The 57,671-nt window shown below is 41.2% G+C and carries 55 protein-coding genes and 1 riboswitch (2 of these 56 cut by a window edge); of the genes, 17 read left to right on the top strand and 38 right to left on the bottom strand.

Annotation, left to right across the window (positions count from 1 at the left end; genetic code table 11):
* From Aba26S_RS02065 to ybaK, 4 genes are all read right to left on the bottom strand, one after another.
* On the bottom strand, positions 1-789 hold the start of the coding sequence (locus Aba26S_RS02065; RefSeq protein ID WP_043969906.1) for an IucA/IucC family siderophore biosynthesis protein. It extends 1,029 nt beyond the left edge of the window; only the first 789 of its 1,818 coding nucleotides appear in the window; the start codon lies at positions 787-789; its stop codon lies beyond the left edge, outside the window.
* Entirely contained in the window at positions 786-2,267 is a 1,482-nt protein-coding gene (locus tag Aba26S_RS02060; protein WP_043969905.1) for a lysine N(6)-hydroxylase/L-ornithine N(5)-oxygenase family protein, read from the bottom strand. The genes Aba26S_RS02065 and Aba26S_RS02060 overlap by 4 nt, the downstream gene beginning before the upstream one ends.
* Positions 2,260-4,044, bottom strand: a complete 1,785-nt coding sequence (locus tag Aba26S_RS02055) for an IucA/IucC family siderophore biosynthesis protein (protein WP_043969904.1) — start codon at positions 4,042-4,044, stop codon at positions 2,260-2,262. Before Aba26S_RS02055 ends, Aba26S_RS02060 begins: the two co-directional genes overlap by 8 nt.
* A gap of 334 nt (positions 4,045-4,378) precedes the next feature.
* A complete protein-coding gene (ybaK, locus tag Aba26S_RS02050; protein WP_005241368.1) occupies positions 4,379-4,846 on the bottom strand; it encodes a Cys-tRNA(Pro) deacylase in 468 nt (155 codons plus the stop codon).
* A gap of 165 nt (positions 4,847-5,011) precedes the next feature.
* Between ybaK and Aba26S_RS02045 the strand changes: the two genes are divergently transcribed.
* On the top strand, positions 5,012-5,317 hold the full coding sequence (locus Aba26S_RS02045; RefSeq protein ID WP_005241366.1) for a hypothetical protein: 306 nt from the start codon (positions 5,012-5,014) through the stop codon (positions 5,315-5,317).
* Between the two features lie 194 nt (positions 5,318-5,511).
* Positions 5,512-6,888 (top strand): AarF/ABC1/UbiB kinase family protein, encoded by a 1,377-nt coding sequence (locus tag Aba26S_RS02040; protein ID WP_043969903.1) that lies wholly within the window; start codon positions 5,512-5,514, stop codon positions 6,886-6,888.
* Between the two features lie 119 nt (positions 6,889-7,007).
* Here Aba26S_RS02040 and Aba26S_RS02035 read toward each other — a convergent pair whose 3' ends face one another.
* Together Aba26S_RS02035 and pobA are read right to left on the bottom strand one after the other, a co-directional pair.
* A complete protein-coding gene (locus Aba26S_RS02035; protein WP_043969902.1) occupies positions 7,008-7,736 on the bottom strand; it encodes an alpha/beta hydrolase in 729 nt (242 codons plus the stop codon).
* Positions 7,737-7,847: 111 nt separating this feature from the next.
* Positions 7,848-9,032, bottom strand: coding sequence for a 4-hydroxybenzoate 3-monooxygenase (gene pobA / locus Aba26S_RS02030; RefSeq protein WP_005241360.1), 1,185 nt, complete (start codon positions 9,030-9,032; stop codon positions 7,848-7,850).
* A gap of 139 nt (positions 9,033-9,171) precedes the next feature.
* Here pobA and pobR point away from each other — a divergent pair, with 139 nt between their 5' ends.
* On the top strand, positions 9,172-9,987 hold the full coding sequence (gene pobR / locus Aba26S_RS02025; RefSeq protein WP_043969901.1) for an IclR family transcriptional regulator PobR: 816 nt from the start codon (positions 9,172-9,174) through the stop codon (positions 9,985-9,987).
* 54 nt (positions 9,988-10,041) lie between these two features.
* Here pobR and Aba26S_RS02020 read toward each other — a convergent pair whose 3' ends face one another.
* From Aba26S_RS02020 to paaA, 13 genes are all read right to left on the bottom strand, one after another.
* Positions 10,042-11,496, bottom strand: a complete 1,455-nt coding sequence (locus Aba26S_RS02020) for a benzaldehyde dehydrogenase (RefSeq protein ID WP_043969947.1) — start codon at positions 11,494-11,496, stop codon at positions 10,042-10,044.
* 215 nt (positions 11,497-11,711) lie between these two features.
* Complete coding sequence (locus tag Aba26S_RS02015) at positions 11,712-12,314, bottom strand: carbonic anhydrase (RefSeq protein ID WP_005241353.1); 603 nt, start codon at positions 12,312-12,314, stop codon at positions 11,712-11,714.
* Positions 12,301-13,260: a phenylacetic acid degradation operon negative regulatory protein PaaX gene (paaX, locus tag Aba26S_RS02010; protein WP_043969900.1), complete on the bottom strand. Its 960-nt coding sequence runs from the start codon at positions 13,258-13,260 to the stop codon at positions 12,301-12,303. Before paaX ends, Aba26S_RS02015 begins: the two co-directional genes overlap by 14 nt.
* A 62-nt stretch (positions 13,261-13,322) precedes the next feature.
* Complete coding sequence (gene paaK / locus Aba26S_RS02005; RefSeq protein ID WP_043969899.1) at positions 13,323-14,612, bottom strand: phenylacetate--CoA ligase PaaK; 1,290 nt, start codon at positions 14,610-14,612, stop codon at positions 13,323-13,325.
* 52 nt (positions 14,613-14,664) lie between these two features.
* The gene (pcaF, locus tag Aba26S_RS02000) at positions 14,665-15,876 is read right to left on the bottom strand and encodes a 3-oxoadipyl-CoA thiolase (protein ID WP_043969898.1); all 1,212 of its coding nucleotides are present in this window, start codon (positions 15,874-15,876) and stop codon (positions 14,665-14,667) included.
* Positions 15,877-15,888: 12 nt separating this feature from the next.
* Entirely contained in the window at positions 15,889-17,427 is a 1,539-nt protein-coding gene (locus Aba26S_RS01995) for a 3-hydroxyacyl-CoA dehydrogenase (RefSeq protein ID WP_043969897.1), read from the bottom strand.
* A gap of 2 nt (positions 17,428-17,429) precedes the next feature.
* A complete protein-coding gene (gene paaG, locus Aba26S_RS01990) occupies positions 17,430-18,221 on the bottom strand; it encodes a 2-(1,2-epoxy-1,2-dihydrophenyl)acetyl-CoA isomerase PaaG (RefSeq protein WP_005241336.1) in 792 nt (263 codons plus the stop codon).
* Entirely contained in the window at positions 18,221-18,994 is a 774-nt protein-coding gene (locus Aba26S_RS01985; RefSeq protein ID WP_043969946.1) for an enoyl-CoA hydratase-related protein, read from the bottom strand. Before Aba26S_RS01985 ends, paaG begins: the two co-directional genes overlap by 1 nt.
* Before the next feature lie 10 nt (positions 18,995-19,004).
* Positions 19,005-20,066, bottom strand: coding sequence for a 1,2-phenylacetyl-CoA epoxidase subunit PaaE (paaE, locus tag Aba26S_RS01980; RefSeq protein WP_043969896.1), 1,062 nt, complete (start codon positions 20,064-20,066; stop codon positions 19,005-19,007).
* Positions 20,067-20,089: 23 nt separating this feature from the next.
* Entirely contained in the window at positions 20,090-20,590 is a 501-nt protein-coding gene (gene paaD / locus Aba26S_RS01975; protein ID WP_043969895.1) for a 1,2-phenylacetyl-CoA epoxidase subunit PaaD, read from the bottom strand.
* 16 nt (positions 20,591-20,606) lie between these two features.
* Positions 20,607-21,362 carry a 1,2-phenylacetyl-CoA epoxidase subunit PaaC gene (paaC, locus tag Aba26S_RS01970; RefSeq protein WP_043969894.1) on the bottom strand — a complete coding sequence of 252 codons (756 nt, stop codon included), beginning with the start codon at positions 21,360-21,362 and terminating at the stop codon, positions 20,607-20,609.
* A gap of 12 nt (positions 21,363-21,374) precedes the next feature.
* Complete coding sequence (gene paaB, locus Aba26S_RS01965) at positions 21,375-21,665, bottom strand: 1,2-phenylacetyl-CoA epoxidase subunit PaaB (protein WP_004807366.1); 291 nt, start codon at positions 21,663-21,665, stop codon at positions 21,375-21,377.
* Positions 21,666-21,699: 34 nt separating this feature from the next.
* Complete coding sequence (paaA, locus tag Aba26S_RS01960; RefSeq protein WP_043969893.1) at positions 21,700-22,638, bottom strand: 1,2-phenylacetyl-CoA epoxidase subunit PaaA; 939 nt, start codon at positions 22,636-22,638, stop codon at positions 21,700-21,702.
* Positions 22,639-22,904: 266 nt separating this feature from the next.
* On the opposite strand from paaA, the gene paaZ reads away from it, so the two are divergent.
* From paaZ to Aba26S_RS01940, 4 genes are all read left to right on the top strand, one after another.
* Positions 22,905-25,007 carry a phenylacetic acid degradation bifunctional protein PaaZ gene (paaZ, locus tag Aba26S_RS01955; RefSeq protein ID WP_043969892.1) on the top strand — a complete coding sequence of 701 codons (2,103 nt, stop codon included), beginning with the start codon at positions 22,905-22,907 and terminating at the stop codon, positions 25,005-25,007.
* Between the two features lie 88 nt (positions 25,008-25,095).
* The gene (locus Aba26S_RS01950) at positions 25,096-25,386 is read left to right on the top strand and encodes a DUF1330 domain-containing protein (protein ID WP_043969891.1); all 291 of its coding nucleotides are present in this window, start codon (positions 25,096-25,098) and stop codon (positions 25,384-25,386) included.
* A 270-nt stretch (positions 25,387-25,656) separates the two neighbouring features.
* Positions 25,657-26,943 (top strand): acyl-CoA dehydrogenase family protein, encoded by a 1,287-nt coding sequence (locus tag Aba26S_RS01945; protein ID WP_171248914.1) that lies wholly within the window; start codon positions 25,657-25,659, stop codon positions 26,941-26,943.
* Between the two features lie 15 nt (positions 26,944-26,958).
* On the top strand, positions 26,959-28,158 hold the full coding sequence (locus Aba26S_RS01940; RefSeq protein ID WP_043969889.1) for an acyl-CoA dehydrogenase family protein: 1,200 nt from the start codon (positions 26,959-26,961) through the stop codon (positions 28,156-28,158).
* 78 nt (positions 28,159-28,236) lie between these two features.
* Here the strand turns inward: Aba26S_RS01940 and gorA are convergent, their stop codons facing one another.
* Both gorA and Aba26S_RS01930 read right to left on the bottom strand, forming a co-directional pair.
* Entirely contained in the window at positions 28,237-29,589 is a 1,353-nt protein-coding gene (gene gorA, locus Aba26S_RS01935; RefSeq protein WP_043969888.1) for a glutathione-disulfide reductase, read from the bottom strand.
* A gap of 158 nt (positions 29,590-29,747) precedes the next feature.
* On the bottom strand, positions 29,748-30,992 hold the full coding sequence (locus Aba26S_RS01930) for an alkane 1-monooxygenase (RefSeq protein WP_005241322.1): 1,245 nt from the start codon (positions 30,990-30,992) through the stop codon (positions 29,748-29,750).
* A gap of 189 nt (positions 30,993-31,181) precedes the next feature.
* On the opposite strand from Aba26S_RS01930, the gene Aba26S_RS01925 reads away from it, so the two are divergent.
* Positions 31,182-32,111, top strand: a complete 930-nt coding sequence (locus Aba26S_RS01925; RefSeq protein WP_043969945.1) for an AraC family transcriptional regulator — start codon at positions 31,182-31,184, stop codon at positions 32,109-32,111.
* A gap of 47 nt (positions 32,112-32,158) precedes the next feature.
* On the opposite strand, the gene lpxA is transcribed toward Aba26S_RS01925, so the two are convergent.
* From lpxA to rimO, 12 genes are all read right to left on the bottom strand, one after another.
* On the bottom strand, positions 32,159-32,947 hold the full coding sequence (gene lpxA / locus Aba26S_RS01920) for an acyl-ACP--UDP-N-acetylglucosamine O-acyltransferase (protein WP_043969887.1): 789 nt from the start codon (positions 32,945-32,947) through the stop codon (positions 32,159-32,161).
* On the bottom strand, positions 32,944-33,429 hold the full coding sequence (fabZ, locus tag Aba26S_RS01915; protein WP_043969886.1) for a 3-hydroxyacyl-ACP dehydratase FabZ: 486 nt from the start codon (positions 33,427-33,429) through the stop codon (positions 32,944-32,946). Before fabZ ends, lpxA begins: the two co-directional genes overlap by 4 nt.
* Before the next feature lie 6 nt (positions 33,430-33,435).
* Entirely contained in the window at positions 33,436-34,506 is a 1,071-nt protein-coding gene (gene lpxD, locus Aba26S_RS01910; RefSeq protein ID WP_005241318.1) for a UDP-3-O-(3-hydroxymyristoyl)glucosamine N-acyltransferase, read from the bottom strand.
* Between the two features lie 3 nt (positions 34,507-34,509).
* The gene (locus Aba26S_RS01905; protein WP_005241310.1) at positions 34,510-35,010 is read right to left on the bottom strand and encodes an OmpH family outer membrane protein; all 501 of its coding nucleotides are present in this window, start codon (positions 35,008-35,010) and stop codon (positions 34,510-34,512) included.
* A gap of 44 nt (positions 35,011-35,054) precedes the next feature.
* On the bottom strand, positions 35,055-37,577 hold the full coding sequence (bamA, locus tag Aba26S_RS01900) for an outer membrane protein assembly factor BamA (protein ID WP_043969885.1): 2,523 nt from the start codon (positions 37,575-37,577) through the stop codon (positions 35,055-35,057).
* A gap of 36 nt (positions 37,578-37,613) precedes the next feature.
* On the bottom strand, positions 37,614-38,969 hold the full coding sequence (rseP, locus tag Aba26S_RS01895) for an RIP metalloprotease RseP (protein WP_043969884.1): 1,356 nt from the start codon (positions 38,967-38,969) through the stop codon (positions 37,614-37,616).
* Between the two features lie 5 nt (positions 38,970-38,974).
* On the bottom strand, positions 38,975-40,171 hold the full coding sequence (gene ispC, locus Aba26S_RS01890) for a 1-deoxy-D-xylulose-5-phosphate reductoisomerase (RefSeq protein ID WP_043969883.1): 1,197 nt from the start codon (positions 40,169-40,171) through the stop codon (positions 38,975-38,977).
* Positions 40,172-41,002, bottom strand: coding sequence for a phosphatidate cytidylyltransferase (locus tag Aba26S_RS01885; protein WP_005241301.1), 831 nt, complete (start codon positions 41,000-41,002; stop codon positions 40,172-40,174). It abuts the gene before it with no gap.
* A 2-nt stretch (positions 41,003-41,004) separates the two neighbouring features.
* A complete protein-coding gene (uppS, locus tag Aba26S_RS01880) occupies positions 41,005-41,754 on the bottom strand; it encodes a polyprenyl diphosphate synthase (RefSeq protein ID WP_005241299.1) in 750 nt (249 codons plus the stop codon).
* 7 nt (positions 41,755-41,761) lie between these two features.
* On the bottom strand, positions 41,762-42,316 hold the full coding sequence (gene frr, locus Aba26S_RS01875) for a ribosome recycling factor (protein WP_005241297.1): 555 nt from the start codon (positions 42,314-42,316) through the stop codon (positions 41,762-41,764).
* Between the two features lie 77 nt (positions 42,317-42,393).
* Positions 42,394-43,122, bottom strand: coding sequence for a UMP kinase (gene pyrH / locus Aba26S_RS01870; RefSeq protein WP_005241296.1), 729 nt, complete (start codon positions 43,120-43,122; stop codon positions 42,394-42,396).
* 52 nt (positions 43,123-43,174) lie between these two features.
* Positions 43,175-44,518 carry a 30S ribosomal protein S12 methylthiotransferase RimO gene (gene rimO / locus Aba26S_RS01865; RefSeq protein WP_005241294.1) on the bottom strand — a complete coding sequence of 448 codons (1,344 nt, stop codon included), beginning with the start codon at positions 44,516-44,518 and terminating at the stop codon, positions 43,175-43,177.
* Positions 44,519-44,846: 328 nt separating this feature from the next.
* Between rimO and glnL the strand changes: the two genes are divergently transcribed.
* From glnL to Aba26S_RS01840, 5 genes are all read left to right on the top strand, one after another.
* Positions 44,847-45,956 carry a nitrogen regulation protein NR(II) gene (gene glnL, locus Aba26S_RS01860; protein ID WP_043969882.1) on the top strand — a complete coding sequence of 370 codons (1,110 nt, stop codon included), beginning with the start codon at positions 44,847-44,849 and terminating at the stop codon, positions 45,954-45,956.
* Complete coding sequence (gene glnG / locus Aba26S_RS01855; protein ID WP_005241290.1) at positions 45,943-47,436, top strand: nitrogen regulation protein NR(I); 1,494 nt, start codon at positions 45,943-45,945, stop codon at positions 47,434-47,436. Before glnL ends, glnG begins: the two co-directional genes overlap by 14 nt.
* 145 nt (positions 47,437-47,581) lie before the next feature.
* Positions 47,582-48,223, top strand: a complete 642-nt coding sequence (locus tag Aba26S_RS01850) for a TetR/AcrR family transcriptional regulator (protein WP_043969881.1) — start codon at positions 47,582-47,584, stop codon at positions 48,221-48,223.
* A gap of 112 nt (positions 48,224-48,335) precedes the next feature.
* Complete coding sequence (gene argF / locus Aba26S_RS01845; protein ID WP_005241287.1) at positions 48,336-49,256, top strand: ornithine carbamoyltransferase; 921 nt, start codon at positions 48,336-48,338, stop codon at positions 49,254-49,256.
* Positions 49,257-49,400: 144 nt separating this feature from the next.
* Complete coding sequence (locus Aba26S_RS01840; RefSeq protein ID WP_043969880.1) at positions 49,401-49,925, top strand: protein tyrosine phosphatase family protein; 525 nt, start codon at positions 49,401-49,403, stop codon at positions 49,923-49,925.
* Here the strand turns inward: Aba26S_RS01840 and ispF are convergent.
* Entirely contained in the window at positions 49,913-50,404 is a 492-nt protein-coding gene (gene ispF, locus Aba26S_RS01835; protein ID WP_005241285.1) for a 2-C-methyl-D-erythritol 2,4-cyclodiphosphate synthase, read from the bottom strand. The genes Aba26S_RS01840 and ispF overlap by 13 nt on opposite strands.
* Before the next feature lie 98 nt (positions 50,405-50,502).
* On the opposite strand from ispF, the gene Aba26S_RS01830 reads away from it, so the two are divergent.
* Positions 50,503-51,150 (top strand): hypothetical protein, encoded by a 648-nt coding sequence (locus Aba26S_RS01830; RefSeq protein WP_005241284.1) that lies wholly within the window; start codon positions 50,503-50,505, stop codon positions 51,148-51,150.
* Between the two features lie 43 nt (positions 51,151-51,193).
* Here the strand turns inward: Aba26S_RS01830 and Aba26S_RS01825 are convergent, their stop codons facing one another.
* Both Aba26S_RS01825 and Aba26S_RS01820 read right to left on the bottom strand, forming a co-directional pair.
* On the bottom strand, positions 51,194-52,438 hold the full coding sequence (locus tag Aba26S_RS01825) for a D-amino acid dehydrogenase (protein WP_043969879.1): 1,245 nt from the start codon (positions 52,436-52,438) through the stop codon (positions 51,194-51,196).
* Positions 52,439-52,620: 182 nt separating this feature from the next.
* Positions 52,621-52,710: riboswitch (glycine riboswitch) on the bottom strand.
* A gap of 137 nt (positions 52,711-52,847) precedes the next feature.
* Positions 52,848-53,339 carry a hypothetical protein gene (locus Aba26S_RS01820; RefSeq protein WP_043969878.1) on the bottom strand — a complete coding sequence of 164 codons (492 nt, stop codon included), beginning with the start codon at positions 53,337-53,339 and terminating at the stop codon, positions 52,848-52,850.
* 512 nt (positions 53,340-53,851) lie between these two features.
* Between Aba26S_RS01820 and Aba26S_RS01815 the strand changes: the two genes are divergently transcribed.
* On the top strand, positions 53,852-54,505 hold the full coding sequence (locus Aba26S_RS01815; protein WP_227541456.1) for a hypothetical protein: 654 nt from the start codon (positions 53,852-53,854) through the stop codon (positions 54,503-54,505).
* Between the two features lie 78 nt (positions 54,506-54,583).
* Here the strand turns inward: Aba26S_RS01815 and fumC are convergent, their stop codons facing one another.
* Together fumC and Aba26S_RS01805 are read right to left on the bottom strand one after the other, a co-directional pair.
* Positions 54,584-55,978: a class II fumarate hydratase gene (gene fumC, locus Aba26S_RS01810; RefSeq protein WP_043969876.1), complete on the bottom strand. Its 1,395-nt coding sequence runs from the start codon at positions 55,976-55,978 to the stop codon at positions 54,584-54,586.
* Positions 55,979-56,093: 115 nt separating this feature from the next.
* Positions 56,094-57,101, bottom strand: a complete 1,008-nt coding sequence (locus tag Aba26S_RS01805) for an NAD-dependent epimerase/dehydratase family protein (protein ID WP_043969875.1) — start codon at positions 57,099-57,101, stop codon at positions 56,094-56,096.
* 68 nt (positions 57,102-57,169) lie between these two features.
* Between Aba26S_RS01805 and tusD the strand changes: the two genes are divergently transcribed.
* Together tusD and Aba26S_RS01795 are read left to right on the top strand one after the other, a co-directional pair.
* Positions 57,170-57,538: a sulfurtransferase complex subunit TusD gene (gene tusD, locus Aba26S_RS01800; protein WP_005241272.1), complete on the top strand. Its 369-nt coding sequence runs from the start codon at positions 57,170-57,172 to the stop codon at positions 57,536-57,538.
* 43 nt (positions 57,539-57,581) lie between these two features.
* Positions 57,582-57,671, top strand: partial view of a hypothetical protein gene (locus Aba26S_RS01795; RefSeq protein WP_005241271.1) — the 5' portion only. The gene runs 261 nt beyond the window's last position; the window shows 90 of its 351 coding nt (coding positions 1-90); its start codon is at positions 57,582-57,584; the stop codon falls past the right edge of the window.

Here is a 57,671-nt window from a genome sequence, read left to right as displayed (position 1 = left end):
TTGACTAATATTCAGCTCAATGATTTTCTGATCAACGATCTCATTGGCGTAGGTTGGAACCAACCATTGGTGCCATTGCCATGCATGTACTGGAATCAAAAAATAATTTTGAGGGTCCAGATTTTTTTCTTTTAAGATATTGATGAATTGGTGCAGTTCATCGGCATCAAACTCATGCTGATATAAACCACAGGCATCCCATTGTTCAGTGCTGCGATACTCTGCTAAATCACGATGCACCGCCAACCAGAGTACTTTCACTTCCGGTGAAAGTTCAGGTGCCGAGGTCAGATAATCATCATAACCAAAGCCCATGCGTCCCTTACTCATAATCAGCCATGGATGGCCTCGTAACATGCCTTCAACTTTATAATGCGCTTCAGTTAGCGCCGCGGTGCTTGGTAGGCGTGCTTCATTAAATAGATGTGCTTCTGCCAACCAAGTATTATTCATTTCCTTAATCAAATAGGCTTTGGTGAAAGGCTTTACATTGGAACTGTCGGCCATTGCGACAATAAACTCATGTAAATTCCAAGCGAGCTGATCACTCTGCTGACCAGTCGTTACATCACGTACCGAGCCTTCTTGAATATTCCAATGCCCTAACAAATATTGATGGCCTTGAAACTCATACTGACGATTACCTAGATCTAACTGATAACGTCCTGCTGATGAGGCTGTCACTTCAATAATTTCTTCATATAGAAACTCTGCAATCGCCATTTCAATGAGACGCTGCCCAGCAGTACGCCATTGCTGCTGATTAATTTTTAAAGTTGCAAAGTTCATATCAATTTCTCATAAGTTGAATGTACAGAAGCACTCTGTGCCCGTGTATTTGTACAGCGACTGGTTGAATGTGCCGTAATCGTGCTCTGTTCTGTTTTCTTTAAAATGGGATGGTTTTGATCGACCTTTTTGTCAGGAAAACTTACTTCTGGAGCTGCGTTGTTATCAGCCATTTGGATTTTAGGATTTTGACTAATTGCAAAATGCTGGAAGGTCTGTGCCTGCTGACCAAGATCATAAACTTGGCTTTCAGCCAATTGGTTAATAATCGTGGCTGCACGAAAAGCACCAAGACCTAGATCTGGCGTGCCGACACCATGACTATGCATTTCTTGATTCTGGACAAAGATATGACCATTCAGACGGTGTACGATTCGATAATCTGCGGTAATTTGCCAACGCTGTTTATGGTCAAATTCGATATAAGGTTTCAGCAACTGCATAAATCCAAAATCAGGGCTAAAGTAACCCGTTGCCGCAACGAGGAAATCACAGTCAAGATGGAAGGTCTGTGCCGTCGCACGGTGTTGGAAATGCAATCGGATTTTTTGTGTATCCAACACTTCTGCATCTTTCAGATCACATTGGCTATGTAAATGTGTCTGTAAGCTTTTTCCTGCAATACTGCGGTGATACAGTTTTTGATAGATTTCGCGGATAGTTTTTGCACTAATCCCTTTATATAACAGTGCTTGTTGCTGTAACTGCTGTTGTTTTTGTTGCGCTGGCAAATCATAAAAATGCTGCGCATAGTCTGGGCTAAAGTACTCCAATCCTAATGGCGCATACTCCATCGGGAAGAAACCTTGCGAACGGGTCAACCAGTGCAGATCAAACTGATGATTCGCTTCATCTTGTTGTTGATCAAACAAATCAATAAAGACTTCTGCAGCAGATTGTCCAGAACCTAATACGACCACATCCCCATGCAAATCCGCATCAGCGTGCGTCATATATTGAGCGGAATGGAGACATTGTTGCGGCCGTTGTTGCTGAACTTTTGCCAAGCATTCAGGTAGATAAGGAACATTTCCACTGCCAATCACCAAATGACGGCATAAATAACTGTGCTGAACGCCTTCCGACTCTACAACTACTTTAAAACCAATGGGTTGAGGTTCGATCTCCAGAACGCGAGATTGATATTCGATACAATCCAGTTGCTCTGCCACCCATTGGCAATAGTGGTTATATTCACAACGTGGAATATGGGGTTGTTCTAAAAAGTAAAATTTATATAACCGCTGCTGATGACGCAGATAATTCAAAAAGCTGAATGGGCTAGTTGGATCAACCATCGACACCATATCAGCCATAAATGGAACCTGCAATACGGTATTCGGTAATTGCATTCCTGCGTGCCAGTCAAACTGTGGTTTCTGCTCGAAAAATACATAATTTAAAGAGCTTTTATTTTGTAGCAGACTAGCCAGACTTAAATTAAATGGCCCTAGGCCAATTCCAATAAAATCAAGCATAACTGACATCCTTCTGTGAAATACGCAGCGGATTTGGCAGTTGCACATAGACCGATTGGTTTTCGACAGGTGCGATGAGCTCATCTAACTCATGCAAGCGTGTCAGTAAATTGCCTTTATACGGTAAAGTCGAATTGAACAGTAATCCCTGTAACAAGGTACTATCAGGATATTGCTGTAATTGCTCTTGTAGGAAAGCTGTGAGGTGTTCCAGTAATTCATCTTCAGTGATATAGCCTGTAGCGCCAATCGCATTGATAATGCCAAACAAGGTATTACCAAAGAAATAGTAGCTAAAACGTTCATCGACAAAATCTTTAGGACCCACTGCAAAGGCTTTTTCTTTCAGTTCAGGCAATGCTTGCAGAATTTCAGTTGCAAATTCTTCGATATAATAAAAACCTTGGTTATCACGCAGCCATAAAGTTTTTGGGAAATGATTTTCCAACTCTAACAAGACATTCTGCTGGTGTGATTCAAAGGCCATGCCATAGCGATGATATACATACATCAACGGTTGCAAACTGACTTCAAGGAAACGATTAAACCAATCCAGAGCAATTTCAGAGAAATCGGTTTCAGGATGTGTTTTGGCAATTTTTGCGAATAAAGCATTAAAACGGTTTAAAGGCTTATCTGGATGATCCTGACATAAGGATGCGATACAGGTGACTTGCTGTTGCGGATGAAATGGCTGATCACGGAAAATACAAATACTTTCATTTACCACTTCATCATCAATTTTTAATGCAATCCATGCAGGGTCATTCACCGCTTTCAAACTTGGACACTGCTTTAAGATATTTTGACCAAACTCGCTATGCCAAAGACGATGAGTCAGTTCACCACGATGGCATTCTTTGGCTAAATTGACGCGAATAGAATTGGTGATCATCACTGAAAGTGACGGCTTCACCATCCACGGTGCATTAAAACTCGCCAGTGTTCGGATTGAAGTGGTTGGAGAAAATTGCCAACCACGTAAACCTAAATCAATGAGTTGTCCTGTTTGTTTCAGTCGCTCAAACCACGGTTTACTTTGTAAATAACGAGCTTGCCATGGATGGAGTGGAAGCAGCTTATATTCGGTATGGGTTTTTAGCAGGTTGAGATCATTTTCAGACAGATACCACTGCAACGCCGTTTTTAATTGCGCTGAAATGCTGTCATCAGTGGCGCTGCCTTCGGAAATATAATCTTGGTGTACCAGCCAATAATGCAGTTGAGTCTTGCCTTTATGCTCAGGTGAAAACTTTAACCAATCTTCATGCACAAAACCGGTTCTACTTTTCGGCGCTGGGTGCATGCTATGCCCTAGAATCAGTGCTTGTTCTGTTTCAATAAAGTTTTGACCCGCTTTGACAAGGTCATCGAAATCAGCTTCGCGTTGCAGCAAAAACTGTTCAAGTGCATCACGGCTTTGAATCCACTTCTCAAGCAAGGAAGCGGCATCCAATGGCACAGATGATTCAAAAACCAATTCTTCAAGCAATAACCCGACGATTGCAACAGAACTGAATGTCTTAACTTGTCCATGCATCGTGATTTGAGGAAGATCTGCTACACGGTGTCGCCCGACTCGACTGACATAAGATAAAGGAAAATTACAGTGTGCTTGAATAGAGTGAATAGGAATGGATAACAGCGTCAAACCTTGGCTAAACGCTCGTTGTTGTGGACTTTGCTGACTGTTATCTAGCAAGTGACCTTTGCCAGTTTCTTGCGTATATGCGTTGACGAAATGTTGCATCGCCAACCGATTGGCAAGTGATTGCATCTGACGGTTTCCTCTTTCAAGAGAGTTAATTTGTTTTTCGAAATGTTTTAGGCCTGAAACACGTCTTAATCGCAAGGGAGTTTATGATTAAGATTGAGCTAATGATAATTATTATCATTTATAATTTCAATTCAGCTTTAACTTTGCAAAAATATCGCTCAAGCTATTGAATTAAATCTTTTTAATTTAGAATTTAGCGCAAAAAAGATACAAAAAGATAATAATAATTCTCATTAAATAAAATGATAATTTTTGTATTGGCAATAGTTTTTACAGATTTAAATTTATCTATAAATAACAATGAATTAAAATAATATTTCCTATAATGTTTATTTTATTCGTCTAAAACATCAAAAAAGCTTGCGCCTAACAATGTGGCTAAAACTTGCGGATCCAAACCAATGTCTAGTCCCCTTTTACCGCCGCTGACATAAATTTTGTCGAACGATTTTGCTGTTGCATCAATAACAGTTTTCAAGCGTTTCTTTTGCCCAAGTGGACTAATTCCCCCGACCAAATACCCCGTTAAACGCTCTGCATCTTTAGGGTTTGCCATTTGTAGTTTTTTACATCCAACTGCTGTCGCCACTTTTTTTAGATTGAGTTGGTGGTTTACAGGCAAAATCGCAATAAAATAATTTTTTTCGTCAGTTACCATCAATGTTTTGAAAACTTCTTCTACCTTCAAGTTAAGCTTTTCAGCAGCTTCTAGTCCGAAGCTTTTGGCATTGGCATCATGTTCATATTCGTGAATAGAAAATGGTATTTTATTTTTTTCCAACAGTTTACAAGCAGGTGTCATAACGATTCAGTATTTTTGTTTAAGCTTAGTAGTTATATAAGTGTAGCATTTTTAAATAAAGGATGAAATTTACTTAGGCTATTTCCGATATCAATCTGTGCTTGATAAATGCATGAGCAACCTCATATAGTGGCTAAAGGTGAAATAAACAGGCTCAATAGTTCTATGAGTTATAAGCATAATAATTTGATGGCAATGCGCCAAAATTATTGGGATGATGAGTCATCCAGCACAGTACAGGCGGAAAAACAATTTCTCAGAAAAATGCTGATTGAAGAAGGAATTTTCAAAGATGCAACTTTAGACGACACCAAGTACTTTTTCTTCACGCTGCCCAGTATTATTATTGTTAAGGCTTATGCGGTTGGCTTTCACCATAGTCAAGTCAAGCAGATGTTAGTGAAACATATTCATAACCATCGGGCAGCTTTAATGCAAAAGTCTTCACTAAAGATTCAGTTCAAAATTTAGGACAAATGTATAGTAATGACGAAGTAAATGTGAAATATTTACTTAGGCGCTTTAAAAATAGATGCCTTATTGCACAAATTTAGACTGATAATTCAAGAGATTGAACTATTTTAATACGTTCAAAAGCTGTAATATCCGCTACAATTCAAGTCTCGGCTTTCAACCCTCCGATTTCAGCATAGGATTTTTCTTTCATGTCAGATCAGAACGATAAGCTTAAGAATCTAAAAACCTCGTCGGTGGATCGTCGCTTATCTATTGCAAAAGCTTCTTTACTTGCTGGAACACGTTGGGCAACTGCAAGTGCAACTTCCCTCTTTTCCAGTGAGGAAGAAAAAGAGAAGAAACGTAAAAAAGCCATGGCTGAGCAAGCACATTATTTAGTTTCTGAAATTGGCAAACTCAAAGGTTCAATCGTAAAGATCGGACAAATGATGGCGTTGTATGGTGAACATTTCTTACCTGAAGAAATCACACAAGCTTTAAATACTCTCAACAACCAGACCGTCGCCTTAGCTTGGCCTGCGATCAAAGCACATTTACAAGATCAACTGGGCTCAAAACTTGACGAGCTTACGATTGATCATGAGCCGATTGGAACAGCATCACTTGCTCAAGTCCACCGAGCTACCCGTAAGTCAGATGGTTTAGAATTGGTACTTAAAATTCAGTATCCGGGTGTTGCTGAAGCCATCGATTCTGATATGAATCTGTTTAAGAACATGCTCAAACTGACACGGATGGTGCCGCAAACCCGCGAATTTGATCAATGGTTCGATGAAGTCCGTGAGATGATGCATCGTGAAGTCGATTATGGCATTGAAGCGGCAACGACTCGTCGCTTTGCTGAGCGACTGAAAGATGATCCTCGTTACGTTGTCCCTCAAATTGTAGATGAGTTCTGTGCTGAAAAAGTGCTGTGCATGACCTTTGAACGCGGTGTCCCAGTTAATAGTCCTGTTATGCTTTCGCTGCCACAAGAACGCCGTAACCTGTTGGGTGAAGCCTCTTTAGAAATCGCGGTGCGCGAACTATTTGAATGGGGTGAAATGCAAACCGACCCGAACTTTGGTAACTACTTGGTTCGTTTAGGTAATGGTAGTGATGTTAAAGATAAAATTGTATTACTCGACTTTGGTGCCATTCGCCAATTCGATAACAATTTACTGACTGTTGCCCGTAATCTGATTCATGCGGGTTACGATCATGATAAAAATGCAATGATCAAAGCCATGACTGGTTATGAATTCTTTGATAGCATGCCAGACAGTGTTAAGCCTGGCATGGCCGACGTATTCTTGATTGCAACAGAGGCATTTAGTTGCCCGAGCAACAATCCAGATATGCCCGCAGGCATAATGGATGAGCAAGATCGTTATGACTGGAAAAAAAGCCAATTGCATAACCGTGTGATGCAACAGGCGGGACAATCGATGGCTTCACGCTATTTCTCGGTTCCACCAAAAGAGTTTATGTTCATTAGCCGTAAGTTTATTGGCGCGTATACATTTATGACGGTGATTGAAGCAAAGACCAATGTACGCAAAATGATTCCGCAATTTGCCGAATAAATTGCTCAATCGAGTATAAAAAAGCTGTTCAATTCTCTGAACAGCTTTTTTTATAAATCCAGAGCTTGAACACTCGAAGACAATGAATTCTGAGTCTTGAGTAATCTTTTCTGTAAAACTCAATCACGTGCTGCAATCATAATCGCCTTAGCAAAACCAGTGGGATCAGTAAATAAAGTTTCATGTCCCCCGTCCGCCTCTATATAACGAAATAAACCTAAGCGCTCAGACAAACGTGGATGCCAGGATAAACTCTGTGGCAGTGCCGTATCTTGTTTGCAATTCAGATATGATTTTGCAATTTCCATCTCCGCAATAGGTTTTGACAGTACAATAGGATCACTAAAACAACGATAGGGTTGTGGCGTTAATAATTCATACGCAGATTTAGCAAGCACTTCATCTGCATCATTCATAAAGCATTCACGCCAAACAGGAAATGGTAAAGAGACTGCATGATTATTAGCCTCAGCCATTTGATCGAACAAAGCTTTATATTTTGCTGGGGCCATATCATTCAGACATTCATTTGGAAATGGTACGAAGGCATTTGCATATACTACTCGACGAATCCGCAGTGGAATACGATCAATAACCGCAGAGATCACCATACCCGCATAACTATGCCCCACCAAGCGAATATTATTTAAATCATACTGCTCTATATATTGAATCAGTGAGTTAATGGCATCTTCTAAACCAATTTGACTACAATCTTCATTGGAGCGATTACCTGCCAAGGTTGGACAATGAACAATATGACCTTGAGAACGGAGATATTCAGCCGTTGGTTCCATTAAGGCGCCGTTGTGCCATGCACCGTGTACGATAATATAAGTATCAACCATGATCAATCTCTCTATTTCCCTATGTAAGTGGATCAACACGTCACATATCATCTTGTTTAAATTTTGAAAATCGTTATCAATGCAATGTGCTAAAAGTATTTGAATTACGATTTAGGCGTGTATAGGCAATCCGACATAATTCTCTGCCAAAGTCGTCTTTCCCGCAGTAGAGCCAAGAATATAACTCAGTTCAGCTTGTTTAATTTTGTGATCAAACTCAGTTTCTGTTTCAAAGCGATGCAATAAGTGTGTCATCCACCAAGAAAAACGCTCTGCCTTCCAAACCCGTTGCAGACATTTTTCTGAATATTCCTGAATGCCCTGATCTGAACCTTCGACATAATATTGAATCAATGCATTGGAAAGATAAGCAATATCCGAAGCTGCAAGATTCAGTCCTTTTGCCCCTGTTGGTGGGACGATATGCGCTGCATCGCCCGCTAAAAACAACTTGCCAAATTGCATGGGTTCTGTCACAAAACTGCGTAGCGGTGCAATACTTTTTTCGATTGACGGCCCTGTCACCAATTTCTCTCGGCTTTCAGGGTCAAGACGACTTTTCAATTCCTGCCAAAATTTTTCATCTGACCAGTCTTCAACTCGATCATTAAGTGGCACTTGCAAGTAATAACGACTCCGTATTTCTGAACGCATACTACATAAGGCAAAACCCCGTTCTGACTGGACATAAATCAATTCATCCGCAACGGGAGGCACATCGGCTAACACGCCTAACCAGCCAAATGGATACACTTTTTCATAGGTCTTGATTTTCTCCTTAGGCACACTGGCTCGGCATATTCCATGATATCCATCACAACCTGCAATGAAATCACATTCGATCTGGATGGTTTTACCTTGGTATTCAAATTGTACTTTAGGTGTTTGATAAAAATTGCTGACCTGTACATCTTGTGCTTCATAAAATGATTTAAGATGTGCAGTTTGACGGGCGGCCATTAAATCTTTGGTCACTTCGGTTTGACCATATACTGTGACTTGCTTTCCACCAGTCAATGCGGATAAATCGACTCGATGTTTTTGTCCATTAGTGAGTATTTCAATGCCTGAATGCGGCAATCCTTTCTCTTTTAGATGTTGATCGACACCAGCCTGCTTAAGTAAATCAACCGATACTTGTTCTAAAATGCCAGCACGTATCCGAGAAGCGACATAATCTGCACTGCGCTGCTCCACGATAATATGCTCAATACCAGCTTGGTATAGGAGCTGTCCGAGTAACAATCCGGCTGGACCAGCACCAATAATTGCGACCTGTGTTGTTAAAATATCCATGACATCTTCCTTGTGATCTCCTGTTTTTTAACTTACTGCTTTTAAGTTTTGTATACGATCTATCCAAGTCGAAAAGAACCGTTTATCATTTCATTTGTCCGAATAGCGGACAAAACATCATAAGAACAGGAATGGAAGTATGGTGAAGGTTGATGCTGTGTTAGAACACCCCAATTCACATGAATGTATACGTCAGGAAGACTATATTGCAGGTTTAGCCAAAGGTCTGACCTTACTGGAAGCTTTTGGTGTTGATCGACAACGTTTGAATGTCACTCAAGTGGCTGAACGGACGGGGATCAGTCGCACTGCAGCACGGCGTTATCTTAAAACTTTGAAATACTTAGGCTATTTAGATACAGATGAACATTATTTCTGGCTCACCCACCGTGTATTACGGTTCTCAAGTTCCTACTTAAGCTCAGCCCATCTACCTAAAATTGCCCAATCCTTCCTGAATCTTTTATCTGCACAAACCACATTAACCTTTTCATTAGTGGTTCTAGATGATAACGAGGTCGTCCCGATTGCTCGTAGCTATTTACCTCAACAGGATAATCTGCGTGTCAGTCCTTATGGTATGCATTTGGGCAATCGCTTACCTGCACATGCAACCTCAACAGGCAAAGTATTATTAGCAGCGTTATCTGAACAAGCTCAACGGGATTGGGTAAAAACGTTTGCTTTAAGACGTTTAACCCCTTTTACAATAACCGACGAAATCAAGTTTTTTGAAATACTGAAAGCAATATCACAAGCAGATTACTGCCTATCCAAAGAAGAACACGAACTTGGTGTAATCGCGATTGCTGTGCCCGTGATTGATGCACAAGGAAAAACGATTGCCGCGCTAAACTGCATGTCACAGACCAATCGTGTACAAGAGGATTATTTAGTCCAGCAGATTTTGCCGCTACTGCGCAATACCGCCAATGAACTACGCAATGTGATTTAAAAGGATTTGTCCCTAACGCTTTAGGGACAAATCAGAAGAAATTTTCAAGATTGCTTAGAATGGATAATGGGACGCTTGTGCCTGAATGGTCATCCATTGCCATTGGGTAAACTCATCCGCATTCGCAGGTCCACCAATCCGTGTGCCATTGCCTGAGGCTCCAAAGCCACCAAAGGGATTCACTGTTTCATCATTTACGGTTTGATCATTGATATGCAATAACCCGACATTCAGTTTTTGAGCAAGCTGCATGCCACGGCCAACATTTGCGGTAATAATCCCAGCTGAAAGCCCATAATCTCCATCATTTGCAAGTTCAATAGCCTGTTCATCCGTGCTAAAAGGAATCAGAACAGCAACAGGACCGAAAATTTCCTCAGAAAAAATTGGATTGTCCTGTTTTACCTCAGCTAAGACCGTTGGCTCAAAAAACACACCATTGGCTTGTCCACCAACTTCCAGTTTTGCCCCATGTGCTATTGCTTCATTGACCAACTGCTCAACCCGTTGTGATTGCTTGGCATTAATCAAAGGGCCAATCGTGACATCTGCATTTAATGGATTACCCACTACAAAATTTTTGACCTTTTCAATCACACGTTGTTTGACTTGCGGATAGATCTTTTCCTGAATCAGGATTTTTCCAGAAGTCATACAAATTTGACCTGAATGCAAAAAAGCCCCCCACGCGATATTTTCTGCTGCAAGCTCAATATCGGCGTCATCCAGAATAATCAGTGAGTTTTTGCCACCTAACTCAAGCGATACTTTTTTCAGTGTTTTAGCCGCATTTGCACCCACAATACGACCTACATGGGTTGAACCGGTAAATTGAATACTGGCAATATTTTTATCCAAGGTCAGTGCTTCACCGACTTCAGCACCACCCGGCAATACATGTAGCAGTCCTTGTGGTAAACCAGCCAATTCAAAAATACGGGCAATTGCATAACGGCTACAGACTGCAGTACGTTCATCAGGTTTCAAGACCACCGCATTTCCAAGCGCTAAGGCTGGCGCAACCGCACGTAGCGCAAGATACAACGGAAAATTAAACGGTGAAATTACACCGACTACACCCAAAGGAACTCGCTTGGCCAAACTCAATTTACCTGCAGCTGTTGGCAGTAATGTGCCCTGATCGGTTGCGGGTAAAGCGATACAATGTTTGAGTACTTGAAGAGCAATGTTCACTTCAAAACCAGCTTTCAACTGTAGCGAACCACTTTCTTTCACCAACCATTCAATAATTTCAGCCTGATGTTCAGTTAAAATCTGCACAGCACGCTCAAATACCGCCTGACGTTCTTGATAACTGAGCGCCCACCATTGCTTTTGTGCAATCTTAGCTTGCTGAGCCGCCTCGACCACATCGGATGTATCGGCATAACCAATCTGCCCTAAGGACTCACCTGTCGCAACTTCAACCACTTGATAACCGTTTTTGGCGGATTGCCATATACCACGAAATAATTTTTGATCCCAAATTTCTTTTGTTAAAATAGACATCATTAACCTCGTTGTATTTCCTTAAATAAACTATTCACTTTTAGGCCGATTTATATTCAAAAATGTAGTGAAAAATGCTTGCCTGTATTTTTCTGACTAAAAAAGTAGAAAAATTTACACTCCATCATCAACTAATATTTAAAAACAAACTGTTGCTTTTTGATGTCTTGTTATCACTGAGGTTTAAAACAAATTGATCAGCTTAAAGGTTCAATTTATGCTGTTGTTGGTTTAATCTGATGATCGGACTGAAAATCTTGATAGGTCTTACGTTCAGGTGAATTTTCCACTAAAGGCAGCACTTCTGTCATACTGTTTAAGCAACGCTGCGCCAAATGAATATATTCTTGCGTTCCTTTGATTTTCCATGCGCGTTCTTGTTCTGTTAAATCTCGCACAACTTTTGCAGGGCTTCCGATTGCCAGTACATTGGCAGGAATCACATCTTTGGTTTTGACCAAACTGTTTGCACCAATAATGGTATTTTCACCAATCTCGGCATCATCCAGAATCACACTATTCATGCCAATCAACACATTTTTACCAATACGGCATCCATGTAAAGTGACAGCATGACCAATATGTCCCATTTCTTCAATCAGCGTGATACTTTGTGGAAAACCATGAATGATACAGTTGTCCTGTACATTGGCATTCTGCTTGATATGGATACGACCAAAATCAGCACGCAATGAAGCAAATGGCCCAATATAAACCCCAGCTTCAATGACCACATCACCAATTAAAACCGCAGTGGGATGAACAAATGCGCTGGGATGAACCACAGGGATCACCCCATCAATGCTATAACAAGGCATGACTCAGTCTCTCATTGGTCTGGGTTAAACCGCCAAAGCGACGCCAAAAATGTGCAGTCGCATTCGGCATTGGTCCTTCTGATGTTGCAGCGACTGACAGGAAATAGTCATCCGCTGCTTCAAATACTTTCTTATAAATATTCATGGATAATGTACGGGCATTCACTGCTGGCCAGTCCGCCGATAATAGTTCTAATGGCAACGCAGGATCTTTGAGTAAAATCCGACGATAATAATGAATCAATAAGGTCCGAATCTGAAAAGCTTGTATCGGTTCAATCGTTTCATCTTCCTGCATCAAAATTGCGCCAATTTCCCTAAACCGATCCAGAAATTGGAGATAGCGTTGACGCAGCTCATCAATCGGCCAATTGGTTTCTAGCATACGGCTAATCGTATCAGTTGAGTTATTAAACAGTTGTAAAGTTTCGGCCTTAAACACCACCACCTGTTCACTCATATTGAGGTCAACCAACAGCTTTTGTAGTTGTAGACGATTCGAACCTGGATAAGCCATTAAATTAGTCGAAATATTGGCAAAGCCCAACCATTCCAGTTCTTTCTTTAAAAAAGCTTTATTGTCAGTGTCCAGACTCGACATCAGAATCAAATCCCAAGAATGATCCCACTCTTTCATCTGATCATTATAAATCCGCTGTTCCGCCTGTAAGTATTTGGAACGACTGGCATCGGTAATGCGATAAAAACTGGTTCTGCCAATTTTATCTGAACCGAGCCAATCACTTTTAACCAAGCGAAAAACCGAGGTTCGTACAGCACGATCATTAAAATCAAATAGTTCCATTAACTGAATCAAGCTGGCAAGGCTTATATTTCCGCCACGATGCAGCACTGAATCACCAAAAATAGTGGAAATGAGCGAAGTCCCGCTCAGGGTCTCATTCTGAATAATCGAATCAATAATTTGCTGTAACTTTGCACTCATACTTTTATCTTGGCATTTAGATTCAGGGTATAGAGGATACTATACCCTGAAAGGTCATAATGTTAAGCAATCTGACGCATATCAATGACGCGTTTTGCTTTACCCTCACTCCGCGGTAAGGTCAATTCATTGACCACTTCCACCGTGACTGAAATCCCAATCATGGTTTTAATCCGCTGCATCAACTGCTGAGCCAATTGCTGCGCCTGCTTGTCACAGTTATGGCACATTTCGGTACGGATATGCAAAGTATCCATATGCCCTTTCTTTGCCACCAGAATTTCATAATTCGGTACCAAACTCGGCACTTGTAAAATCTGTTCTTCGATCTGTGTCGGGAATACATTGACACCGCGAATAATCAACATGTCGTCACTACGCCCTACAATTTTATCCATACGGCGCATGGCAAGATTCTGACCTGCCAATAAACGGGTTAAATCGCGGGTACGATAGCGGATAATCGGCAAACCTTCTTTAGTAATGGTGGTGAATACCAGTTCACCCAATTCACCATCTTTACACACTTCTCCTGTTTCAGGATTAATGATCTCAGGATAAAAATGATCTTCCCAAATGGTCAGTCCTTCGCCTTCACCCAGACATTGCATGGCAACGCCCGGCCCCATAATCTCCGACAAGCCATAAATATCCAATGCTTTGATATTTAAACGCTCTTCGATCTCACGGCGTAACTCATTGGTCCAAGGCTCAGCACCAAAAATACCAACTTTTAACGACGTATTACGCGCACTGCCGAATTGCTGCTCCAGTTTTTCAATAATGCTGACGCAATACGATGGCGTCACCATAATTGCTGTCGGTTTAAAGTCCTGAATCAGTTGCACCTGTTTTTCGGTTTGACCACCTGACATCGGAATCACGGTTGCACCTAAGCGTTCAGCGCCATAATGCGCGCCTAAACCACCCGTAAACAGACCATAGCCATAGGCGACCTGAATCATATCTTTGGCACTCAAACCCGCCATACGCAAGCAACGTGCCACAATGTCCGACCATGTATGAATATCTTTTTGGGTATAACCGACTACGGTTGGTTTGCCTGTTGTTCCTGAAGAAGCATGCAAACGAACAATCTGCTCTTGTGGCACTGCAAACATGCCGAATGGATAATTGTCACGTAAATCCTGTTTGGTGGTAAAAGGAAATTTGGCTAGATCATCCAAGTTGATAAAATCATCTGGATGCACACCTGCTGCATCGAACTTTTTCTTATACACTGGACTATGCGCATAAACGTAGGTCAAGGTGTCTTTTAAGCGTTTGGTTTGCAGCGCTCGTAACTCCGCAAGCGTCATTTTTTCTACATCTTCTGTCATCAGGCTATCCACTGCCGTCTCTCCTATGTCGTTATATTATTCGAACCGTTTTGTTGCAGTTAAATTAAGCTACATTTTCTAAAATCAGGGCGACACCTTGCCCAACACCCACACACATAGTGCAAAGTGCATACTTCCCTTGACGTCTTTTCAATTCTCGGGTCGCAGTCATCACCAAACGCGTCCCACTCATCCCCAATGGATGGCCCAATGCAATTGCACCACCATTCGGGTTGACACGAGCATCATCATCCTTGAGACCTAACTCACGCATACAGGCCAATGACTGTGCTGCAAAAGCTTCATTCAGCTCAATCACATCCATTTGATCTAAACTAAGGCCCGTTTGTTTTAATAGTTTTTGTACCGCAGGCACTGGGCCAATGCCCATATATTTCGGTTCTACCCCAGCACTGGCAATCGCTACTACACGGGCCAATGGGGTTAAACCGTGGGTATCGGCAAACTGACGATTGGTCAGCAACACACAAGCCGAACCATCATTCACTCCCGATGCATTGCCCGCAGTCACCGAACCACCTTCTTTACGGAATGGTGCTTTCAGTTTCGCCAAGCTGTCTAGACTGGTATCCACACGCGGATGCTCATCCTGTGAAAAGACAGTGATATTCTTTTTACGATCAGTCAGTTCGACGGGTAAAATTTCCCCCTTAAAAAAACCTGCTTGTTGTGCCTCAGCCACTTTTTGTTGACTACGAATAGCAAACGCATCCTGATCTTGTCGGCTAATCTGGTATTTCTCAGCCACATTCTCAGCTGTTTCAGGCATGCTGTCAGTGCCATAGTCTGCTTTCATCTTTTTATTGATGAAACGCCAGCCAATGGTCGTATCAAATATTTCAGGGCTACGACCAAATGCTTCGGTTGGCTTGGCCTGTACAAAAGGCGCCCGACTCATCGACTCGACCCCTCCTGCCAATACAAATTGTGATTCACCCGATTTAATCGAACGTGCCGCCAAACCGACAGCATCCAGACCTGAAGCACAAAGCCGATTCACGGTCATGGCAGGAACTGACTCAGGTAAACCTGCCAATAAGGTTGCCATACGCGCCACATTGCGGTTGTCTTCGCCCGCCTGATTGGCACAGCCCAAATAGACTTCATCTAAATCCTGCCACGGTAAATGCGCATGTTTTTCTTTTAAATGCTTAATGGGTAATGCAGCAAGATCATCGGTACGTACCGAGCTTAGTGACCCTGCATAGCGTCCAATTGGGGTACGAATAAAATCGCAAATTAAAACGTCTTCCATGATCGCTCCTGCTTATGCACATTTTGTTAAATTTTTTGAAGAGCCCGCAGTCACCCTTTGCTGCTTGGCTACATATTGCTTGAGATAAAGACTTGCACGATATTTTTCTTCGCCATAGAGAGCATATAAATTGTTTAACGTTGCCAAGACATATTCAGCACCCAATTGCATCATCCATTGATACGGCCCTTTAGGATAATTGACGCCATAGCGCATGGCATTATCAATATCTTCCATACTGGCAATCCCATGCAGACTGGCTTCACAGGCTTCATTGATCAATAAAACAATGGTACGTAAAGTTAACAGTGCGGGATGGTCTGTAACCCAGATCACATACATCTGATATTGAGCAAAAAACGCTTCGATTTTTGCCAGATCATCGGCTTGGCAAAGATGATTATGGCTCAGTACTATGGCTTGCGCTTGCGCGAAATCATGGTGCCAATCCATCAACACCGTTTTTCGACTTAAATACTGTAAATTGGCTGATTCACCCTGGCTTAGACGTAGATCAATATCATCAATTTGAATGATATTTTCATTGCTTGCTAAAGCACGACTTAAGCCTAGACGTTCTAATAAATGCGGACATTGAGCCCATGTACCTTTAACTTGAACATCAGCATGAAAGGATTGAGTGACATTGGTTTGAGGCTGAAAAGTCAGATACTGATTTTTTTCATCGTAGTGATAGAAACCTTGTTTTGACTTACGCCCCCACGTACCAGCATCAACCAACTCTTTCTGAATCAAACTTGGACGATAACGCGGCTCATAAAAGAACGCTTCATACACACTTTGAGTCACGGAAAAATTGACATCTTGCCCAATCAAATCCGTTAATTCACACGGCCCCATCGCAAAACCACCGCATTGCTTTAAGGCATAATCCAGTTGGTCATAGGTCGTCACTTGCTCTTGTAGTGCACGAAACGCTTCTGCATAAAATGGGCGAGCAATCCGATTGACAATAAATCCTGGGGTCGATTTGGTCAGTACTGGGATTTTATGCCAAGCCAGCATCAAACTTTTTAAAGACTGACATAGGTCGATTGGCGTTTTTAAACCTTGCACAATTTCGACCAGTTTCATCACGGGGGCTGGATTAAAGAAATGTAAGCCTACCATGCGTTCAGGATGTGAAATCCCTGCTGCAATTGCCGTCACCGAAATTGAAGAGGTATTGCTAGCAAAAATAGTGTGATCACGACAAATTTCTGCAAGCTGTTGAAATAAAGACTGCTTCACTTCGAGTTTTTCGACCACCGCTTCAATCACCAACTCGACATCTGCTAAATCTTCTATACGATCAGCAATGGTCAAACGTGAAAGTGCTTGTTCAGCCTGTTTATCTATTATCTTGCCTTTTTCAACCAGTTTAGCAAAGGTCTGACGTAACCCTTCAACAGCCTTTTTGGTCTTTTCACGATCGAGATCGTAGAGAACAGTCGAATGACCATTGACCATCGCCAATTGGGCAATGCCGATTCCCATAGTGCCCGAGCCAATCACGGCGATTTTGGCATGAGACAAATCCAGATTATTCATGCTTAACGCCCCTGAAAGTTTGGCTCACGCTTATTCATAAAGGCTTGGACGCCTTCGCGATAATCTTCCGAACGCCCAGCAATACGTTGAAAATCTCGTTCTAAATGCATCTGTTCATCAAAACTATGATTACTGGATTGATGAATGGCCTTTTTAATCAGCGACAGACCAAAAGTAGGTTGTTTGGCTAAACGTTCTGCCAGTTCAGTAACCTTGCTTTTCAATTCACTATCTTCAGCTACATCCCAGATCATGCCCCATTCTTTAGCCGTTTCCGCAGGCAATTTATCACCCAGCAACGCGAGCCCCATAGCACGCGCATGGCCTACAGCACGTGGTAAGAACCAAGTTCCACCGGAGTCAGGAACCAAGCCTAAACGACAAAATGCTTGTACAAAATTGGCAGATTTCGCGGCAATCACTAGATCACAGGCCAAGGCAATATTGGCACCGGCCCCTGCAGCTACACCATTTACCGCACAAATCACGGGCTTCGGCATATTCACAATGCTTCTAATCAACGGGTTATAGTAGGTTTCAATCGAGTAACCTAAATCAGGTGCTGCAGCATTTGGATCAACCACTCGATCGCCTAAATCTTGCCCTGCGCAGAAACCACGACCTTCGCCGCTGATCACGATGCAGCGAACCTCTGGTTTTTTTGCCCAAAGATTCAAAACCTCAGCCACCTCACGGTGCATGTCCACGTTAAAGCTATTCAATGCTTGTGGACGATTGAAGGTTAAATACCCCACACCATTTTTTTCTTCCACGATAATATTTTTATAGTCCATCACTCACCTCTAAAGATTGGTTTTCTTTTTTCAAAGAATGCATTAATGCCTTCGTTTCGATCTTTGGTTGCTGCCAACCAGACAAAATTTTGTCGTTCTGATTTCAGTCCCTGACTTAAGGTGGTCTCATGAATACTTTTGATCGATTGTTTGATCACCCCAATTGCCAAAGGCGCTTGATTGGCAATCTGGCTTGCCAGTTGAATGGCATATTCCACCGTGAGTACAGTCGGCACCACTTCACTACAGATGCCATACTGCTGCGCTTGTTTAGCTGAGATCATTTCACCTGTCATTGCCCAGCGCATGGTGAGTTGCTGCCCCACCAGACGTGCAAGACGTTGGGTACCACCCGCACCAGGTAACATGCCTAGACCAATTTCGGGCAAGGCAAATTTGGTATTGTCACCACAAATCACCATGTCCGAATGCAACACCAGCTCAAAGCCTGCACCCAAGGCATAACCATTTACTGCGGCTATGATAGGTTTGGTGAAACTGTCGATCTTCTGCCATAGTTTTGGGCGAATATCGAGCTGTAAAGCCACTGCATCCATTTCTGCCAATTCACTCAGATCTGCGCCTGCAGCAAAACAATTACGATTGCCCGTTAACACAACCACTTTCACCTCAGGATTCTGCTCTGCTTGTTCCAGCAAATCACATAAACACTGTAAGGTAGCGTTGTTCAAAGCATTGCGTTTTTCTGGACGGTTTAAGCTCAGCAGCATGACACCCTCAAGCGGTGTTTCAACCTGAATCAATGTTTGCATCGCTGTTTCTCTACTCATCAAAGCTCAAACGCACATTCGCGCCTTTCGGTAAAGTCTGGCAGCTCAGTACATAGCCTTTTTCCACCTCATCATCTTCAAGGCTATAATTCAGGAACATATCTACTTCACCTGAAAGTACCTTGCAGCGACAGGTTGCGCATACGCCACCTTTACAGGCATAAGGCAAATCTGCACCTGCACGTAATGCAGCATCGAGAATACTTTCGTCCTCTTGTCCTACAGCAACGATCAACTCTCGTCCATCCAGTACGATATTGACTTTTTCTTGCTTGCGATTAGCATCGGTTTCAGTTGGACGTTTGCGCACATGTCCGGTGTTAAAACGTTCGGTATGAATCTTATCTTTGGTCACACCATACATAGGAAAGAGCCTTTCAACGGTGTCCATCATTTCATCTGGACCACAGGCAAACACATGGTCAAAGTTTAGTTCTAACACTTCATGTTCAAATAACTGTTTGAGCTTGTTCTCATCAATACGGCCATTCAACAACTCACTGTCATTGAACTCGCGTGAGAAAATATTGATCAGTTGAAAACGCTCTTTAAACTGGTCTTTTAAATCCATAATCTGCTCGGAAAACATAGTCTGTTTCCACGAACGATTGCCATACAACAAGGTAAAATTTGCCGACTCTTGCTCAAATAGCACCTGTTTAATGATGGAAAGGATTGGGGTAATGCCACTACCTGCAGCAATGCCTAAGTAGGACTGACCGCCTGTGCGTGCTGCCTTCTGAAAAAAAACGCCTTGTGGCGGCATCACTTCCAGTACATCACCGACTTTTAAATGCTCATTGGCCCAATGGGAAAATTGCCCCTGCTCAATCTTTTTGACTGCAATGCTGATATCTTCTTTAGGCGCATAGCTACAGATGGAATAGCAACGGCGAATTTCCCCTGCTTCGGTTAAATGACGAATGGTCAGATGCTGGCCGGGTTGAAATTGAAACTGCTGCTGTAGTTCAGGCACGAGATCAAAGGCAATGCAAATCGCCTGATCGGTCTGTGGTGTAATTGTTTTTACTTTTAATGGAATAAATTGGCTCATGGCTGATTTCCTTATCCAAGACTTTAAATACATTTAAAATAATCAAAGGGTTCAAGGCAGTCCTGACATTTGTATAGTGCTTTGCAAGCGGTCGAACTAAACTCGGTTAACAGTCGGGTTTTACGACTCTTACAGTGTGGACAAACCACACCATCACTGAGATGCACATGTGTTCCGCATTGCTGAGCAGTCCCTTCTGGTGGTGCAATCCCATAAGCTTGCAGCTTCTGCTTACCTGCATCCGACATCCAGTCCGTAGTCCAAGCTTCTGATAAATCAATCATGACTTTTGCAGGGGTCAAGTCTTCTGCCGCCAAGGCTTCGACTATCTGTGCTTTTAATAAGTCAGTGGCTGGACAACCACTATAGGTGGGGGTCAATCGAACAATAATTTCTTGCTGTTTATTCAACTCCACACCACGAATCATGCCCAAATCCACCACAGACAACACTGGAATCTCTGGATCGCTGACCTTTTGTAAAACATCCCAACATTGGTCAATACAATGACGAATCATCTGCATGCTGACGCTCCTTGTGCTACCAAGTCATCTCAGGATAACTGCGTTGAATAGATTGCATTTCAGCCAACAGATAACCCAGATGTTCAGTATGCAAACCTTGTTTAGCCCCACGACGGTAAGCCCCATTTACAGAAACGCTGAGTTCAAAACGCTTCAGTTCCGCAGTAACGATTTGCTCCCACTGCGCTTTTTCACTGGAAAAATCAGGAATGATGCCTTGCTCAACCAACACCTGTTCTTCGCTCGTCAACTCGAACAGTTCCGCACTAAAACGCCATAAACCGTCTAAAGCCTGTTGTACACGTTGATGCGCTTCTGCTGTGCTGAGGCTTAAACGCTCCATCCAGCTGGTGGAAAAACGAATGTGGTACTTGGCTTCTTTTAAAGATTTCACCGCCAATGCCGCGACTTCTGGCGTTGCGGATTGAGTTAAAGCCGTTAACAACAACACATGGTAATGATCGATCAACCACTGACGTACGATGGTCTGTGCAAAATCACCATTCGGTTGTTCACATAGCAATAAATTGAAAAACTCACGTTCATTGCGGAAGTAAGCCAGTTGGTCTTCATCACGTTTTTCAGCTTCGTATTGGCCTGCCAAGGTCAAAAAATTTCGAGATTGACCCAGTAAATCCAGACCGATATTGGCCAAAGCAATATCAATTTCCAGCTCTGGCGCATGACCGCACCATTCAGCTAAACGTTGCGCCAATACCAGTTGGCTATCACCGATATGTAATAAAAATTTAGATAAAGCGATATTGTTCATTTTCATCCTCCCTTACATGTGCTCAATGCCATCAGGGATATGATAGAAAGTCGGATGACGATAGACTTTGTCCAGTGCAGGTTCAAAAAACTCGGCTTTTTCATCTGGCTGCGAAGATTTAATCAGTTCCGAACGCACCACCCAGATACTGATGCCTTCATTGCGGCGGGTATACACATCACGCGCATGCTGCAACGCAATCTCGTCATCTGGTGCTCTTAAACTACCGACATGACGGTGACTTAAACCCTGCTTACTCCGCACGAACACTTCGTAAAGTGACCAGTTATTGTTATTTTCCATTGCGATATCCTTAAATTTTTCCATCAATTCTGTTTTAAGCGACTTTACCGACTTGGTTTTGCTGTTTTTTGGCGTAGATAACGGCTGCATCACGCACCCACTTGCCATTTTCCCAAGCCTTGCGGCGTGCTTCGATCCGTTCATGATTACAAGGGCCACGACCCGCAATCACCTCATTAAATTCTTGCCAGTCAATCTCGCCATAGCTGTAATGACCAGTTTCCTCATTCCATTTCAAATCCGCATCAGGCACGGTCAAGCCAAGCTGTAAGATTTGCGGTACGGTGTTATCGACAAACTTCTGGCGCAATTCATCATTACTAAAGCGCTTGATTCCCCATGCCATACTTTGTGCACTATTCGGTGAGTGATCATCACTTGGGCCAAACATCATCAATGCAGGCCACCAGAAACGGTTCACCGCATCTTGCGCCATTTGTTTTTGTTCTGCTGAACCCGCCGCCAATGCCATTATGGCTTCAAAACCTTGACGCTGATGGAAACTTTCCTCTTTACAAATCCGTACCATGGCACGTGCATAAGGGCCATAAGAGGTACGACATAAAGCCACCTGATTCACGATTGCAGCACCATCCACCAGCCAGCCAATCGCCGCCACATCGGCCCAACTGATAGTTGGATAATTGAAGATGGAGGAATATTTCATTTTTCCATCAATCAGTTTTTCCATCATCTCATCACGGTCTGCACCTAATGTTTCTGCTGCACTGTAGAGGTAAAGTCCATGCCCTGCCTCATCCTGAACTTTTGCCAATAACACGGCTTTACGTTTCAAGGTCGGTGCACGGGTAATCCAGTTGCCTTCTGGGAGCATACCGACAATTTCTGAATGACCATGTTGCCCAATCTGACGAATCAAAGTTTTGCGATACGCCTCAGGCATTTCATCTTTGGCTTCAATGGTGATTTCATTGGCTATGTTGTGCTCAAATTTCTGATACTTATTTTCCATTTGTAGATTCCCTTGAGAATTCCATCCATGAACCTATTTTTCGATACACAAAAAACAAAGTCAATTAATATTTTTGTATCAAATTAAAATCAATCAGCAAATCGAATTTAAGTTACTGTATTTAATAGTTTTAATAAAATAAATAAAAATTAAATTAAGCTCTATAAATAAATTATGGTTGACTTTATGCTCAATCAATATGAAATTATGAATCATATTTTAAATATTTCTATAATTGATGTATCACATAAAAATGGAGTTTGATTATGCTTGAACAAGCACAACATGTAGAAACGGCACAGGACACTGAATACCAAAACCCAACTCAACAGCTGCCACAACTGCCTTCTTATGTTTATGGAACATGGCATTCAAGCCATGAAGAACGACGTACCGTTGTACATGCCATTACTGGCGAACCGATCTATAGCGTCAGCAGTCATGGCATCGACATGCATCAAGCCGTGCGATATGCCAAACAGCATGGTACTGAGCTGGCAAACTGGACCTTTCATCAACGTGCCAATGCTTTAAAACAAATTGCCCAGCAGCTACTGGAGCAGAAAGAACAGTTTTATACGTTTGCCTACGCCACAGGTGCAACACGAAAAGATGCTTGGATTGATATTGAGGGTGGCATCCAAACCTTATTTGCCTATTCAAGTCTGGTACGCCGAGAATTGAATGATGAAAAAATTATTACTGAAGATAGCTGGATTCAGCTCTCTAAAAACGGCACTTTTGGCGCCAAGCATATTCTGAGTCCTAAAGCAGGTGTCGCAGTACATATCAATGCCTTTAACTTCCCGATTTGGGGCATGCTGGAAAAAATTGCGCCGACGTTATTGGCGGGTGTCCCTTGTATTGTCAAACCTGCCACTGAAGGCGCTCAACTGACTCAAGCCGTAGTGGAGTCGATCATTGCGACTGGCATCCTACCGAAAGGTTCTCTACAACTGATTTGCGGACAAATTGATGATCTTTTTGATCACTTAGGCCCACAAGACTGTGTCACCTTTACGGGTTCAGCCTCTACAGGACATAAGCTTCGCAATCATCCACACTTGAACCAATATTCAATTCCATTCAGTATGGAAGCAGATTCGGTAAACAGTGCGATTCTCGGCCCATCGGCAAATGAAGCAACTATTGATCTGTTTGTACGTGAAGTTTTCCATGAAATGACCACCAAAGCAGGACAAAAATGTACCGCGATTCGTCGTGCCTTTGTACCTCAAGCATTACTTGAACAAGTCCAGCAAAAACTCAGTGCTAAACTGGCAAAAGTCGTGGTGGGTGATCCACAAAAACAAGACACCACCATGGGCGCGCTAGCCAGCCCTAAACAGAAACTGGATGTAGCTGCTAAAGTTGCAGAACTGGCGAAAGAAGCCAAAATTGTTTTTGGGGGCGAGACAACATTTAAAATCAATGCTGACTATCCTGAGAAAGGTGCATTCTTCCCACCGACACTCTTACGATGCGAGCAACCACTACAAGCAAGCTTGGTACATACCACCGAAGCCTTTGGCCCTGTGTGTACCTTGATGCCGTATCAATCAATCGAGGAACTTGCCGATCTTGTGGCGCGTGGTGAAGGCAGTCTGGTGGCCTCTGTGGTAAAAAATGCGGATGAGAATATCGAACAGATCATTCAAAAAATTGCGCCATGGCATGGTCGTGTACACATTCTGGATGAAGAATCTGCCAAAGAAAGTACGGGACATGGCTCTCCACTGCCTCATCTTGTTCATGGCGGCCCTGGGCGTGCTGGTGGCGGTGAAGAACTGGGCGGCATTCGTGCGGTAAAACACTATATGCAACGGACAGCAATTCAAGGTTCACCGAACAGCCTCACTCAAGTGACGCATTCATGGACCGTAGGTTCAAACATCAAGCAAGACCGCGTCCATCCATTTAAAAAATCATTTGATGAACTGGTCATTGGTGAGCGTTTACTCACCGCACGCCGTACCGTAACTGAAGCCGATATTGTCAATTTTGCCTGCCTCAGTGGCGACTATTTCTATGCGCATACCGATAAAATCGCGGCAGCAGATTCCTTTTTTGGTGAGCGTGTGGCACATGGCTATTTCATTGTTTCAGCAGCAGCAGGTTTATTTGTCGATGCCGCTCAAGGCCCTGTGATTGCCAACTATGGAATGGATAATTTACGTTTTGTTGAGCCTGTCAAAATCGGTGATTCTATTCGGGTTGAATTGACCTGCAAACAGAAAACCCCTAAACCACAAAAAGATCCATCTCAACCTGAACATGGTGTTGTGGTTTGGGATATCAAGGTTAAAAATCAGCGAGATGAATTGGTCGCAACCTATGATATTTTAACTTTGGTTGCCCGTGCAGCTTAAACTAAGTACCTTGATGGATAGCATTGCATATCCATCAACCACCATCAAAATATGCTGTATTAAAAACAAATTCAATTCAGGAAAATCCATGAGTGCCTATATCATTCTTATTCGTAAACAATTAAAAAACCAAGATGAAATGAAGACCTACACCACTTTGGCACGTCAAGCGAGTCAAGGTTTTGATGCTGAACCGATTGTGTTTTATGGTCAGTCCATTGCTTTGGAAAATATTGAAAGCGACGGAGTAGCCATCATTAAATTTAGCAGTATGCAGGAAGCACAAAATTGGTATCACAGTGATGCCTATCAGCAGGCCAAAAAGCATCGTGATTTGGCAGGTGAATATATGGTGATTCTGACCGAAGGATTAGGCTAATAGTGGAGACGCCAAAATGGCAGAATGACCTCACTAAACAATAAACAGATTAAGCCGAGCGCTGGCCTCTGTCATTTTGGTCAATTTTTAAAAAAATAATTTTCTCTATATTTTATTTAATAATTAAAAAACAACAAGATAAAAAACAGTAAAGTGCTATTTCACCCTTTATCTTTCTCCAATCTGCATGTCAAACAAGACATAGTTTTTTGATCAGGAGCATGTCAGCATAAATTTACAACCATCCTCTAGGATAAAATCATGTCGAATATGATGAATAAGGCTCAAGGTCTTGGGCTATCTTTGATCACCAAACTCGCAGGAAGCGAAATGCTTGATCAACTCAAATTAAGAAAATTTGTAGAGAAATCATTATATCAAGGTTCAAAAACTGGCTTTAAAGTACTTAATAAAACACAAAAAGCATTTAAGCCACAGCCCATCGATAAACAGCGTCTCCCAAACCAGACCAACAAAAATCTGTTTGATCTCAGTCTGACTGAAGAACAGCAAATGACGGTTGACGCCATGTCACAATTTGCTGAAGAAGTGCTCTACACATTGGCACATGATGCAGATCATCATGCTCAATTTCCTGAAGAACTGTGGCAACATTTGGTTGATTTGGGGCTCAACTATTATGCGTTGCCAGAAGCATTGGGTGGTGTGGCAGCAGAACAGAATATTGTCAGCAATATCCTGATTGCGGAAAGCTTGGCTAAGGGTGATTTCAGTCTGACCGCAGGTTTACTCAGTACTTTCAGTGTGATTAATGCCATAACACGTTGGGGTTCAACTCAAGTGCAATCGATGTACTTACCTGTGTTTGCAGAAGATACTGATGTTACGGCGACATTTGCCTTTCAGGAGGCGACCCCTGCTTTTAATCCCTATCAGTTAAAAACCTCGGCAACAGAAGCCAATGGGCAGTTCTATATCACGGGTGAAAAGAGCTTGGTGGTTTTGGGAGACACCGCAGATGTCTTCCTCGTCAGTGCAGAATTCAACGGCAAGCCTGATATTTTTGTGGTGCAATCCAATGAAACGATCGCCATCAAAGCCAATCCAGCAATGGGGCTGAAAGCCACGGAAACAGCGACTCTTCAATTTAATCAAACGCCAGCCCTACGTTTAGGCGATGCTGACTTTGACTACACTGCCTTTGTCGATCTAGGTAATTTGATGTGGTGTGCGATGGCGGTCGGAACCTGTGAAGCAATCAAAGCCTACTGTATCAAATATGCCAATGAACGTACTGCCTTCGGAGAACCCATTTCTCACCGTCAAAGTGTTGCATTCATGATTGCAGATATGGCGATTGAAATTGATGCGATGCGTATGTTGGTTCTTAACGCAGCAAGTTTGGCAGAAGCGGGCAAACCATTCCATCGTGAGGCCTATCTTGCTCGCCTGCTTTGCGCTGAGAAATCAATGAAAATGGGGACAGATGGCGTTCAGATTCTTGGCGGTCATGGCTTTACCAAAGAACATTCTGTTGAGCGCTGGTATCGTGACCTTCGTGCAACTGCAATCTTGCATTCTGGCTTACATGCTTAATTTTGGAGAACAATAATGAATTTACAAAATCCGAAAAAATTCAAAATGCTGGTTGATCAAGCACATGAAACAGCCCTTAATGTACTCCGTCCAATTTCACGTAAATACGATAAAGCTGAACATACCTATCCTAAAGAACTGGATATGCTGGCGGCGCTACTGGATGGAATGAATGAAAGTGGCGAAGGTGTTGGTGCTGCCAATGCCAGTAAACGTGGAACAGCCAATTTGGATGCCGTTGTAAACGGCGGCAATATGTCTGCGGCACTCGGCATTATTGAAATGTGTTATGGCGATACTGGCCTGTTACTGAGTATGCCCCGCCAAGGTCTGGGCAACTCTGCGATTGCAGCAGTGGCCAATGATGAACAGCTAGAACGCTTCAAAGGCACTTGGGCAGCCATGGCAATTACCGAGCCAGGTTGTGGTTCAGACTCTGCTGCGATTCGCACCACAGCAACCAAAGATGGTGATGATTACATCCTGAATGGCGAGAAAATCTTTGTCACTTCAGGTGAACGTGCAGACTCGGTCGTGGTCTGGGCAACCTTGGATAAAAAATTAGGTCGTGCTGCGATCAAGTCTTTTGTAGTACCGAAAGGCACAGCAGGCATGAAAGTTGAACGGCTTGAGCATAAACTTGGGATTAAAGCCTCAGATACCGCAGTAATCAGCTTTATCGACTGTCGTGTGCCCGCTGCCAATTTGCTGGGTAATCCTGAAATTGATGTGGCTAAAGGCTTTGCAGGTGTAATGGAAACCTTTGATAATACCCGCCCGCTAGTCGCAGCCATGGCAGTTGGTTGTGCCAAAGCATCCTTAGAACGCATCAAAGAGATTTTCAAAGATCAACTTGATCCAGACTACACCACACCCTACTTACAAACCTCGAATTTAGCTGCACAAATCTATCGTATGGAGGCTGAGTGGGAAGCTGCACGATTATTAATGATTAAAGCAACCTGGATGGCAGACAATAAAAAGCCGAACTCGAAAGAAGCTTCGATTGCCAAAGCCAAAGCGGGTCGTGTCGGCAATGAGATCACCCTCAAATGTGTCGAACTGGCGGCAAGTGTCGGCTATGCTGAAGATGAATTATTGGAAAAATGGGCGCGTGACTCCAAAATTCTGGATATTTTTGAAGGTACGCAACAGATTCAGCAATTGATTATTGCCCGTCGTGAATTGGGTAAATCATCCAGTGAACTGAAATAATTGTTGTTTCATCGACATAATCAAAATAAAAAAGGACGTTGCCATAACGTCCTTTTTTATTGAGTGCCTGATCCAATCCTATCTCATCGTTACAAACTCTTCGGCTGAGGTTGGATGAATGGCAACCGTATTATCAAAGTCTTTTTTGGTAGCCCCCATTTTTAAGGCAACAGCAAAACCTTGCAGGATCTCATCCATACCAAAACCAATGCCATGAATACCAACAACTTTCTCATTATCTCCTACACAAACCAATTTCATTTTAGTTGGTTGGCGATGTTGGGTAATGGCGCTATACATGGCCGTGAACGAGGAATTATAAACTTTAACCGCTTGCTGACCATATTGTTCAATGGCTTCTTGCTCTGTGATCCCAACCGTTCCAATCGGTGGATGGCTAAACACTACCGTTGGAATATTTTCGTAATCTAAATGTTCTTCAGGCTTATGATTAAAGAGTCGTTCAGACAATCGACGCCCAGCAGCGACGGCTACAGGTGTCAGTTCCATTTTCCCCGTAATATCCCCAACAGCATAGACACCTTTTTGTGAGGTATTCTGGAATTTATCCACTTGGATATAACCACGCTCATCCAACTGAACATTGGCTTTGTCCAAATTTAAACTCGCCGTATTGGGTTCTCGACCCGTTGCCCAAATTAAACAATCTACAGTATGACTTTCGCCATTTTCTAAATGCAGTACGACTGAACCATCAACATTTCTGGTGACTTTCTTAGGAACTGCCTGGGTATGCACAGTGATACCATCGGTTCGCATCACCTCCACCAGAGTTTCACTCAAGAAGGAATCAAAACGCCGCACCGGTAAATCTTTACGGATAAATAAACCAACCTGAGAACCTAAGGCATTTAATACCCCTGCCAGTTCAACCGCAATATAACCTGAACCTATCACGGCTGTGATTTTAGGTAATGCTTTTAATTCAAAGAAACCATTTGAATCAATCCCGTGTTCAACCCCCTCAATATCAGGCAATGAGGGCTGTGTGCCAGTCGCAATCAAAATATGGTCTGCTGTGAGTTGTTCTCCATTCACTTCAATAGTATGAGCATCAATAAAATGTGCTGCACCATGAATGAGATCTACTTTATTCTTACTTAGGCTATTTTGATAGGATTGATGAATGCGCTCAATATAGGCTTGACGATTATCGATGAGTGTTTGCCATTCGAAAGATTCAACTTTGCTGTTAAAACCATAATCGGGGCCGTATTTTTGAATTGATTCCGCCACATGTGCGGCATACCACATCACTTTTTTCGGCACACAGCCAACATTGACACAGGTTCCACCGATTTCAGCTTTTTCGATCAACGCAGACTTTTTACCATACATGGCAGCGCGATTGACTGATGCAATACCACCGCTTCCGGCACCAATCGCAATATAATCATAATGTTTTGTCATCTTTGCCTCATAAATCGCTTATAAGATTATTCTTAGGTTATACATAGATATACAGCAAGAAAATGCAAAATCCGTAGTTGGTTAAAGTTTTAATACAAGAAAATAAAAAGGCACTGAAGATGAATCTTCAGTGCCTTGCTTTCGGTAAGCTTTTTTGATTATTCAGTAATCACAGCTTCAACCTGAACTTGTTGCAAAGATTGATCGACCACACCAAATTTCTTAAATAGTTTGGCACGACGTTTTGGATAAATATTGGCTTTATTCAAATCACCTTTATAGTGATCAAAGACTCGCTTATCCATCATTTTTGACCATAATGGTGGAATTAATGCAGGTAACAACATACTTGCATAACCGCTTGGTAATTCAGGCGCCTCATCAAAATGACGTAATGCTTGGAAAGGACGGGTTGGATAAGCATGATGGTCTGAGTGACGCTGCAACTGATACAAGAATAAGTTGGTCACAATATTATTATTGTTCCAGCTATGTTCTGGCATGGTTCGCTCATACTTACCATTCTTATCCTTCTGGCGTTTCAAACCATAGTGCTCGATATAGTTAATAATCTCAAATAAGCTAATGCCATAGAAAGCTTGAGTCGCTAAATAAGGAATAACCCCCTTACCAAACAAACCGACCATCGATGCATGAAAAGCAGCACTCATGCTCCAACCTTGCAAGAGTTCATTTTCAGTTGACCAGAATTCTTTACCTTTACGTTTTAAACGATTGGTTTCAATCTCAATGGCTGATTTGAATGAACCAATCACGGTACGTGGCCAAAACTCATAGAATGTTTCACCCATTTGTGAAGATGCAGGATCTTCGGGTGTTGCAGCACGTTTATGGTGGCCATAAGGATGTTCAATTCGGAAATGATTATAGCCTGTTGGTACTAGCGCTAAATGCGACAGAATATGGTCAATACGATCATGTTTATGACTCAGTTCATGTGCTGTATTGATCGCAATCCCGTTGACTGCTCCCATTGAGATACCCAATAAGATTTTGTCTAAAAATGATGTTTCTTTACGGCTAGTTAAATAACAGGCATAGACATTGGCGGCATATTGTAAGGGGATAAAGCTTTTCACCAGACGGGAATAATAAGGGTCTTTTTCCAACAGTCGAATATCTTCATCTGTTGGATTATTGGCATCTTTCCCAATAATCGTATCAATTGTTGGAATCACAATATGTAAAACGATTGGTCCACCTAAAGCAAAGAGTTTTTTCAATGGCCGTGGTGCAAATTGATAACCTGCTAAAATACCAATCCCGATTACAGGTAAAGCTGGGCTAATAGCCCATAAATAACGTTTACGATCCAACTCAGTTTTTGACTTTGGAATGCTTACTGGCGTAAGTTCTTGTTCAACATTTACTGGCGCATTCATCATCGAATCCATGTCTTTGTATATATGAGTATATTTTGAGGAATTATGAAATTCATGACAGTTGCAAGCGTCCAAAAAAGCTATGTCAAAGTCTTTGGCATCATCCTCCCTGTTTTTGTCCTAAAAACACATATTGAGTTATTGGCGTAGCTCACTATAATTTAAATGAATACCCCATTTAAAAATCATATGGATGCTTTAAGTAAAATATTTGCTGATATACATTTAAATCACACTGAATATATCTACTTGAAAACTCAAGGAGAATGGAGTTTTTTCTGCCAAGATCAAACTGCGTTAATTGTTCACATTGTTCTAGTTGGTTCTGTTTTTATTCAAATTGACGCACAAAATAGTTTAACTGCACATGCTGGTGAAATTGTGGTTATTCCATCAGGGAAAGCACATACAGGTGCAGATAATGCGATTACCAAACTGGTTGATGCCGTCGATATTTCAAAGTTTTTCCATGGCCACAAAGAAGAAGCGATTGAATTTGGAACACATTCATCTAAGAAAAACTTAATTTTAACTGTTCGTTGTCAAATTGATACCATAATGGCACGTCCATTTATTCAGGCATTACCGCAATTAATTCATCTTCAACATGGTGATACCAATGCGCCAGAATGGTTACAAATCGGTCTACACTTTCTTGCTTTAGAGACCCAAAATATTCAAGCAGGCCGAGATATTATTATCGATCATCTCGTGAATACTCTATTAATCAAATGCATTCGGGATCATATCCAACAAATTTCAACTCAGCATGGCTGGCTCAGTGCTTTAAACCATCCCGAACTCAGTAATAGTCTGGCGGCGATTCACAATCACCCTGAAGAAGCCTGGACAGTCGAGCTACTTGCTGAACAATGTTGTATGTCACGTTCAAAGTTTGCCAGCCTATTCCACGAAGTGATTGGCGAATCTCCACTGGCCTATTTACAACAGCATCGTATGCGCTTGGCAAGTCAATATTTGCGTAAAAGTAACTATTCGATTCAGCAAATTGCCAATAAAGTTGGCTATTCATCTGAAACTGCTTTTAGTCAGGCATTTAAACGTACATTTGATGTGTCCCCAAAACAATATCGGCAGCAATTTATTGAAGCAAACTAGGCCCGTAAAAAAAGACACCGTAGTGTCTTTTTTATTATTACAATCACTTAACGCACAATACCACGTGTCGATTGCTCTAATGAGTCAATAAACAATTGCGCCTCAGGCGTCTTCACTAAAATTTCGTCACGAATCTGCTCGATCGCCTGCTCAGTTGTCAAACCAGATTTATAAATCAGTTTATAAGCTTCTCTTAAACCTTGGATTGTATCGCGAGACCAGCCTTTACGGCGCATGCCTTCAATATTCATCCCGTATGCGCGTGCTGGATTTCCAGACGCCATGACATAAGCTGGAACATCTTTAAGAATCAAAGCAGCTCCACCAATCATGCTATAAGAATCGATCTTACAGAACTGATGAATACCAGCATTACCACCAACAATCACATGATCACCGACATGTACATGTCCAGCAATACCGACATTATTGGCAAAAATGTTATGGTTCCCTATCACACAGTCATGTGCAATATGCGTATTCACCATCAATAGGTTATGGCTTCCAATCTTGGTAACACCATGATCCTGAGCTGTTCCACGATGTAAGGTACAATGCTCGCGAATCTTGTTATTATCACCAATCTCTAACCATGTTTCTTCGCCTTGATATTTTAAATCTTGGCAAATTTCCCCAATACTTGAGAACTGGAAAAGATCATTATTTTTACCAATTCTGGTAAAACCACCAATAACAACATGTGAATGTAACTTAGTACCAGAGTCAATACTTACATTTGGACCCACAATACAATACGGACCAATTTGTACATCAGATGCGATTTCTGCAGACGGGTCAATAATTGCTGTAGGATGTATTAAATTTTGACTACTCATGTCTGCTCAATTTTCTGGTGGGAAATAATAATCTCTGCTGTCGCGGCAACCTTACCATCGACACTAGCGGTGCAATTGTACTTGTAAATGCCACGTTTTTGCATTACAAGCTCAGATTTTAAGATAAGCTGGTCTCCTGCAACGACCTGTTTCTTAAATCTGATTTTTTCTGCACCTGCAAACAAGAACAACGAACCTGCTTTTGGCTTTTGATTAGTTAAGACAAAACCCAATATACCCGAAACTTGTGCTAAAGCTTCAATAATGAGTACACCTGGCATGATTGGATAAGTCGGGAAATGCCCTTGTAAAAACTCTTCATTAATCGAAACGTTTTTATAACCAATAATACTGTTCTCGGTTACTTCTGTAACGCGGTCGACTAATAAAAATGGATAACGATGGGGTAAATATTCACGAATCGTAAGAATATCCATCGGTAATTCAGGCATTGTAAATGCTGGAGAAGTAGACTCAGTCATAATAAATTATTTACGCAACTTAAAGGTTGATTCAAGGGACTCTAATTGAGCTTGCATATGATCAAGTCTTTTAGTGATTTGGGTCAATGGCACATCTGCTAATTGTCTTAAGCGTACAATGGTCTTTTTCCAATGACTATTTTCAAAAAGTCCTATCCCAGAAGAATAAGTTCCGGCCTCAGAAATATTTTTTGTGACCATTGACATGCCTGTAAGTATCACATTATCCGCAATTGTAAGGTGACCTACCACACCTGATGCGCCACCTATGATACAGTTTTTGCCAATGCGGGCACTTCCAGCAATTCCGCAATTAGCGGCAATCGCTGTATTTTCACCAATATGAACATTATGGGCAATTTGCACAAGGTTATCAATAATGACACCATCCTCCAAAACCGTGTCGTCTAATGCACCACGATCTATACTACAATTCGAACCAATACGGACATCATTTCCGATACGAACTGAACCCAATTGTGCAATCCGATGCCACTTGCCCTGATAAGGGGCAAAACCAAAACCTTCAGTTCCAATTACGGTGTTGGCATGAATTCTGACACGATCTTTTAACTGTGCTGCACCTGTTATCGTGACATGGGCATCAATAAAGCAATCTTTACCGATTTCAACCTGATCATCAAGAAAAGCATGTGCCTGAATAATACTATTATTACCAACCACACAATTTTCGCCGATAACCACATAATGCCCAATATAAGCATCATCAGCAATTATTGCTGAAGGATGAATTTGTGCAGTGCTTTCAATGCCTCGTTCAGCAATCTTATTTTCAAATAAATGTGTGAGTGTGGCAAAAGCTAGATAAGGATTATCAACGACAATAAAGTTCTGTTTACTCGCAAGCTGTTGTTTCATAGCTGCTGTAACTATATATGCACCTGCTTGACTCGCTTCGGCTTGCGCCAAATATTTCTCGCCATTCACAAAACAGATATGCTGCTTTTGCGCATGCTCTAAACTTGCCAAGTTAGCAATTTGAAAGTCTTTCAGACCAAATTGCTCACCTTTGACAAGGTGAGCAATTTCTTCTAAACGATAAGTACGTCTATTCATTGATTATTTAATTGCATTAACCTTTTGAATCATTTTATCAGTTAAATCATACTGCGCGTCAGAGGCAATCGCAGAATTTTTATTTAAAATGAAGTCTAAATTATTCTCTTTACGCAATTGTTCAGCTGCCTGCTTCACGCGTGTTTCAAAAGTCGTGTTCATTGCCTGTAAACTTGACTGAACTTTGGTCTGTAAACCTTGTTGCGTTGAATTGAATTCACTGAGTTTCGACTGATATTGTGCAGTAAGCTTTTGAATATCAGCTTGATTCATTTTTTGACCATCAGTCTGTGCTTTTTGCTGCAAAGATTCTAATTCTTTACCCAATTGCTCAAGTTTAGTCGATGTTGGTTTTACTGACTGAGTTAAGCTTGCATTTTGCTGCTTAAGATAAGTGCTGCTTTCCACAACCTTAGCTAAATCTACTACTGCTAGACCTGCAGCATTTACAGTTGCAGAAACCGTGAAGCCTAACCCTAACATGAGCATTGTTAATTTTTTCATTTTTGCATCCTTTATATATTTTACAGCACTAAACAAGGCCGTACTTAGAAAGTACGACCGATTTCAAATTGGATAGACTTCGTCTCATCGCCTTTTTTATCATTTAGCGGATATGCGTAGCTAAGCGATAAAGGACCAATCATGGTAATCCATGTGAAACCTACACCTACGCTATAGCGCATATTGCCAAAATCAAAGCCATTGTTATCTTTGCAATACTGTTTGAGGTCAACTTGAGGCTGACCATTAATCAAAGGTGTTTGCGATGAACTTGGTATTTTACATTGTGTATCAAATACTTGTGCACCTTCAGCAAAAACTACTGGTCGTACTTGACGTGTCCAATCGCCTTTAAATGGTAAAGGAAGTGCTAATTCGGTACCAAATTGAACCAATGCATTACCACCTACTTCTTCTGGGCTAGGGTCATTTTGCCCAGTCTCACGGAAAATTACACTTGGATACTTAGGTCCCAGTGTGCTGTTATCATAACCGCGAACTGAACCATAACCACCTGCATAGAAGTTCTTATAGAATGGTAGATCATTACCATAACCTAACTTACCGTAACCGCGCAGTACAAACCCACCCCAAAGTGATTTAAATGCCTGTGCATCGTAGGTTAATTTTTGGTAATCGACATCACTACCCGGTAAACCAATTTCAAGACCAACACGATGTGACATACCCGAGGTCGGGAAAATTGGACGGTTCAAGGTGTTATACGACCAACCCAAGTTCAAGTTATAGGTTAAGAAAGTGCCTTCAAAAGCATTCCCATAAGGAATGTCTTTGCCAGGATTACATGCACCAGTATAATTTCCTTTATCATCTTTCGCTAAATCTTCTGTTGGGCAATAACTACCATAACCTGTAGTCTTACCACCATTTGCTAGCAAATAGTCACGAATATAGGTCGAAACATTTGGACCAGTACGCACTTTCGTTTGATCAATTCCTAAAGAGGCACTTAAACTTTGGTTTTCATCAATTGGATAACCAAAACTTACACTACCACCAATACTATCAGTGACATAGTTGTTGACGTTATAGTCTTTGTTTAGCTTGGTCTTACGATAGTAAACGTTATAACCACGACTCACGCCATCAATGGTGAAGTATGGATCAGTCACACTTAAGTTATAGTAATCTTGCGTTTCAGAACGTGATAAATCAATCGCTACACGATTACCCGTCCCCATAAAGTTAGTCTGACTTAAACCAGCCTGGAAGGTTACACCACCATTTTGTGAATAGCCGACCGCAAGTGTTGTCGTACCAGAATGTTGTTCTTCAACATTCACATTCAAATCCACTTCATCTGGTGAATTTGGTACACGAACAGGTTTAACATCAACGGTTTTAAAGAAGCCTGTACGCTCTAAACGGACTTTAGAAAGGTCTATTTTCTCGTTGCTTGCTAATGCACCCTCCATTTGACGCATTTCACGACGTAGTACTTCATCCGCAGTTTTACTATTCCCCGTGAAGTTAATACGACGAACGGTTACTTGCTGACCAGGATTAATATAATAATTCAGGTTAACAATACCTGTTTGATTATTAATCTCAGGCACAACATTCACTTCAGCATAGTAATAGCCTGCATTACCATATTTACGCAAAAGAAGTTGCTTAACTGCATTCACTTTTTCTTGTGAATAGGTTTCGCCATCTTTATACAATTTAAGCGCTGTTAACTCTTCTGGCTTATAAAGTGCATCACCGAGGAACTTTGTTTCGCCAAATTTAAACTGGCTGCCTTCATCCACCGAAACCTCAATAAAGATATGTTTCTTATCTTCACTGATGTTTAACTGTGAGTTGATGATATTAAAATTGATATAACCTTTGTTTAAATATAAAGCACGTAAAGCTTCTAGACTTGCTGCCATTTTCTCACGCGCATAACGGTCATTACGCGTAACAATTGAAGCCCAACCACTTTCTTTAACCGCGAAAGCTTGCTTGATATCGCTATCACTAAAGACGGTATTACCGATAATATTGATATCGAATACTTTCGCGGCTGTACCTTCATTGAAGTTCAGCTTTAATTCAACGCGGTTATTTGGACGTGCAACTGTTTCAACAGTTACATCTGCATCATAACGACCTTGCTGGGTATATTGTTGTTCTAGCTCAGTTTCAATCACCTGCAACGCAGACTTTTTGAAAACTTCACCCTCAGCAATCCCCATCTTCTTTAAACCTTGTTCTAAGGCTTCTTTTGGAATGAGTTTATTGCCTTTGAACTCCAATTTAGAGATAACTGGACGTTCAACAACTTTAAAGACTAATACATTATTTTCTTTAAAAGCTTTAATGTCATCAAATAAACCTGAAGCATATAAAGTACGGATTGCCTCAGCAATCATCGGATCACTAACTCTATCGCCACTATTTATCGGTAACATAGAATAGATACTTGCAGGTGTTAAACGCACTAAGCCATCAATTCGTATATCTTGTGCAAGAAACTCATCTGCAGCGTATGCTTGTTGTACCACTGCCATCGCACTAACCAGTGCCAAAGGCATTAATAAATGTGTGTGACGCATGCCCATATATTTTCCAGTAAGTTAAATTCCATTTGCGTTTTTTTATAAACGCATGAAGTCGTTAAATAAAGCCAAAAGCATCATGCTACCGAGCAGTACCATACCAACTTTTAGACCAAACATCTGTATTTGTTCAGAAACAGGTTTACCACGAATTGCTTCAATAAAGTAATACACCAAATGACCACCATCCAGCATTGGGATCGGTAGTAAATTTAGAATCCCCAAACTCACACTCATTAAAGCCATAAATGAGATAAACGTTTGCCATCCCATTTCTGCACTTTGCCCCGCCACTTTCGCAATCGTGATTGGACCAGAAAGATTATCTAAACCAATTAATCCACGCACCATTTTGATGATAGAGTTAAAAATCATACCTGAAAGCTGTGTTGTCTTCTCGAAAGCAACACCAAGCGCTTCAACAGGTGAGTATTGAATGGTTTGCTTGTAGTCATTTGGAATCGTGATCTTGCCTGCATCGCTTTTCACACCAAGCATCCCAGTCGTATTACCCATATTGTCGCGTTGCCCTTGAGGCATTACCTGCAAATGCACCAATTGACCTTGACGTATCACATCAATATTCAATAGCTTTTCTGGTGATTTTTGAACAACATCGACAACATCAAACCAATCTTTCATTGCAACATTATCAATTGCTACAATCTGGTCACCCGCTTTCATCCCTTGACGGATTGCAGCGCCATCCGCACTCAGTTCTTTGACTGTGGCTGGAATAACAGGACGGTAAGGCAAAAACCCCAATACATCCAAAGGAGATTGACTTTGATCTTTTAAAAATTCTTTGATTGGTAGACTAAACTGCTTTTCTGCACCGGCACGATCAACAACAATTGAAAGCTGACCAGTCTCACCTACACGATTAACCAAAGCATAATTCAGTTTTTCCCACGTAGCGGTCGCTTTACCATCGACCATCAACACTTTATCACCCACGTGTAAGTCAACTTGTGCTGCTGGCGTATTCGGCATGATTTTCCCGATACGCGTATTCAGTTGCTCTTGTGCAGGTAAGAATAAAATCCAAAACAGGAACACAGCAAAAATCAGATTAATCAAAGGGCCAGCAGCAACAATTGCAATACGTTTCCATGGAGACTGGCGGTTAAACGCATAAGGTAAATCTTGCTCTGCAACATTTCCTTCACGTTCATCCAGCATCTTGACATAACCACCAAGTGGTAAAGCAGAAAGTTGATATTGGATGCCTGATTTCTTAGATTGCCATTTCAGTAAAGTTGGACCAAAACCAATCGAATAGACCAGAACTTTAACGCCTAATTTACGTGCGACCCAATAATGACCAAATTCGTGAATTGCGATCAGAGGACCAAGCAATAAAATCGCTGCAACAATCATAAATAGTGCATTCATACGATTTAGCCTCCTATACCCACAATATACTTTTCTGCAATTTGTCTTGCGATCATATCAGTCTGTAAAATGATGTCTATATTTTCTGCTTTAGCATTTTGTACAGTTTGCAAAGTATTCTCGGCTACCTGAGTAATCTCAGTAAATCGAATCTTTTTCTGTAAAAATGCTGCAACTGCCATTTCATTTGCCGCATTTAAAATCGTCGGTGCCAAACCACCTGCACGCATCGCCTGACGCGCTAAACCTAATGCAGGAAATTTAACAATATCAGGTGACTGAAAATTCAATTGAGCTGTCTCAAACAAATTCAGTGCCGGGACATGTGTTGCCAAACGTTTTGGCCAAGCCAATGCATGTGCAATCGGCGTACACATATCTGGATTACCCATTTGCGCCAAAGTTGATCCGTCCACATATTGCACCATGGAATGAATAATACTTTGTGGATGAACAACAACTGTAACAAAATGTTCTGATATTGAAAACAAATGACAAGCTTCGATCAATTCTAAGCCTTTATTCATTAATGTTGCAGAATCAACAGAGATTTTTTGTCCCATTGACCAATTTGGATGTTTACAAGCTTGTTGAGGAGTAACATCATGCAACTGTTCCAAAGAATGATTCAGAAAAGGCCCACCTGATGCGGTCAGCAAAATCTGAGACACCCCGAGCTGGGGCTGTCCTGTTCTTTCTGCATTTAAATAATCGTGGGGTAAAGACTGAAAGATAGCATTATGCTCAGAGTCTACAGGTAACAATAGCGCATGATGATCACGTGCTGCCTGCATCATAATGTCACCAGACATCACCAAGGCTTCTTTATTGGCAAGCAAAACACGTTTACCTGCTTTTACTGCCGCCAAAGTTGGCAGTAAACCCGCAGCCCCAACAATTGCTGCCATAACAATATCAACATCAGCATGTTCAGCAATTGCAATTAAACCCGATTCATCCGTTAAAATTTCAATCTGTTTTAGATGTTCTTGATTGAATTTTTGCTGTAACTCAAATGCTTTATCATTCGGCACAACCACAATTTTTGGATGATATTTTTTACAAATTTCTAAAAGTTCATCTAAACGACTATATGCAGAGACTGCAAATACAGTGTATTGGTCTGGGTGTTGTTCCAATACTTTTAAAGTACTTTGTCCAATTGAACCCGTAACACCCAATATACAAACAGCTTGAGTCATTTAAAGATCTACACCAATAAGTTTTAATATATACATACCCGTTGCAAAAATCGGTGCTGCAGCAAGTAAAGAATCGATACGATCCAACACACCGCCATGCCCTGGAAGAACCCGACCAGAATCTTTAATTCCTGCACGGCGTTTAATCATTGATTCAAACAAATCGCCCAACACGGAAGCAAACACAGTAACAATCGATAGGATTAAGAACAAAATAAGCTGTACGGCAGTTAAATTTAAGTAGGAATATTGCACAACCAACATAATTAGCACAGTTGTAGCGATACCACCATAAAGACCTTCAACAGATTTGTTTGGACTCACAAATGGTGCAAGTTTTTTCTTACCAAATTTACGGCCGACAAAGTATGCACCACTATCAGCCCCCCAAACCAACAAGAACAAATACATCAACCACCACGGTGAACTATGCCAGACCGCATAGAGCGCTGTAACAGCAGCAGAAATCAGAATAAATCCAACGATATATAAGGATGCATTGTACCAGCTATCCGATTCAGGAAAGTTCTTAACCCAATAGATACTGCCCAACCAAGTGAGAATAGAGGCAGCCCACAGCAAAAGCGCTACATCATCAAAAAATAATGCTAGTGTGGATACAGCCGCAACGCATCCGCCATAGATCCAAGCCTTAGGTTTTGAGACCGATGCAGATGCAGTTGTTCGAGGCATAAGCTTAAACCATTCGTAACCTGCAACCCCTGCGGCTAAAATCATCAGTATAAACATTGGATAATGTGATTGCGTTGCAAACATGCAACTTAAAACAACAGCAACTAACACCAATGCGGTAATAATCCGCTCTAACATTATTAATTCTCGATTTTCGCTTGTTGAATCTGTTCTGAGGTTTTACCAAAGCGTCTTTCACGTCCTGAAAAAACACGAAATGCGTGATCTAACTCTTCTATTGTAAATTCTGGCCACAACGTATCGGTAAAATATAATTCCGCATACGCAGCTTGCCACAACAAGAAGTTAGACAAACGGTAATCTCCGCCCGTGCGAATTAACAAATCAACAGCAGGTAGATCATTTAGACTGACATATTTATCAAATAAATCAACATTTATCTGATCTGCTTGAACTTTTCCAGCAAGTGCATCTTGAGCAATAAGCTTTGCAGCATGTGCCATATCCCACATTCCCCCATAGCTAATCGCAATGGTTAAAGTCATGGAATTAAAAGCTGCCGTTTTTTGCTCTGCGTATTGCATGAGATCACGCAACTCACTCGATAATCGGGCACGATCACCAATAAAACGTAACGAGATATTGAACTTTTCCATACGGGGTAATTGTTCATGAATTGTCTCTTCTAACAACTTCATCAACAACTCTACTTCGTATTGTGGCCGATTCCAATTTTCACTTGAAAATGCAAAAACCGTTAAAGCACGTACACCCTCTTTTTTGCAATGTTCAACAATAGGATCCAAGACATTTTTGCCTTCCCGATGCCCATCACCTTTTTGCATTTGCTTTTTTTTAGCAAAACGATTGTTGCCATCCATAATGATGGCAACATGTTGAGGAAGAAGCGATTCTTCTTGCAAGGTCATAATAGAATCAGACCTTCATCAATTCTGCTTCTTTCGCTGCAAGACGTTTATCAACCTCTGCAACATATTTATCAGTAATTTTCTGAATTTCATCCGATGCACGGCGATCATCATCTTCAGAAATTTCTTTTTCTTTCAATAATGCTTTGATATCACCTAATACATCACGACGGATATTACGAATCGCAACTTTGGCATTTTCAGCTTCCGCACGCGCAACTTTTTGCATATCACGACGAGTTTCTTCTGTTAATGCAGCCATTGGTACACGGATTGCATCAGCAGTAATAGGATTTAGTCCCAAACCCGCTTCACGAATCGCTTTATCAATTGCAGCAACCATTGAGCGTTCAAATGGTTGAACTAACAGCGTACGCGAATCTTCAAGCCCAATATTTGCCACTTGATTTAATGGAACATCAGAGCCGTAGTAAGAAACCATCACACCATTTAAAATTGATGGGTGCGCACGACCTGTACGAACTTTGGCAAAGCCTAACTCTAACGAGTCAAGCGACTTTTGCATACGCTGTTCGCTATCTTGTTTGAGATCGTTAATCATATGATCTTCCTTACTTATTCATTAGGTATTACAAAATATTTAAACATTAGTATAAAGAGCTTTATGGCTCACGTACATTAATTCGTAACGTGAGTACCCTCTTTTTCGCCCATTACGACAGAAAGTAATGCACCAGATTTGTTCATATCAAAAACTTGCAATGGCACATTGTGATCACGACATAAACAAATTGCTGTCAAATCCATCACACCAAGCTTTTCATCCAGCACTTGATCGAAAGTTAAATTGTCATATTTAACTGCATCATCATATTTGCTTGGATCTTTGTTATAAACACCATCCACTTTGGTCGCTTTCAAGATCAAGTTTGCCTCAATCTCGATACCGCGTAAGCAAGCTGCTGTATCTGTAGTAAAGAATGGATTCCCTGTACCGGCAACAAATACGCAAACTTCACCTTGACTCAAGTGACGAATCGCATCACGGCTTGAATAAGGCTCAACCACAGTACCGATTGATAATGCTGACATTAAACGTGTTCTAATATTACGACGCACCAATGCATCACGCATTGCCAAACCGTTCATCACTGTCGCTAACATACCCATCTGGTCACCCGTTACACGACCCACCAGACCATCTTTCTGTAGTTGGCTACCACGATACAAGTTACCACCACCAACAACGATACCCACTTGTACGCCTAAACCGACCAAGTGTGCAATCGAAAGCGACATCTGATCCAACACTTGGGCATCAATACCCATATCTTTATTACCCGCTAAAGCTTCACCCGAAAGCTTTAGCAAAATTCGTGCATAACGTGGATTTTTAGACGCTGACATACCTTTACTCCAAACCGACCAATCTCAAAGTTTTCTTAAATTTAATTCAATCTCAAGCAGATTTAATCTGAATTAACTTTGCAAACAAATCATATTCATCTGCATCCGTAATTTCGACTTCAAGCAAATCACCTGCTTTAATCACGCTCTTATCAATATCTTCAACAAAAACATTGCCATCAATTTCTGGTGCATCTGCATAGGAACGCGCAACAGCCACTGGAAATTCTTCTTCCAGACTGTCGACAAGCACCGTCATTGTCTGACCAATACGTTTTTGCAATTTGGCCGCAGAAATCGCCTGTTGAACTTCCATAAAACGCTCATAACGATCTTGCTTGATTTCTTCTGGCACATGATCAGGCAGATCATTCGCAGTTGCACCTTCTACAGGCGAATAAGTAAAACAACCAACACGATCAAGTTGAGCTTCTTTCAACCATTCTAATAAAATCTGGAAATCTTCTTCTGTTTCCCCTGGAAAACCTACAACGAATGTTGAACGAATCACCAATTCAGGGCATTTTTCACGCCACAATTTAAGGCGCTCTAATGTATTTTCACTATGAGCTGGTCGCTTCATCAATTTTAAGATGCGCGGACTGGCGTGCTGAAAAGGAATATCTAAATAAGGGAGGATTTTACCTTGCGCCATCAAGTCAATGGCAGCATCTACGTGTGGATATGGATAAACATAATGTAAACGCACCCAGATACCCAACTGTCCAAGTGCTTCACACATGTCATAGAACTTGGTTTTGACTGGCTGGCCATTCCAGAAGTCCAACTTATACTTGGTATCCACACCATAAGCAGAAGTATCTTGAGAAATCACCAAGACTTCTTTTACACCAGCACGTTTAAGTGCAGCTGCTTCATCCAATACTTTACCTACAGGACGAGAGACTAAGTCTCCACGCATGCTTGGGATAATGCAGAATGTACAACGGTGGTTACAGCCTTCTGATATTTTCAAATAGGCATAATGCTTTGGTGTTAAACGAACACCTTGCTCTGGTACTAAATCAATAAATGGGTTGTGTTTTGGTGGTGCAGGTACATATTCGTGTACTGCTTCCATCACATCTTGATAGGCAGCTGCTCCTGTAACCTTAAGTACATTGGGATGCATCTGGCGAATTTTGTCTTCATCTTTACCTAGGCAGCCCGTTACGATCACTCGACCGTTTTCGCTCATGGCTTCGCCAATGGCGTCTAAAGACTCTTGCACTGCAGATTCAATAAAACCACAGGTGTTAACAACAACCAAATCTGCACCGTCATAATCTGATGCAACTTGATAACCTTCAGTCTTTAACTGAGTTAAAATTCGTTCAGAATCTACCAATGCCTTAGGACAACCTAAAGATACAAAACCGACTTTGGGGGTCTTCATGAATCTGCGCTCCACTTGAATCGGCGTATTGTATGACTTTTCTTTGTCTTCGCATAGCAGCAAAGCCATCTCTTTGTGTAATGCACCAAAATACAACCAAAAATTTAAATAAAAACCAACAACGCACCAATTTGGAACATAATAAAATATTGAAATATGCAGATGTATGTGAAAAATACCGTATAAATCGATATTTCCAGAATTAAGTGATTGAAATTTAGTTAATAGAAAGTTGGCTTGTATTTTGCTTAAAGTACATTTTAGAAGTTAATGGCTCTTCATTAAAATTTATATTTATTGCGCCATTTTAAAACAGGACGATTCACAAATGGATCAACAGAACCCTATCGACTATCGACTTTTAGTAGATAATCTGACAACTGCCATATTATTGGTCGATAGTAAGCTTAATATTTTTTATTTAAATTCTGCTTGTGAAGCATTATTTGATATCAGCTTGCTGCGCGCTTCGGGTCAGCCTGTATTAAATTTACTACATGCGCATGATGACGCGTTCAACACTCATGAAGCTTTATTAAACACATTACAAAGTGGGCAGCATTATACCCGTCGCGAAGCAGTGATTAATGTAAATTTCAAACCCATTCATGTTGATTACACCGCTTCTCAACTTAATGCAGGTAAAAGCTATCACCCCTTACTGCTGATTGAACTCAATCCGATCGATCGGATGTTAAAAATTTCAAAAGAAGAAAATTTGGTTCAACAGCATCAAGTTGCACGACAACTGGTTCGCGGTGTGGCTCATGAGATCAAAAATCCGTTAGCGGGTATTCGTGGCGCAACTCAATTACTGGCACGTAGTTTAGGTGATGATAGCTATCGTGAGTTTACCGACATCATTATTAGTGAAGTTGATCGACTCACCAATTTAGCGGATACCATGCTTGGCTCGCGTCAACTTCCTAGTTACGAGCTGGTCAATGTGCATGAACCCTTGGAACGTGTTCGCTCACTGATCGCCAACCAGACCAAGAAAAAAATCAAGATTACCCGTGACTATGACCTGTCGTTACCCGATGTGATGGCAGATCGTGATCAGTTGATTCAGGTCATGCTTAACATCAGTGTTAATGCAGTACAGGCCATGACAGAAAATAAAGACTTTTTTATCGAGTCAGAGCCAGAACTTGCTCTAAGAACACGAATTCAGCGTCTCGTGACCATTAATGGCGTGTTAAATCGCTCAGCCGTTCGTATTGATATCGAAGACAATGGCCCTGGTGTCCCAGAAAGCATCCTCGAATCTGTTTTTTATCCACTGGTAACAGGGCGAGCTAAAGGCACAGGACTTGGCCTCAGTATTGCTCAAAATATTATGCATCAACATAACGGAATGATTGAGTGTCAATCAGTTCCAGGAAAAACCGTATTTAGCCTATATCTACCTTGGGAGTTAAACCATGTCACGAAATAAAATTTGGGTAATAGATGATGATCGTGCCATGCGCTGGGTACTAGAAAAAACGTTCAAAGAAGAAGGTTTTGATGTCACCAACTTTGAAGAAGCACAAACTGCACTGGAACGTCTGCATGATGATGCGCCAGACGTAATTCTTACCGATATCCGTATGCCTGGTATTGATGGACTAACCTTCTTATCCAAGGTTAAAAACACACATCCAGATTTACCTGTAATCATCATGACAGCACATTCAGATTTAGAATCTGCTGTATCAAGTTATCAAACAGGTGCATTTGAATATTTACCAAAACCTTTTGATATCGATGAAGCACTCGCATTGGTCAATCGTGCGATTTTGCATATCAATAAATTGCAACAACAAGAAGCCACCAAAGCAGCATCACCTTTACAGTCAACGGAAATTATCGGCGAATCACCAGCAATGCAGGAAGTTTTCCGTGCGATTGGGCGTTTATCGCAATCACATATTACGGTGCTTATTAACGGTGAATCTGGTACAGGTAAAGAATTAGTTGCTCATGCCTTACATAAACACTCACCTCGTCGTGCCAAACCATTTATTGCACTGAATATGGCGGCCATTCCCAAAGACTTGATTGAAACCGAGTTGTTTGGGCATGAAAAAGGTGCGTTCACAGGTGCAAACACCCAACATCAAGGCCGTTTTGAACAGGCCAATGGCGGTACGTTATTCCTTGATGAAATTGGCGATATGCCTTTTGAAACACAAACACGTTTACTCCGTGTCTTGGCAGATGGTGAATTCTACCGTGTCGGTGGACATATCCCTGTCAAGGTCGACGTACGTATCGTGGCTGCAACCCATCAAGATTTGGAAAAACTGGTGAATGAAGGACGCTTCCGTGAAGACTTATACCATCGTCTGAACGTCATCCGTATTCACATTCCAAAACTGTCACATCGTAGCGAAGATATTCCGATGCTGGCTCAGCATTTCTTGGCTCGTGCAGGAAAAGAACTTGGGGTAAGTCCTAAAATCTTACGTACTGAAACTACGGATTATATGCAACAGCTACCTTGGCCTGGTAACGTTCGCCAGTTAGAAAACACTTGCCGCTGGTTGACCGTCATGATCACTGGTCGTGAAGTTTATCCGGAAGATTTACCTGCCGAGCTCAAACAGGCATCAGTACAAAAAACCAGTGATGTCCAAACAATATCAGGCACTAGTCCAGCCTTAGTTGAGCGTATTGCAGTACACCACTGGGATGAGCTCTTAGGTCAATGGGCAATTCAAAAGCTTAAAAATGGTGAAATGAAGCTCCTAGATATCGCCACACCGATGTTTGAACGCACCCTAATCAATGCAGCATTACAGCAAACTCGTGGTCGCAAACGCCATGCTGCTGAGCTCTTAGGCTGGGGGCGTAATACCCTAACCCGTAAACTCAAAGAACTTGGCATGGATTCTACCGATGACGAGGAGGATGACGAAGCACGTTCTGCTTAGAAAGCATATTCATTCAAAGCGAGTACCCTGTTACTCGCTTTTTTTGTTCAAGTTGCAGTGTTCTTACGTATGCTTAAATTCATAGTCATACAATGGATATGGTTTTTGTTATACTAGGATTAACCCAACCAACCTAAAGTAGATAATGACTGATATTTGCTATCCGAGTTGCGCCAAACCTCAAACTCGTCGTGGAGAAGAACGTCGTCTTGCCTTATTACTATGTGCAAGCGATTTATTTCTAGAGAAAGGTTATGAAGCAGTTTCTTTGGATGATATCGTCAATCATGCAGGGGGCTCTAAAACCTCAATTTACAAATACTTTGGTAACAAAGAAGGTCTTTTTACCGCGATTTGCGATTATCGAAGAGAAGTATTTTTTAAAGGCGTCTGTTACCCTTATACACCAGAAACAAGTACTTTAAGAGATTACCTAATGCATACCCTGCAGCGTTTTTACCAACACATTATCCAACCAGAAAATATTGCCTTTATGCGAATGTTTACAGAACAGACGCAAAAGGACCCTCAACTTGCCCATTATTTCTACAATCAATGTGCTCTCAATATTCAAAACACGATTTCCTCTGCGCTTGAGCATGCTCATACAAATAATGAAATTTACTGTGCACAGCCACAGTTTTCTGCAACGATGTATTTTGGCATTTTAAGAGACGACGAATGGCGCAACTTAATGGGCTTAGACGTACCAGCCAATGATGCAGAAATTATTGATTATATTAACTATTCAGTAGATCTTTTTTTAAAAGCGCATCAAAAAGTCTAAATCTTTTGCATTTTTTCAGACGTATAGTATAGTAGTCAATTCTTTTTAATTCACCACTCGTCAAACAACAATTAATTATTGTTTTAATTCAATAATTATTGTGGGAGTAGCTATGGCGCTTCGGCATTTCCTAACTTTACGTGACCTATCTTCATTAGAGTTGCAACGCATTTTAGATCGTGCGCAAGAGCTTAAACGCATGCAACACAGCAACACGCTTTTTCAACCGTTTGCGGGTAAAGTTTTGGGAATGATTTTCGAAAAATCGAGTACACGTACCCGAATTTCCTTTGAAGCTGGCATCTGTCAATTTGGCGGGAGTGCAATTTTCCTCTCACCTCGCGACACACAATTAGGCCGTGGCGAACCTATTGAAGATTCTGCACGTGTGATTTCAAGTATGCTCGATATCGTGATGATCCGTACTTTTGCTCACGATATTGTTGAACGCTTTGCATCTTACTCAACAGTGCCTGTGATTAATGGCCTGACTGATGATCACCACCCTTGTCAATTGCTTGCCGACTTACAAACCTTTCAAGAACATCGTGGCAGCATTGAAGGCAAAACCGTAGCCTGGATTGGTGATGGTAACAACATGTGCAATTCATATATTGAAGCTGCACACCTCATGGGCTTTAAGCTTAAGATTGCAACACCTGAAGGTTATGAACCAAAGCCTGAATTCTTAGCTGAATTTGCAGATTGTGTAGAAGTATTTAATAAGGCCGAAGATGCTGCCGTTAATGCCGATCTGATTGTGACTGATGTCTGGGCCAGCATGGGACAGGAAGAAGAACAAAAATTACGAGAAAAGGCGTTTTTATCATTTCAAGTTAATGAAAAACTTATGGACTTGGCTCATCCTGATTGTCTGTTTATGCATTGTTTACCTGCTCATCGTGGCGAAGAAATTTCGGAACATATGCTAGATCACAAAAATGCTGTGGTTTGGGATGAAGCTGAAAACCGTTTGCATGCGCAAAAAGCCTTAATGGAATTCTTACTCAATGAGAATCTTAAAAAAGATTAAGTTAAAAAAACAGCATCATTGGATGCTGTTTTTTATTTGTGCGTTCTAAATTGAACACTGAAATAAAAACACTTATAGTAAGACCAGCCCTTTAGAATAAGTTTCTCATGATGTGAGAACTTCACTCAATATGCAGCGGACGTTATGACTTCACTTGAACAAGCCTTATCTCAAATACCAAACTTCTCTTTGGTGCATGAGCATCTGTTTAGCTCTGGTCAACCGACTGCCGAGCAATTACAACAAATCAAAGAGTATGGTTGCGGCACAGTCATTAACCTTGCAACCAGCCAATCTGACAATCATCTGGCTAAGCAAGACCAGATCTGTCTAGATTTGGGATTAAACTATATTCACATTCCAATTGGTTGGGATATACCTTGTTCTGAACAATGCTTATTTGTTTTAGACCTGATTGACCATCTGGTGCAAAACGAAATCATTTGGCTGCACTGCAATGACAATATGCGTGTCAGTAGCTTGATGTACCTCTATCGCCAGTTCTATATGAATATCGACCTACCAACAGCACAAGAGCTGTTACATCAAGTTTGGGAACCCAACGAAACATGGACCGGTTTAATTCATAGCATTACTTTACAACTGCAAGGTCGTAAAGCAACGCAAGAACTAGAACAATCATTGATTAACAGCAATCATTTTGCTTGATGTGAAATCAAAACCGTTGCGGTCGCCAAAATCCCTTCTTGGCGACCTGTGAAACCAAGTTTTTCCGTTGTTGTGGCTTTAATACTGATTTGAGTTACATCAACATCCAATACATCTGCAATACTCTGGCGCATTTCCAGATTATGTTTAGCCAACTTAGGACGCTCACAAGCAACGGTAATATCAGCATTATTGAGTTGATAACCACGATCTAGAATCAATTGATAGACATGTTTAAGCAACAAGCGACTGTCAGCACCTTTGTATTCTGGATCGGTATCTGGAAAGTGCTGTCCAATATCACCCAATGCCAAAGCACCCAGTAACGCATCACTTAATGCATGCAACACCACATCACCATCGGAATGCGCCTTTAAACCATGCGTATGTGGAATTTGAATACCGGCTAAAGTAACAAAATTACCTTCTTCAAATGCATGTACGTCAATCCCTTGTCCAATACGAATTTGAGCAACCATATGATTTTCCTTTTACAATATACTGAACAAATCTTGTATTCAGGCTTTCTATTTCGCTATAGTACGTTGAGCAAATTAGACTGAAAGTATAAGTGATTATGCTGTTTAACACTGTAAGAAATCAATTAAAGAAATCTGGCTACATCATCACATTGAGTTGTTTTTGCTCAACATTTACCTATGCCGAAGCAATTGACTGCACGAGCAATGATTTAAACGCCAATAAAATCTGCTCTAAACAATATAAAGAGCAGCGTTTGAAGCTGAATACCAAGTTTCTGACTGCCTATTTAGTAACAGACGCCCCACTACAGTTATTACACGATACACAAAGCTTATGGCTAAATCAGGTACAACAGTGCAAAAGTAAAAATTGTTATCAACAGCAATTTGATGCACGTTTAGACGATTTAAATTTTTATACCTCAATGAATCAAACATTGACACAGCATTATTTAAAATATGAACACGGTAAACTAGCAGCGCAACCTGTTCATTTACAGATTCACCAGCTCGATAAAGACAAACTTAAAATCGAAGGAACGGCCTATCGCAATCCGAATAACCGTCTAGAAACCCAAACGCAGTCATTGCTCGCCTATAGTACGCCTGAACAAAGAAGCCAAATCATTGATAATGAAAAAAAATGCCAATATCAATTGGACTTCCAGAAAGCACTGTTAATTGTTAAATCTGAGCAAAAAGATTGCAGTCGCTTTACAGGTATTTACCGCTTATACGACTAATCCAAACACGACAAAGCCGATGTTTTCACATCGGCTTTTTTATTCAGCTTGGAAATTTTTGTGCAATTTCCTGACTGATCAATACGGCTGTTGCGGCAGAGAGTGTCCAGCCTAAATGTCCATGTCCCGTATTATAAAAGACTCTTGGTTGCTTACCTTGTCTCACCACAGGCAACATATTCGGCATCATGGGACGTAAACCCGCCCATGGAACCACATGTTCCGTTGAAATATCAAAGTTCTGGTTTACCCAATTAATTAAGGGTTGAATACGATCTGCACGAATGTCTCTGTTGTAACCGTTAAACTCAGCTGTTCCCGCAATACGTAAACGGTCTGCACCTAAACGTGAGGTCACGATTTTTGCACTCTCGTCGAGCAAACTCACCCAAGGTGCATTATTTACGCTGCGCTCATCTTTGAGCTGTACGGTAATCGAATACCCTTTGACTGGATAAACATTGACACTGTCCCCAAGCATATCGGCCAGTTGATAGCTTCCGACCCCCCCACAGACTAAAACCAGATCAGCAATAATTTCAGTAATCCCATCCGCAGTTGGATTAACATTTTCCGAGCTATTTTTACAGTGAACAATCGCTTTGTCTTGGCTAAATTTAATATCAACAACATCAAGGCCAAAACAATATTTCACACCATATTGCTGTGTTCTTTCCGCCAACCCGACAGAATACTTATGGATATCACCAGTTGCGTCACCGGCAGTGTAATATCCGCCATAATAGTCACCTGTTAATGTCGGTTCGATGGCTTTCATTTCTTCAGGAGTTATCGCATTCCGTTCTAGTTTCCCTTCAACCAATACATCATTGACTTGCTTGGCAATTTGGTAATCTTCTTTAGTGTGATACATATGCAAGATGCCACGTTTTTCCAAGTCAAAAGAAATATTTTCCTTTTCAGCAACCTCAAACAAACGTTGTCTTGCCAACAAGGCTAAACGCACTGTTTCAATGGTATTGGCTTTATAATTTTTAATATGCGTCAAAAACTCAATCAGCCAGCGATACTTGTGCACACTAAAAGATGGGTTGAGCAATAATGGTGCATCTTTCTTACTCATCCATTTGATACCTTTGAGTACCGTTGCTTTTTGGTTCCAGACTTCCGCATTGCAGGCAGATAATTGCCCACCATTGGCAAAAGAGGTTTCCATAGCTGGAAACAGATGGCGATCAATCACCGTCACCTCATAACCCAATTTAATTAATTCATAAGCAGACGTTACACCCGTAATCCCCGCACCAATTACAACAACATGTGGCATAGCAAACTCCTAGAAATGCATCACATTTCTTAATGCATAGCCCCATCTGTCATGGTACCTGAGAGTTTCGGCAGATGATTACCAATTAACCATTAAGCCTTCCCCTTCGGTGAGTGTTTGTCGTAGAAGAATAAAGTTGTCGTATATTTCTACAAGTTGAGCACTGCTCTCCAGATTGTATTTCTATTATTACAGTCCTTCTGCCTGAGAGTTTCCGGGGTCGTTGCTCCTTCGGCGAGTTCATTGAAGAACTTCTCTCCCGCAATAATATTTATATCCCTATAAGCAATATATATGCCGCTTAAAAATACAGACACTAAATTCTTGTAATTGTTTGTAGACGGAAATTTGTTCTATTGGGCTAAAGTTAAGATCATAAAAAAGCAGGCTGACAGCCTGCTTTAAATAATTAAAACTTGCATTGCAAAATTTGATCTGGGAATTGTCCCTTCCAAAGCTCCCGCAATGTCGGTAAATAGAATTTTTCCCCAATCATCACCAGTTCAGCATCAATCAGTGCATGAATCTCATGCATCAACACATAATCTAAGGCAATCAACGATAACTGTGGTTGAGTTTGGGCGATGTGTTTACGTTTAATTTGAGCCTTTTTAACTAACTCATTGGCAAAGTTTTTATCTTTATAGGTGGTAATCGCGCTTAAACGTAGCTCGATGATGCCCCAGCCCTCCAATAGTTTTTTAAAAACCTCAAAGTCTTTTGACGTCGCTTCCCAAGTCACATTTTCCAAATTATTGTCTTCTGGCAATACAGGCAAGAGTAAGTCTGCCGTACTTGGAAAAATTTTCTTTAAATTCAACAGAAACTTAACAGGATTTTCATTTGGAAGATCAGAAAATTGGATGTTGGTTTTGGTATCTGTTAAATAGATAGAGAGCATCAAAAAAATCCTAAGGTAAAATGCTGTTTTATATAAACTTAATTTCAGCTCTGCACAGTGTTGGCAAAACAAAAAAGATAAAAACAGAAGAAGATGATCATTCTAACAATTATGACAATTTATTCAATGTTAGTTTCGCTCTAAAGACTTTCCTCTACACATTAAGTAGCTCCTACAAAATCATAATCTCAAGCATAGAACATAGTCAAAGAGAGATCTTTGACCTTAACCAACTGCCTACCACATCATGGAGAATAATTATTTACATCATCATCGTGTAGCAGATACATAAAAGTTTGCTATCCGTTCTCTACCTTTGGAATAATAGAACTGACCATGCAGGTCAGTTCAAAATTACTCATTTCACAGCTTTTTTAAGATTAAAAAAATGTGAAATATCTATTAATTCAATAGGCTTTAAAACAATGGACATCATTTACTGATTACCTTATGTCCGTTCTGAATAGGCTTTGTAGGAGTTAATCAAAGTGATTAAGATCAAAGAATTGATAATGTCTGAACGTATAGTCTTAGATAAATCAAAACTATTAGATACATTAGACAGCACATCCATTTCATTAAAAAATAAACTTGTATTTCTACCTTTTATCGCCCATTTCGTTATGAACTTTGGTGACTTTAATAAATATGTATTGCCATTTAAAGCACCAACAAATGAATTGGAAAATCTCGTAAACATACATGCAGCAGAAGATGCCGAACATTGGATTTGGTATGTGCATGATTTAGAAAAACTAAGCTATGATCTTCCTGAAAAATTTACGACAACTTTAAAAAAATTATGGTCAAAAGAAAATGAAGAAAACCAAATCCTTTTTTTCGAGTTAGTCCATTTAGTTCACAACCAACCAGCCAATATTCGACTTGCAATTATCGAAGCAATCGAGATTACAGGTCATATCATCTTTTCAAAATTGAGAGATATCACCCAACATTCTAATTACCAGTTAAGTTATTGTGGAGACATCCATTATCATAAAGAAACAGGTCATACCATTGGAGCTGAAGAAAAAATCATAGATCAGCTAACCTTCTCAACATATGAAAGTGAAATTGCAATTCAATCTATAAAACAAGTCTTTAAAGCATTTAGTCGCTGGTATCAGTACTTGGATTTCCTTATTTGTACACATCATAGATCCTGACCAACTATAGTACTTAATATCTCTATTTTATAAAGAAATCCCTCTATTCAAGAGGGATTTTTTATTCAGGAATCAAGCTTACTTACTATTTGGAGAAACCATATTTTCAGGTTTTACCACCTCATCAAATTGCGCTTCGGTAACCAGTCCGAGTTCAACTGCAACCTGTTTTAAGGTTTTATTCTCCTTATACGCAGTTTTCGCAACTTTAGCCGAATTCTCATAGCCAATAACAGGATTAAGTGCCGTGACTAACATCAAGGAATTATGCAGGAAGTAATCAATTTTTTCACGGTTTGGTTCAATTCCAACCGCACAATGATCATTAAAGCTATTACATGCATCACCCAATAACTGAATTGATTGCAATAAGTTGTATGCAATCACAGGCATAAACACATTGAGCTCAAAGTTACCCGAAGCCCCTGCAACGTTGATCGTAGTGTCATTCCCTAAGACTTGTGCAACAACCATGGTCATTGCTTCGCTCTGCGTGGGATTGACTTTGCCAGGCATAATACTCGAACCAGGTTCATTCTCTGGAATACGGATTTCACCAAAACCACAGCGTGGGCCACTTGCCAACCAACGAATATCATTCGCGATTTTATTTAAACTTACTGCTAGCGTTTTTAATGCGCCTGATGCAAACACAGCGGCATCACGACCTGCCAAAGCCTCAAATTTATTCGGTGCCGTGACAAATGGTAAGCCTGTAAGTTCAGCCAACTGCTCAGCTGCTTTCACTGCATAGTCAGGATGTGCATTCAATCCAGTTCCCACAGCTGTACCACCTAACGGTAACTCATACAAACCTGCAAGCGCTTGCTGTAAACGTTTTAAGCCATGTTCCAGCTGCGACACATAACCAGTAAATTCTTGCCCTAAGGTCAAAGGGGTTGCGTCTTGCAAATGCGTCCGCCCAATTTTCACGATATCATCAAATTCTTTTGATTTACGTTCCAGAGTAGCCTTGAGTTTTTCAACAGCAGGAATCAGTAATTCATTAATTTGGATACTGGCTGCAACATGAATTGCAGTTGGAAAAGAGTCATTGGTCGATTGTGCACGATTGACATGGTCGTTTGGGTGTACTGGTTTCTGTGCTCCCAATGCCTGCCCTAATTTCTGATTAGCAATATTGGCAATCACCTCATTACAGTTCATATTGCTTTGTGTGCCTGAACCTGTTTGCCAAACCACCAAGGGAAATTGTGAATCCCATTGTCCAGCAATCACTTCTTCAGCAGCACCAACAATATACTGGCTCAAATCTTCAGGCAGTTGTTTTAACTCAGCATTGGTCATTGCAGCAGCTTTCTTGACCAACCCCATTGCACGAATCATCGCCCGCGGTAAGCGCTCCTGACCAATCTTAAAGTTTTGTAGACTCCGTTGCGTTTGCGCCCCCCATAAAGCGTCATTGGGTACTTCAATTTCGCCCATTGTGTCGTGTTCAATTCGCATTTGCATAAACAACCTCTGCTCTATTTGGTTAAAGTTCTCACGGGCTGAAGCAAGGTGATGCTTTGGCTAGTAGCCATTATCCTAATCAAAGCAGATATAATTGTAAATAAGAATCATTATCTTAATTACCTTTTAAGGTATTTAAATAGAACCGCCATTCATCTTCAATCATCACAGTCAAAGGTCGCTTTGGAGACCAATTCAATACCTTCTCTGCTTTCTCTAAAGCTGCCCCGAGTTGCGCTATTTCTTGATGTTGAAAAACCGCTGGTTGAGTATTCACTTTTGTTTGCGTCACCTTTTCAATTTCATTCAGCAAAGTTTGAATCGATGTCAGTTGCGAATGTGCAATATTGAATGACGCTAAGCAATTATGTTGTGACTTCAGCCAATTCAATGTTTTTAGGATTGCCTCGCATGCATCCAAAACATGTAGGAAACTTCGCTCAACCGTACCATCAGCCGTTGCTGCCTGATTTTGCAATTCAATATATTCGCGTTGCATCGCTGCAACCTGTAAGGCCAAAGGCACAATATTTTTGGGTAATTGCGTAACAAATTCACCTAAAACACCATGTTCAAATGCACCCACAATATTCGATAAACGCAAGTTCACAATACGCCATTCAGGATCGACTTTATAAGTATCAGCAATAATATCTTCGACCATTTGCTGTGATCGAACATAGGGATTCGGGTAGCTATAATTAAACTTGGTTTCTTCAGATAGTTTCGCATCTGATTGGCCATATACAGCCAAACTCGACAGATTAATTAACTGTCTAACCCCCATTCGCTGCATAGCTCTTAATAAGCTCATTATGCTACTGACGTTGTCATTATAATATTCCAGCGGTTTTAACACAGATTCTTCTAAAGATTTAAAACTGGCTGTATGAATCACTGTATCAATTGAATATTGTTCGAATACTTTATTTAGAGCTGGTGTATTACGGACATCCAGTTTCGCAAATGGAATATACATGCCTGAAATATATTCGAGCCGCTCTAAGGTCTGTAAGGTTGAATTGGCTAAATTATCCACAATAACAATTTCTTGACCATGAGCCAACAGACTCAAAGCTATATGCGAACCAATAAAGCCTAAACCACCTGTCAGCAAAATCATTGTATACTTACCTTCCTTTAAATCTATCCATCATTATTTTTGCCTACTACGACCATAGTGAATATTCAATGAGTACACTACTGCTAATTACTTCTGCGCCTACGTCAATTTTGGCTTGGCATGCTTTTGGTTTAGCTCAAGCCTTACAAAATAAGCATGAAGAACTTCAAGTCTTCTTTTACCAAGATGGTGTTCAGGTTGCGAATGACTTACAGTGGTTTCCTGATGATCAACGCAATCTAAAACAAGAATGGCAAAAGCTCGGCATTCGACTCCCTGTCTGTGTCAGTGCTGCCCTTGCTCGGGGAATCACTGATGCGGACAATGCAAAGCGCCATTCACTCCAACATTACAACTTAGCCAAAGGCTTTGAACTGGTTGGTCTTGGTGAGCTTGCTGACGCAGTACAAAGCTGTTCTCGTTTAATTCAATTTTAATTTAAGTTCTTTACTACAGTGTTGCTTTGAAAAGGTAAATTGTGTGAAATCTGTACTCGTCATCCTAACGCAACCTAACTTAACAAGTTTGCAAATCAATGAAAGCTTGTCCGCAACTATGGTTTTAGCAACC

The organism is Acinetobacter sp. NBRC 110496 (assembly GCF_000876115.1).
Taxonomy (GTDB): domain Bacteria; phylum Pseudomonadota; class Gammaproteobacteria; order Pseudomonadales; family Moraxellaceae; genus Acinetobacter.
The sequence above is the reverse complement of the archived record's forward strand: the minus strand, read 5'-3'. Positions and strand labels throughout refer to the sequence as shown.

Excerpts from the sequence above, each read along its gene's own strand:
- Aba26S_RS02020 (WP_043969947.1), bottom strand. The coding sequence starts at position 11,496 with ATGTCTATTTTAACAAAAGAAATTTGGGATCAAAAATTATTTCGTGGT.
- Aba26S_RS01925 (WP_043969945.1), top strand. The coding sequence starts at position 31,182 with ATGGATGCTTTAAGTAAAATATTTGCTGATATACATTTAAATCACACT.
- paaG (WP_005241336.1), bottom strand. The coding sequence starts at position 18,221 with ATGGACTATAAAAATATTATCGTGGAAGAAAAAAATGGTGTGGGGTAT.
- Aba26S_RS01830 (WP_005241284.1), top strand. The coding sequence starts at position 50,503 with ATGCTGTTTAACACTGTAAGAAATCAATTAAAGAAATCTGGCTACATC.
- Aba26S_RS01805 (WP_043969875.1), bottom strand. The coding sequence starts at position 57,101 with ATGATTTTGCTGACAGGTGGTTTAGGCTTTATTGGTTCGCATATAGCT.
- paaA (WP_043969893.1), bottom strand. The coding sequence starts at position 22,638 with ATGGAAAATAAGTATCAGAAATTTGAGCACAACATAGCCAATGAAATC.
- paaD (WP_043969895.1), bottom strand. The coding sequence starts at position 20,590 with ATGCAGATGATTCGTCATTGTATTGACCAATGTTGGGATGTTTTACAA.
- pyrH (WP_005241296.1), bottom strand. The coding sequence starts at position 43,122 with ATGTCAGCGTCTAAAAATCCACGTTATGCACGAATTTTGCTAAAGCTT.
- Aba26S_RS02035 (WP_043969902.1), bottom strand. The coding sequence starts at position 7,736 with ATGGTTGATACTTATATTATCGTACACGGTGCATGGCACAACGGCGCC.
- Aba26S_RS01985 (WP_043969946.1), bottom strand. The coding sequence starts at position 18,994 with ATGCAAACATTGATTCAGGTTGAAACACCGCTTGAGGGTGTCATGCTG.
- frr (WP_005241297.1), bottom strand. The coding sequence starts at position 42,316 with ATGATTAACGATCTCAAACAAGATAGCGAACAGCGTATGCAAAAGTCG.
- pobR (WP_043969901.1), top strand. The coding sequence starts at position 9,172 with ATGGTGAAGGTTGATGCTGTGTTAGAACACCCCAATTCACATGAATGT.
- Aba26S_RS01850 (WP_043969881.1), top strand. The coding sequence starts at position 47,582 with ATGACTGATATTTGCTATCCGAGTTGCGCCAAACCTCAAACTCGTCGT.
- uppS (WP_005241299.1), bottom strand. The coding sequence starts at position 41,754 with ATGACCTTGCAAGAAGAATCGCTTCTTCCTCAACATGTTGCCATCATT.
- paaC (WP_043969894.1), bottom strand. The coding sequence starts at position 21,362 with ATGAACAATATCGCTTTATCTAAATTTTTATTACATATCGGTGATAGC.
- paaZ (WP_043969892.1), top strand. The coding sequence starts at position 22,905 with ATGCTTGAACAAGCACAACATGTAGAAACGGCACAGGACACTGAATAC.
- Aba26S_RS01940 (WP_043969889.1), top strand. The coding sequence starts at position 26,959 with ATGAATTTACAAAATCCGAAAAAATTCAAAATGCTGGTTGATCAAGCA.
- Aba26S_RS02015 (WP_005241353.1), bottom strand. The coding sequence starts at position 12,314 with ATGCCTTGTTATAGCATTGATGGGGTGATCCCTGTGGTTCATCCCAGC.
- paaE (WP_043969896.1), bottom strand. The coding sequence starts at position 20,066 with ATGAGCCAATTTATTCCATTAAAAGTAAAAACAATTACACCACAGACC.
- paaX (WP_043969900.1), bottom strand. The coding sequence starts at position 13,260 with ATGAGTGCAAAGTTACAGCAAATTATTGATTCGATTATTCAGAATGAG.
- Aba26S_RS01905 (WP_005241310.1), bottom strand. The coding sequence starts at position 35,010 with ATGAAAAAATTAACAATGCTCATGTTAGGGTTAGGCTTCACGGTTTCT.
- Aba26S_RS02040 (WP_043969903.1), top strand. The coding sequence starts at position 5,512 with ATGTCAGATCAGAACGATAAGCTTAAGAATCTAAAAACCTCGTCGGTG.
- glnL (WP_043969882.1), top strand. The coding sequence starts at position 44,847 with ATGGATCAACAGAACCCTATCGACTATCGACTTTTAGTAGATAATCTG.
- lpxD (WP_005241318.1), bottom strand. The coding sequence starts at position 34,506 with ATGAATAGACGTACTTATCGTTTAGAAGAAATTGCTCACCTTGTCAAA.
- fumC (WP_043969876.1), bottom strand. The coding sequence starts at position 55,978 with ATGCAAATGCGAATTGAACACGACACAATGGGCGAAATTGAAGTACCC.
- Aba26S_RS01995 (WP_043969897.1), bottom strand. The coding sequence starts at position 17,427 with ATGAATAATCTGGATTTGTCTCATGCCAAAATCGCCGTGATTGGCTCG.
- tusD (WP_005241272.1), top strand. The coding sequence starts at position 57,170 with ATGAGTACACTACTGCTAATTACTTCTGCGCCTACGTCAATTTTGGCT.
- rimO (WP_005241294.1), bottom strand. The coding sequence starts at position 44,518 with ATGAAGACCCCCAAAGTCGGTTTTGTATCTTTAGGTTGTCCTAAGGCA.
- argF (WP_005241287.1), top strand. The coding sequence starts at position 48,336 with ATGGCGCTTCGGCATTTCCTAACTTTACGTGACCTATCTTCATTAGAG.
- paaB (WP_004807366.1), bottom strand. The coding sequence starts at position 21,665 with ATGGAAAATAACAATAACTGGTCACTTTACGAAGTGTTCGTGCGGAGT.
- Aba26S_RS01815 (WP_227541456.1), top strand. The coding sequence starts at position 53,852 with ATGTCTGAACGTATAGTCTTAGATAAATCAAAACTATTAGATACATTA.
- gorA (WP_043969888.1), bottom strand. The coding sequence starts at position 29,589 with ATGACAAAACATTATGATTATATTGCGATTGGTGCCGGAAGCGGTGGT.
- pobA (WP_005241360.1), bottom strand. The coding sequence starts at position 9,032 with ATGGATATTTTAACAACACAGGTCGCAATTATTGGTGCTGGTCCAGCC.
- Aba26S_RS02060 (WP_043969905.1), bottom strand. The coding sequence starts at position 2,267 with ATGCTTGATTTTATTGGAATTGGCCTAGGGCCATTTAATTTAAGTCTG.
- ybaK (WP_005241368.1), bottom strand. The coding sequence starts at position 4,846 with ATGACACCTGCTTGTAAACTGTTGGAAAAAAATAAAATACCATTTTCT.
- Aba26S_RS01885 (WP_005241301.1), bottom strand. The coding sequence starts at position 41,002 with ATGTTAGAGCGGATTATTACCGCATTGGTGTTAGTTGCTGTTGTTTTA.
- glnG (WP_005241290.1), top strand. The coding sequence starts at position 45,943 with ATGTCACGAAATAAAATTTGGGTAATAGATGATGATCGTGCCATGCGC.
- Aba26S_RS01930 (WP_005241322.1), bottom strand. The coding sequence starts at position 30,992 with ATGAATGCGCCAGTAAATGTTGAACAAGAACTTACGCCAGTAAGCATT.
- lpxA (WP_043969887.1), bottom strand. The coding sequence starts at position 32,947 with ATGAGTAGTCAAAATTTAATACATCCTACAGCAATTATTGACCCGTCT.
- Aba26S_RS02045 (WP_005241366.1), top strand. The coding sequence starts at position 5,012 with ATGAGTTATAAGCATAATAATTTGATGGCAATGCGCCAAAATTATTGG.
- Aba26S_RS01950 (WP_043969891.1), top strand. The coding sequence starts at position 25,096 with ATGAGTGCCTATATCATTCTTATTCGTAAACAATTAAAAAACCAAGAT.
- ispF (WP_005241285.1), bottom strand. The coding sequence starts at position 50,404 with ATGGTTGCTCAAATTCGTATTGGACAAGGGATTGACGTACATGCATTT.
- Aba26S_RS01825 (WP_043969879.1), bottom strand. The coding sequence starts at position 52,438 with ATGCCACATGTTGTTGTAATTGGTGCGGGGATTACGGGTGTAACGTCT.
- rseP (WP_043969884.1), bottom strand. The coding sequence starts at position 38,969 with ATGAATGCACTATTTATGATTGTTGCAGCGATTTTATTGCTTGGTCCT.
- Aba26S_RS01820 (WP_043969878.1), bottom strand. The coding sequence starts at position 53,339 with ATGCTCTCTATCTATTTAACAGATACCAAAACCAACATCCAATTTTCT.
- Aba26S_RS01945 (WP_171248914.1), top strand. The coding sequence starts at position 25,657 with ATGATGAATAAGGCTCAAGGTCTTGGGCTATCTTTGATCACCAAACTC.
- Aba26S_RS01840 (WP_043969880.1), top strand. The coding sequence starts at position 49,401 with ATGACTTCACTTGAACAAGCCTTATCTCAAATACCAAACTTCTCTTTG.
- pcaF (WP_043969898.1), bottom strand. The coding sequence starts at position 15,876 with ATGGAAGACGTTTTAATTTGCGATTTTATTCGTACCCCAATTGGACGC.
- fabZ (WP_043969886.1), bottom strand. The coding sequence starts at position 33,429 with ATGACTGAGTCTACTTCTCCAGCATTTACAATGCCTGAATTACCGATG.
- ispC (WP_043969883.1), bottom strand. The coding sequence starts at position 40,171 with ATGACTCAAGCTGTTTGTATATTGGGTGTTACGGGTTCAATTGGACAA.
- bamA (WP_043969885.1), bottom strand. The coding sequence starts at position 37,577 with ATGGGCATGCGTCACACACATTTATTAATGCCTTTGGCACTGGTTAGT.
- Aba26S_RS02055 (WP_043969904.1), bottom strand. The coding sequence starts at position 4,044 with ATGCAATCACTTGCCAATCGGTTGGCGATGCAACATTTCGTCAACGCA.